The organism is Vasconcelosia minhoensis LEGE 07310, assembly GCF_015207255.1.
Lineage (GTDB): Bacteria > Cyanobacteriota > Cyanobacteriia > Phormidesmidales > Phormidesmidaceae > Vasconcelosia > Vasconcelosia minhoensis.
The window spans coordinates 57,170-114,682 of the sequence record NZ_JADEXG010000007.1 but is presented as its reverse complement, the minus strand read 5'-3'; the positions used below and the strand labels follow the sequence as shown (position 1 = coordinate 114,682).

Genomic DNA, 57,513 nt, shown 5'->3' with positions numbered 1-57,513 from the left:
CCCTTACTCCATCACCCCATCACCCCATCACCCCATCACTCCCCACTTACCCATCACTCTCTACCCTCCACCCCTCCAAATGGCCATCAAACCCTCCCAAATCCAAGCCATCCTAAATCACAAGCGGACCGACTTCGCCACATTCAATCAAGGCGCAGCAAGCAGCCTGCAAGCCTATCAGGCGGCCTGGGAAGGGCTGAGTCAAACCTCAGAGGCGGAGCTAGCCAGCTGGCTCAAGGACCAGTCGGGCGAAGTCGGCGCCCGACCGCTGGAAAGTTTTCGGGACACCCGGGACGGCATTATTCGCAGCGGACTGAGCTGGCCCAATCGGGAGCAGAGCCTGGCCTGGGTGAAAGCCCAGCTCGACCAGGTGACCACCTTTGCCGTCGATGGCTCGCAGATTTTCCCCAGTAAGGACCTCTCGATTCCCATCGCCCTGGTGCAAATTGGCTGGTTTGAGAATCCCCACGCCGCCCAGCGGGACTATGTCAAGGATATTTCCCTCGACGTGCTGACGCCCAAGGAGCTGAGCCAGACCAGTCAGCCCGCTGAACGCTGGGTAAATCTGCGCCGGTTTGAAATGGAAGTGCAGCGACTGGTGGACTATATGCAGCAGGTGACCGAGCCAGAGCGCTGTCTGGTTTTCTTTGACGGCTCGCTGGTGCTGTCCTTTGCCGATATGATGGAGGACGAAATCGGCCAGCCCTACGTGCAGTCGGTGACGCAGCTGCTGCAAGCCAGCGAACGCTATCGGGTGCCACTGGTCGGCTATGTCGATACGGCGGGCTCCCGCGACCTCGTAACGCTGCTCAAAACCTTTGCTGACCTGGAAGCCGCCGTCCCCATCCACGATGCCCAGCTGCTCAACCCGCTGATGACCTGGGGCGATCGCACCCCGCTCTGTCAGTGCGATCGCGGCGGCATCCTCAACCGCTATGGCAACCTGCGCGATCGCGTCACCTTCACCTACCTCAAGACCAACCAGAGCTATCCCGCCCGGATAGAGCTCCCCCGCTGGCTATGGGAAGAGGGAAGAGTAAAGACTGTGCTGGACTGGGTGCGAGCCGAGGTGATCGTCGGCGGCGGCTATCCCTACGCCATCGAGACTGCCGACCAGACCGCCGTTTTGCAAAGTCGCGATCGCCAGCTCTTCTACCGAATTCTCCAGGACTGGGCCGATGGCGAAGACCTGCCTCTGCGCCTATCGCGGAAAATGCTCAGCAAAGCCCAGCGCCGGTAGGGTTCAGGCTAGGGCCGGAGATATTCGCGACGGGAACCTTGATCCATCAAGGCTTTCCATTCCGACTGCCCCAGAATTTGGCAGCGGCGACCCAGGCCCAAGCTGAGGCCAGAAATCAGGACCAGGTGAGCGGCGATCGCCAGGAAAATTTCGCTCCCGTTAGCCATATCCAGCACGGCCTGGGGGAATGCCGTTGTCAGCCACAGATAGCCCATTGCCCCCCGATAGGGGTCAATTCCGGTCAGTGATAGCACCAAAGGCCAACCCACGATAATCGCTGCCACTGCCCCAGAGGCCAGCCAGCGCCAGTGGAGCAAATTCGCTAGAGCAATCCACTGCACCACTAGCGAACAAATCAAAAGCACGGCAGCGCAAAACCCCCAGGCCATGACAGCGTCCACTGGGTCTGTCACCGGGCTGATTAAAGCACTAAGCCCGATGCCCAGCAGAAAAACGCCTGCTATAATCCCCAGATTGATCGCCAACGCAAAAGCGGGCGGGCTGCCATCGTGGCACAGCAAATCTACAATGAGGCTCTGCTGGCGGCGGGAGGAGCTTTGAGCCTGCTTCCGAGACGGATTTCGAGATGTAGGCTGAGATGCCCTATGGGGCTGATGATGACGGTACCTGGCCCAGTCAAGCAAGAGCTGTTTAGAGGGCAGTAGCAAAAACATCAGCAGGACGGCCCAAATCACCATCGAGATGCGATAGCTAAAGACAGTATCTAGCGCAGATGGAAGGTTGAAGGGGTGCTGCGTCTCAAACCCCATGATGATGAGCGATAAACAAAGGGTCAGACCATAGCTCTGCTGCTTACCCAAAGCCGTGTTGGCAGGGGTCTGAAATTTCCGCTCAAGTGCCACCCAAAACCACAGCCCCAGCAATAGCGCATTGGCTAGCGCAAAGGCTAGCACCCAGCCGCGATGACTGCCCACCGGCATAAAGAACCAGCCCAGCTGACGAAATCCGTTTAAATCTGAGCCGATAAAGGGCCAGGCGCTTTGCTGGCCCCATCCTTTCACTTCCCAATCAGCCAAAATGTGCAGCGGGTTAAATAGGTAAAACCAGTCCCCAGAGAGGTTGAAATGCCAAAGTTGCCAACTCAGCAGCAGCAGGCCAGCGCTAAGGCCAGATATCAGCCAGGTTTGGAAGCCCTGTAGCCCCTCGGCAAGCAGCGCAAACCAGAGCGCAGCCGAGTAAAAGCAAAGGGCGATCGCGCCCAGCACCCCATAAAACGCCAGCACAATGCCCACCGGATAGCTGCCCATCAGGCCCGTGGCCAGGTGCAGCGGCAGCATAGCGGCAATGCCCAGATACAGCAATATTGGCACCCCCAGCAGCTTGCCTAGCAAAATGCGTCGTCCCCGCAGCGGGCTCATCCGCAAAAAGTTCAGCGTCCCGCGCCGGTTTTCCTTAGAGAGATCGGCTGCCAGTAAAAAAATGCCGCCGATAATCAGCACCCACACCAGCACAAAGCTCAGATCACGGAAAACATCTGCCCAAACCAGCGGCCAGTCAATCAGCGGCTGCTGGTCTGCACCTAGCTGACAGCCCTGGTGGGGATCGTACTGAAGACAGTATTGCGTGTTGATGAAGAGCCGACTGCTGGGCAGCTGGGCAAGCCGTTTCAGAAGCAATAGTCCTTGAATCCCAAAAGACAGGGAGAACGTTAGCAGCAGATTGCGCCAGCGCAGCCGCCCCTGCCATTCACGCAGGAGTTGAGGATTGTGGTGGCCCACTCGGTCAAAGGCCATTTCGGAGAGTTGAGGCAGCTTATAGGACATCACGACACCTGCTTATGGTCTAAGTGTTTGAGAAAAATCGTTTCGAGGTCTTCCCGGGTATGGTTAAACTGGCACAGAGGAATGCCAGCGGCGATGAGCGATCGCAATAATTCACCCGCCGCCGCCTCATCTCCGGCAAACTCCACACAAATCTCCCGATCCGACACCCGGGTTTGAGACACCACGCAGGCATGAGCATCGAGGGCCTGAGCCAGGGCAGGGCCCTCGCCCAGGGTGGCTATAAAAATTTGCCGACGGCTCAGCCGGTTATACAGCTCATTCAGGGGCGCGCTTTCCACCAGGTAGCCCAGCTCCATGATGCCGATGGTGCTGCAAAAATCTGCCAGGTCACTGAGCACATGGGACGAGATCAAAATCGTCATCCCGCTCTGCTGGAGCGCTTTGATAATGTCGCGAAATTCCATCCGGGCGACCGGGTCGAGGCCAGAGACGGGCTCATCTAACACCAGTACAGAAGGCTGATGAATAATGGCCCGGGCCAAACCCAGCCGCTGCTTCATGCCCCGTGATAGCTCAGTCGTGCGGCTGTGGTGCTTGCTACTGAGCTGCACCAGTTCGAGGATGTCATAAATCCGACGATGCCGCAGCCCTGGGCTAATGCCGTACAGCCGAGCAAAGTACTCCAAATATTGCCAGACGGTGAGGTCGTCATAAAGCGGATAGTCGTCAGGCAGAAAGCCGATACACCGCTGCAGCTGGGGCGAATTCTGATCTTGCCGAAAGAGTTGGCCCTCGATCCAAATTTCCCCCAGGGTGGGCATCTCTGCCCCCACCATCATGGACATCAGCGTGGTTTTACCGGCGCCATTGGGGCCGATGAGCCCATAGACTTCACCGGGAAACAGGTCGAGGTCAATATCGTTAACGACCGTTTTTCGCTGAAAGCGTTTGGTGATGTTGCGGACGGACAGGGCCGGATTGCCTACGCCAGGCAGGGCACTCGGCATCGCCGCAGGTTGCCAATCTTGTGAGGTCATGAATCCTGAAATCAGCGCTTCGGAACCATCCTCCATAATTTCAAAGCCTCTCTCGCCGATTTCGGACAAGCCGTAAGGTAGGTTCATGCTAATACAGGATCACAGGATGCTGACTCATAGACTGCTTTAGAGACATTTCCCCTATCGCTCTAGTTCCACAGCTTACCTGGCCTGATAAAGGGCATGGGGACTGCCGCCGTCGGTGGGATACTCAGCTAAGTTCAGCCGGTATTCGGTCTGAAATCGCTCTCCGCTGGGCGCAGTGAAAATTTGTTTGCGAATGGCGGCCAAAACGGGGGCGAGAAATTCGGGGGCTTCGGTCTTGGTGACCTGGGGAAGCGCGATCGCGAATTCGCCATTTTCCCAGTAGCCTGCCGCAGCGGTAAGCGGCTGAGCCCTGAGCAGCTCGCCCCAGCGGCGCAGCACCTGATGGCCGACGCTGTGACCATAGCGCTGATGAATCTGGGCGAGTTCGCTGAGTTGCAACAGAGCGAACGTAAAGGGCTGCCCCTGCTGAATCAGCGCTTCGATCGCTTGCTGAGACTGATGCTGATTGGCCAGACCCGTTTTGGCATCGCGTCGCGCCAGCGTTTGCAGCAGGCGGCTGCGGGCGAGGCGATTGTTAATTCGGGTGATCAGCTCGGGGGCCTGGGCGGGCTTGGTTACATAGTCGTCAGCCCCAGCGGCGAAGACCTGCTGCACGGTGGCGGCATCCTGCCGGGCGGTGAGGAAGAGAATCGGCAGACCCTGCCAGCGGCGATCGGCGCGAATCGCCTGACAGAGCTCGATGCCGTTAAAGTCAGGCATTTCAATATCCAGAATCAGCAGGTCGGGCCCGGTCTGGGTCAGCATTTCCCAGCAGCGGCTGGGGTCGGCCAGCGGCGTCACCTGCATGCCCCAAGGCGTCAGCAGGGTCTGGAGCGCCTGGAGCAAAATCGGATCGTCATCTACCGCCAGAATATGGATGGCCTCAGCCGCAGGACGCTCCAGCAAAGGCGCTGCCGCCTGCCAGATCTGGTCTGCCGTGGCCGGCTTAGCCAGCACCTGGGCTCCCACCGTTGCAATCTGTACCCGCTCTGCCAGCGTGTTATTAGCCGTGAGCACCAGGGTTGGCACTTGGGAAGTTGATAGACCAGTCAGCAGCGGCTGATCGTCTGGACTCAGCGGGACCGGGAGATCGATCACGGCCAGGTCGGGACTGTGGGTTTGCAGCCCGGCGATCGCGTCTGCTCCATTACTATGCCAACGCCAGCCCAGGCCGCCAGTCTGGGTCAGCCTCTGGAGGTCTTCGGCCAGAGCGGCATTGGGGCTGACTAACAGCAGCCGGGCGGCTAGCTCAGGCGGTAGGGAAGTCTGGGTCAGGTTTAAGGTCGCTTCAAGCTGCTGGACGAGGGCAGCGAAATGGGTCGCTTTAGGCATTTCACCGTCTATCAGCAACGTTTCCAGGTCGCGCGCCACCTGGGTGCCGTCGTCGCGGCCAAACATGCCGAGGACGCCCGCGAGCTTATGGGCGGCCTGGACGGCACTGGTTTGCAAGGTCGGGTCGAGCGAGTTTTGCTGAAGCGCGATCGCGGCTGACTGAATCACCGCTAGCCGCTCTGCGATCTCCCCCTGATGCGCTGTCCAAAGCGCCGCTAATCCCTGGCCAAACTGCTCCTCGACCGTCATCGTGGCAGACGTAGCGGGGACAGAAGACTCAGCGGGTACAGAAGACTCGCTCTGGGACGTAGTCTGAGAGGGAATTTGGGGCGTCAGCTTGTAGCCCAGACCGTAGACGTTTTCAATCCAGCCGTCAGCTCCGGCCTGTTTGAGCCGCCGCCGCAGCCCTTTGACATGGGCCTTCACGCTATCTTCCAAGGGCGGGTCGTCAAAGGTCCAGAGATGCTCGACGATCAGGCTGCGGCTGAAAACCCGATGGGGGTTACGCAGAAACAGTTCCAGCAGGCTGTACTCCTTGGGCGTGAGCTTTAGCGGCTTGTCGGCATAGGTAACGTCACAGCTCACGGGGTCGAGTCGGAGCGGCCCAATCGCCAAAATAGAGGTTGGCGCTACCTCTCCCCGCCGGAGCAGCGCCCGCAGCCGGGCCTGCAATTCCCCCAAGTCTAACGGCTTGGTGAGGTAGTCATCGGCCCCGGCGTCGAGGCCACGGATGCGCTCATCGGCGGCGTCTTTAGCCGTCATTAACAAAATCGGTGTCGCATGGCCCGCCGACCGCAGCCGCTGACAGAGGCTAATCCCATCCAGCCGCGGCAGCCCAACGTCGATTAGCAGCAGGTCGTAGGTGCCGCTGTCGGCATATTCCAAGCCAAAGATGCCATCCTCAGCGGTATCGACGGCATAGCGCTGCTGGGTCAATGCCGTGACCAGCAGATCGCTGAGGACGGTGTCATCTTCAATTAACAGAATTCGCATGGCCGATCTCCATAGATTCTCCACGGATAGCTGTACCGGATGCTTTGATGTCGGAGGCAATAGCCCTATGGTACTGCCGAATGCTTTCTGCAAAGCCCATTCTCAAGCTGTCTGAACCCATTTCTCAAAAGGCTTTGGATCGCTCCCGACTTCTTCTCGATCGGCCCCTATTCTCTTAAATACGAGCGCTGAAGAGAAGATTTTTGAGGTTGTTACCCCGCTCTCGATGCAGTCTCAAAACAACTAAACACCCATGACTCAAAGAGGACAAATTCACCATGAAACGCATTGCTATTTCTATCCTGTCTGTTTTGATTGCCACCGCCGCGATCGCGCCTGTGACCCGTGCTGCCGAGGAATCCTATAGTTTTCAACAGCGCCGCCTAGCGCTGCTCGACCAGCGCGGCACCAAAGCCGATGACAAGCTGTCTCTGCAAGAACAGCGCTTTCAGGTACTTGACCGAGGGAGTGCTAAAGCGGATGACAAGACTCTGCAAGCGCTGCGGTATGACGTACTCGACCGGGGGAGCGCCAAAGCGTTGGGCCAGTAAACCAGCGTAGCTAGCCTACGACAATATCTTTCGTTCCAACCATCCCTCCGCCAGGGACTGACAATGTCAGTCCCTTTTGTTTTTCAGATGACTTCCACCTCATCTTCTCGAACGTGGGCTTTAAAGGGGCGCTTAGCCCCCTCCACCTGAAATTCGACAACCACCGTATAGTTGGGGCTAATCGGACGGCCCTTCCAGTCGGTCAGGATATCGGCAACCACGCCTTCCATTCCCTGGGCATCGTAGGGCTCACTGCGATGGAGGGGGTGGTGATAGAAGGTGATGGGGCTAGTAATGCGGATGCGATCGCCAACGTTCATAGGAATCCGTGCAGACTTCAGACAGAGGAGGCTCCGTTTCCACAGAGCCCCCGCAAAAAATAATCGGGTTAAGATGAGACTCCTATTTTTGCATAGGATTGCCCCTTCCTAGCGGGCATTTCGGATGAGCGCTCGGGTTCGGGCGGCTCAGGCGGCGGTGCGGCAGGCCTGAGACTGAACCAGAGGAAAAGACCGGTAATGGCCAGAACGCTGATCGCAATCACGGTGAGCCTGCTCACCCCGATCGGGGGCCAGGCGCGTTCATCTGGTTCAGATGCGTCTGGGATCGCCGCCTCGGCTTCGCCGTAGAGCAGCGCTCGAGATGCGGCGGTAAAGTCGTCCAGGCTTTGGGGCTGGGGCATCATCAGGCTGATGGGCTCGGGTGGCATCTCCTCAGAGGCCACCTGGCAGCTCATCAGCACCACCGCGACGTTATCGTGACCGTTGCGCTGGTTGGCCAGCTCAATCCAAGAATCGACGGCGGCGCTCAGCGGCACAATCTTCTTCACGACCAGTCCGACATAGTTCGCCCAGGATTCCTCCACTCGTCGATTGTCACTGAGGCCGTCGGAGCAGAGCAGTAGGACCCCGTCTTCGTCCAAAATTAGCCGCTGAATGTGGGGTTTGAGAAAGCGATAATCGCGGGTGCCGACGGCCTGCGTCAGGGCTTCGGCGTTGGGCTGCTGCCGAGCCGTCGCATAAAAGCTGCGTCCCGCTGTCACTTCTCGCCCCGCAATATCGTCATCGACCGTGAGCTGCTGGCAATATTCCGGCGTAATCCAGTAGGCGCGGCTATCGCCGGCATGGACAATGTAGAGCTCGTTGACCTCTTCCCAACCTTGGGCAGTTTCGATCCGCTGGGGCAGCTGGAGCGCGAGGACCAGGGTGGTTCCCATGCGCTGGCGGTCGGTTCGACCCTGCTGGTCGTTCTGGGTGGCAATTAGGTTATTGGCAATGCGAATGGCCGCCTCGATCTGCCCGATGACTAGGTCTGGCGCCATCGGCCCGTTCTGCTCGGCCATTTCCGTCAGCAGGCTGCGAAACTGGAGCTGGAGCGATCGCACGGCCATCTGGCTGGCCACCTCTCCACCCTCATGGCCGCCGACCCCATCGCAGACAATTGCCAGGCGCGGTAGCAGTGGCAGATCTGCTGCGCTAGCCCGTCGAATTTCATCGCGGGATGGGTAGCAGGCATCTTCATTCCGCGGCTGTTGAGGACCGGCGCTAGTATTGCCCGCGACCTGGAGCTGCAATGTCAGCGGCGTCGCCTGGGTCAGCAGCAGCCGGTTGAGCCGCGCTTTGATCGGCTTGAGGTCAGGCGGGCCGGTCTGCATCGCGGTACAAATCGCCTCTAGCTCAATGGCGATCTCTGGGGCTGCGGTCGGTAGCCAGCTCAGCCAGACCTCAGCTAGGCGCGAGAGGGGCGGCTGATTGCCCTGACCGGTCAGGGCAATCAGCCGGATCCGCCAGCCCTCAATACGAATATTGTCGGGTTTGAGCAGGCTGGTCGCTACGCCTAGGGTCTGCAAGGGCTGCCACAGCGACAGGATTTGCCACAGCCAGTAAACCTGACGAAAGGGCGTCGTCGTTTCCCAGACCTGGGCAATGCCCGGCTGCAAATCGCCTAGCCGATCAATTGGGACGTTGTCTAGCAGCAGCACCGCCGCCCCCGACTCCTGGTGGCAGATGCCATACACCCGGGGCACGTGGAGCTGATAGGGATAGGCTTTGAGATAGGGCTGGACAAAGTTGGGAATGGCCTGGGGCAGCTTGGGCAGGCGTTCTGCCTGGGTATCTAGCCATACGGATGGGGCAACGACCCGATAGCGACCATCGACTAGGTGGCCAATGGGGACCTGGCGAGCGCCCTGACTGAGCGCCCAAACGTATTGCTTAAGAGGATATTTTGTTTCTGCCTCGCCCATAACCGTCACCCGCCCGCGGTGAGATTGGCCTGGCGTCAGGATTTGACCAGCTCCAGCCGTCGGGTCGCAAAAGATTTAGATTTATCGTAAGGGCAAAAGTCCAAAGCGGAAAGAAAAAGGGAATGGTCGCTCAAAAAAGTTCGGGCCTGGCTGATTGGCCCCCGCCTATTCATCAATCCGTTCGAGCTGCCATAGGATCTGGTTGCCTTCACGGCGAATGCGAGACACTGTCCAGTTTCGCCAGGCCCAATAGTCGCCCCGACTGGTGACGGCGCTAGCATTTACGTCCATCAGGTCAGCGAGTTCAGCAGAGGTGATCAGATAGCCCTGCTTGGCGAGTTCGTCGGTGACCTGGAGCGTTTCCAAGGTGTTTCTCAGCCGCTCCATCCGACTGATTTCCAGTGCCCCCCTGCCTAAATCGGTTGCAGCTGCCGTGCTTTCTGCCATGTCCCGCTCCTTGCTCAGTCCGTTATCGCCGCTATCATTGCCATTGTCGGATTCTACCCCTGGGTCTGGCGCTATTGTGGGAACTGTCTTCGCTTTGATGGCTGGAGCTGCGATCGCAGAATCTGGATGGTCTTCTGAATCGTCAACTATTCGGGTACTCAGCCGGATTGGCTGCCCCAGGGAAAAGGCTCGGGCGATCTGATCACAGCGCTCGTTGCCTGCATTTCCAGCGTGGCCGCGAACGTAGCGCCAGTCAATCTGAATCTGCTGATTCTTGGCAATCTGTTGACTAAGTTCATCTAGCTTCATCCAGAGGTCCTGGTTGAGGACGGGCTTGCCGGCTGAATTTTTCCAGCCTTTGCGCTTCCAGCCCGCTATCCACTGGGTAATTCCTTTTTTAAGATATTCGCTGTCGGTATAGAGCGGCACGGTCGAGGGGGCAGCGGCGTCGCGGATGAATTCCATGGCCGCGATCGCGGCCTGCATCTCCATCCGATTGTTCGTGGTCTTAGCCGCGCTGCCGCCTAGCTCATGCACTTCGCCATCGTCAAACTCAATCAGCGTCCCCCAGCCCCCCGGCCCTGGATTGCCTGAGCAGGCCCCATCGGTATAAATACTCTGAACGACTGACATCGGTCCCCTTTGATCTACGATAACGATAGCAGGCGGTTACCCGCCTAAATTTTAGATAATCGGCTGGCTCAAGCAGGCTAGCTCAAGACATCTATGAAAGAACTCATCCGCGGGCTGCGCAAGTTTCAAGATACCTATGTGCCTCAAAATAAGGCGCTGCTGGCAGAGTTGGTTCACGGTCAGCACCCTCGCGGCCTGTTCATTACCTGCTCTGACTCGCGGGTGCAGCCAGAGCTGATTACCCAGGCCGACCTGGGCGAACTGTTCGTTATCCGCAACGCGGGCAATATTGTACCGCCCTACGGAGCGACCCAGGGCGGGGAAGGGGCCACGATCGAATATGCGGTTAAAGCCCTCGATATTGAACATATTATCGTCTGCGGTCACTCCTTCTGCGGCGCGATGAAAGGGCTGCTACAGGTCGGCGAGCTAGAGGAAAAAATGCCGCTAGTCTACGGCTGGCTAAAGCATACCGAAGCTACCCGCCAGCTAGTCGAAGACAACTACGACCATCTCGAAAAAGCCGAAAAGCTGGACATGCTGGTGGCCGAAAACGTGCTCACCCAGCTAGAAAATCTGCGCACCTATCCCGCCGTTCACTCTCGCCTCTTCCGGGGAGACCTCACCTTACACGGCTGGGTCTACAATATTGAAACCGGCCAGGTGCTAGCCTACGACGACCGCCAGCACGCCTTCATTCCGCCCTTCAGTCCGATTGAGCCGCAGGCCAACGGCCAGTCTGGGTCATCTTCCCAAGGGTATCTGCCAGGGGGGAGCCGACTGTCTCGCGAGCAGGCCGAGCGCATCTACCGCGGCACCGCCCCCTCCTACGCCAGCTAGCATCTATCCCAGCGTGGTTTCGATCGGCGCGTTGATGACGCCTGAGCTGACGGTGCCGCGGGCGGTATCGAGGGTGATGATGGCCCCGTCGCGAATGATATCCGTTGCCTGCTCAACCCCAACAATCACCGGAATCCCCAGCCGCAGGCCCAGGATCGCGGCATGGCCCATGGGGCTGCCGTCTTCGGTCACAATGCCGCCCGCCCGTCGAATCGCATCAACGAAGTCCGCATTGGTGCGCGTCACCACTAGGATTTCGCCCGAGTGAAAATCACCCACCGACAGCACATCCTGTGCCACCCGCGCCCGCCCGCTGACCGAGCCTTCGCCTACGCCCTGGCCTTGACCCAGCACGGCAGTGACCACCTCGACCTTAATCAGGTCCGTTGACCCGGCTACCCCTTGCAAGGTGCCTGCGGTCATCACCACCAGATCGCCCTCATTCAGGAAATGCTTTTCCTGCGCGACGCTGAGCGCCGCTTGAAAGGTTTGTCCGGTAGAAGACAGATCGACGACCAGCAGCGGTTTAACGCCCCAGACTAGCTGCAGCTGTCGGGACACATCAACCTGAGGAGTGACGGCCAAAATAGGTGTCAGCGGCCTGAATTTGGACACGTTGCGGGCGGTTGAGCCGGTTTTCGTCATGGTCATAATTGCTGCCGCCTGAAGCTTTGCAGCAATATGACTGACCGCCTGACTGATTGCATTGGGGATGGTGCGACTGCTGTCGAGCACCTCGTTAGAGAGGTTTGAAATCGAAAGGTTTGACTGGTCCTGCTCAATTCGGATAGCAATGCGCGCCATTGTGGCCACCGCTTCGACCGGATAGTCTCCGACAGCGGTTTCGTTGGACAGCATCACTGCGTCGGTCCCGTCCAGAATGGCATTGGCGACATCCGATACTTCGGCCCGGGTGGGGCGGGGGTTGTTGACCATGCTATCGAGCATTTGAGTCGCGGTGATGACCGGAATGCCCAACCGATTGGCCGTCCTGATGAGCCGTTTTTGCAGCAGCGGCACCTCCTCGGCGGGCAGTTCCACGCCTAGGTCACCTCGGGCCACCATGGCCCCATCAGAGAGCGATAGGATCGCGTCCATCTGCTCAATCGCTTCATGCTTTTCAATCTTCACAATCACCGGCACATTGCGGCTACCGGCATTCTGGATCAGCTCTTTGATCTCCAAAACGTCCTGGGGATTGCGGACAAAGCTCAGAGCCACCCAGTCTACGCCCTGGTTCAGCCCAAACATCAGGTCTTCGCGGTCTTTGTCCGTCAGCGCTTTGATCGAGAGATAGACACCTGGGAAGTTGACGCCCTTGCTGTTGGAGAGCTTGCCCCCTACCACCACCTGACAGTGCAGGTCGCGCTGGTCAAAATCCTTGTCGATCACCTTCATTTCGACCCGGCCATCGTCGAGCAAGATAGTGGCCCCAACCGGCACCTCGTCTACCAGCGGGCCATAGGTCACAGAGCTCACCTGCTGGCTGCCGGGTAGCATCCGGCTGGTCAGAATAAAGCGATCGCCCCGGGCCAGGTAGACAGCTCCCTGTTCAAACTTGCCCAGCCGAATCTTGGGTCCCTGGAGGTCTTGTAAAATGCCCACGGGCTGATTGAGCTCAAACGACAGCTGGCGAATCAGCCGAATATTACGCTGATGGTCGGCATGGGTGCCGTGGGAGAAATTCAGTCGCAGCGTGGTTGCACCGGCCTCAATCAGCGCTCGCAGCGTTTCCGGTTCCTGCGTAGCCGGCCCAATCGTAGCGACAATTTTGGTTCGGCGGAGGGCACGACGCAGCTGCATAGGGTTCCCAAACTGAAATTGGTGTGACCAAAAACTGCAAGGATATTAGCATGTTCGGCAGATGGGGTGGGTAAGAATATTGGCTAGCAGCGGCGGTAAAACTTGGCGGTTTTGACGCTACCCTGTTATAGGAAATGAGATAATGATACAAATCTTCATTGGCCTCTGCAGGTAGCGTATACTACCGAGGAGAGCTTAGATGAATCTCTGAAAAGACCCGGTGTGAAGGAGCAAAGCGATGGTGTCGGTGGCAGTGGAGCCCCTGACGATTACAAAAAGAGTCCCGAAGCAGTTTCTCGACGCAGACGGTGGGCTGAGCCCTAATCTGCTCATGTTTTTCGGCGCTCTTTGCCTGATCGTAATATCGACGGTTGGCTATTTCAATTGGGACACGCCGAGCTGGTGCTGTTTCTTGCTGAATACGCTCGCGCTGCACTTAGTCGGAACCGTGATCCACGATGCTTCCCATAAGTCAGCCCATCGCAATCCGATTGTGAACGCGGCGCTAGGACATGGCAGTGCGCTAATGCTGGGGTTTACCTTTCCGGTCTTTACCCGGGTTCACCTACAGCACCATGCCCATGTCAACGATCCCAAGAACGATCCCGACCATTTCGTCTCGACCGGTGGGCCGCTCTGGCTGATTGCGGCACGGTTTTTTTATCACGAAATTTATTTTTTTCAGCGCCGCCTGTGGCGCAAGTATGAGCTGCTGGAGTGGCTGCTGAGCCGGCTGGCAGTCGCCGCGCTGGTCTACTGCGCCTGCCAGTTTGGCTTCTTAGACTATCTGTTTAACTACTGGTTTTCGCCTGCTCTAGTGGTGGGCTTGGCCCTGGGGCTTTTTTTTGACTATCTGCCCCATCGCCCATTTCAGGATCGCAACCGCTGGAAAAACGCTCGGGTTTACCCCAGCGCCGTGCTCAATCTGCTGATCATGGGTCAGAACTACCACCTGGTGCACCACCTCTGGCCGTCGATTCCCTGGTATAAATACAAACCGGCCTACGAAGTGATGCAGCCACTGCTCGATCAGAAGGGCTCGCCGCAGACGCTGGGGCTGCTGAAGACGCGGGATTTTATGAGTTTTCTGTACGATGTCTTTCTGGGCATTCGCTTTCATCCGAAGCCTGCGGCTACCGTTGAAAAGGCTGCTGAGAGCGAAGGATAGGGCTGGAGCTATTCGCGATCGCAGACCAGCGGCGGCGCTACGCACCAGTCGGGGCGTAGGTCGCGGGCGCCGCGCAGATAGGGGTGATAGACTTCGCCCTGGAGGGCAGGCAGATAGGCGTGGATTAAAAAGCGAATGCAGCGGGGCAGGCTGCCTGCGACATGCATTTGCTGGACGTCGAGCAGGGGCACATTCTCCCAGCGATCGCGCTGCCGGGCAATCGCGGCGGGGAAAATGGCGTCTAGGTCCCGGGTCACCGAAAAGGTGGCGCTAATAATATCCAGCGGGTCGAGCGGATTGCGCCGCTCTAGCTCGTCTAGCAGCTGATGGACCGCCTCTGTCATCGCTGCCGCCGAATTCTCAGAGACCGTCGTCGCTCCCCGAATCGCCCGTACTCGACCCACCGCCCCATTCCTCACTGATATCGTTCCGTTCGGCTTTTATCCTACCGCCTACCGGTCTAATAGAACCCGGGCTGGTATAGCCACAGCGGCAGCCCCTGGGTCGAGAGCTCAAACTCCAGCCGGCCCAACGTCGCCGAGAACGGTGCAGACGGCAGGGCCAGAGCACCGCCAGCCGATTCCAGATATAGTCGGCCGCCGGGGAGAAAACGCGCCCAGAAGGGCTTTCGCTCTTCCAGGGTATAGGTTTCTGTCTGGTCCGGGTCGAGGTCGGCGAGCTCTGCCGCCCAGCGCCGGGCATCTTCTTCGCTGCCCAAGCGGTCTACGATACCTAAGCTCAGTGCCTGCTCACCCGTAAAAATGCGGCCGTCGGCAAAGCTGCGCACGGCCGACTCAGTCAGGTGCCGGGCCTCTGCTACGGTGCGAACGAACTGGCCGTAGCTGACGTCGATGAGCTCTTGCAGGATGGTCTGCTCGGGCTGCGTCAGCTCCCGGTCAAAGGCCAGAATGTCCTTATAGGGACCGGACTTGATCACTTTAAATGAAACGCCGAGTCGCTCCAGCAGTCGTTCCAGGTTGTTGCCGCGGAGAATGACGCCAATCGAGCCGGTAATCGTACCCGGATTGGCTACAATATGCTGCGCTCCCATGCCGATATAGACGCCGCCCGAGGCCGAGATATTGCCAAAGCTGGCGACAATTTTCACCTGGTCTTGCAGCTGGCGCAGGGCACTATAGATCTCCTGGGAATCGCCCACCGTGCCGCCGGGGCTGTCAATTCGCAGCAGCAGCGCCGGAAATTTCTTCTCTTTGACTTCGTCGAGCGCTTCGAGGACGCGCTTACGGGTAGCGCCCGCGATCGCGCCCGTCACTTCAATGCGGGCAATCTGTTTGCGATATCGCGGCTTAAACGGCCAGATCATAGAGGGTACAGCGCTATCCTAATTAGACTAGTATACGCCTGCCGAGGCCGTCCTTTAAGCCCTCGTTGCCGCTCCAATCCCCTGATATTCCTGCACATATGCATTCTTCCGCTCGGTCAGCTCAGTCCTTTGCCGGTTCTCTTCTGCTGATTTCGCCCTTTTTTCTCTGGGGCACCGCCATGGTGGCGATGAAAGGCACCATCGACGATACGACGCCGTTTTTCCTGGCTGGGGTGCGGCTGCTGCCAGCGGGATTTCTCGTCCTGCTGGCGGCGGTCTATTTGGGGCGATCGCAGCCGCGCGGCTGGCGGGCCTGGAGCTGGATTTTGCTCTTTGCCCTGATTGACGGGACGATGTTTCAAGGCTTTTTAGCCGAGGGACTAACCCGCACCGGAGCCGGGCTGGGGTCGGTAATGATTGATTCGCAGCCCCTGGCCGTGGCGGTAATGGCGCGCTTTCTGTTTGAGGAAAGAGTAGGCCCCTTTGGCTGGCTAGGGCTGGGGATTGGGCTGCTGGGGATCAGCCTGTTGGGACTACCCGATCCCTGGATCTGGGGTTTGTTTAACGGTCAGAGCCCGCTGACTAATGGCACCCTGGGCCGCGAAGTCCTAACCGATCTGTTTCAGCAGGGCGAATGGCTGATGCTGATGGCGGCGCTGTCGATGGCGGTCGGTACGGTGCTGATTCGCTTTGTCAGCCGTCACGCCGACCCGATCGCGGCCACCGGCTGGCACATGGTGCTGGGCGGGCTGCCGCTGTTTGCCCTGTCGGCCTGGCAGGAAACCGCTCAGTGGCAAGGCGTCAGCATTTCTGGCTGGATGTCAATTGCCTATGCCACCATATTTGGCAGCGCGATCGCCTATGGCGTCTTCTTTTATTTAGCTGCCCAGGGAAATTTGACCAGCCTCAGCTCACTGACTTTTCTCACCCCTGTTTTTGCGCTGGTGTTTGGTATGCTGCTGCTGTCAGAAAGCCTGAGTTTGCTGCAGTGGATGGGCGTGGGCCTGACGCTGGTGAGTATTTATTTGATCAACCAAAGGGCTCAGCTAGAATCACTCATCACCCGTCCGTCGCCTGCCGTTCCAGCGCCGGAAGCTCAAGCGCCGCCAGTTTTGCCAGCTCGAACTAAGACAGCTCCCGACTGATTGCCCAGCGCTTAGGCGAGGGCAGAGCTGGATCAAGCCCCAAGTTTGCCCCCAAGTTTGAATAGTCGCTCGTATGCGGTTCTGCGCTTTTGCAGTAGGATAGCGGCAAAATAGAGCTGCTCAGATCTCTGCTGATCTGGTATGCCCGCTCTATTTACGTCGGCGGGCAGATAGCGTTAGGGTAGAGTGTAGGTATCCATATCGCTAACTCAGCATCGCTAACTCAGCTATGAGAGCTGCTGCGTAGGGTAAAGCGCTTTTTAGGCGTGGCGTTTTTGACTTCAGCTATACGATTTAGTTGAAGTGAGTAGGCGGGTATTCTGAGACCATGTAGAACAGCGGGTCCTTTCCAGCTTGGTTTCTCAGCTGATGATTCAATTTTTCTGAGCATAAGCTCAAGCATTGCATTGACTGTGCCCTGACCAGACATGACTAGGGCAGCAGCTATAGGGGGAGGGCAGAAGTTGGGATGTTAGGGGAGATTACAAGGTAAGACTAGCGATGATTTGGCGTTCTGCTCTATTGTTTTTCACAGGTTTAGCTGCTGTTGGTGGCCTAGCAGAGCGCGGCCGAGCAGCGACTGCTTTTGCCCAGACCCCGCCGCAGTTGCTCGCTCAGTCGGCCGCGGCGGCATCCTCCACCAGTCCGCCCGCCGACTCGACTGAAGGGGCTACAGCCCTGCTGAGCGTAGGCACCCGGGGTGAGGCGGTCGGAACGCTCCAGCAGCAGCTCCAGCAGCGGGGCTATTATGACGGCCCGGTAGACGGCCTGTATGGCGCGATTACGCAGCGGGCTGTAGAAACCTTTCAGCAAGATGCTGGGATTCCAGCGACGGGCAAGATTGACATTTCTACTTGGGAGCGGCTGCATAGGAGCGAGCGGCAGGCTGAGGCCGCCGCCGCGATCGCGACGGCGGCAGATACCCCACAGCTGGCTGAAACCAGTCTCAATGTCGAATTGGCCCAGTCTCCGGCTGAGCCCGAGGCGGCTCCTGAAGCGGCTCCTGAGGCTGCGCTAGAGGAGTTAGAACCTGAGCTTGCGGATACTGCCGAAGATGGCGCAGGTTCGTTCCTAGTTTTTGTCCTGGTTGGGGCAGCGCTGTTCTTACTGGGTTTAGGTTTTGCCCTGCTCAGTCGAGGTCGCTCAAAGGGCGAGGACGACGATTCCTGGGGCGAGATTCCTAAGTTTGATACACGCTTCGATCAGGAGCCTGGTCTGTCTCCATCGGTCGCGACCGCAGCCTTCCCTGCGGCTGCCCGCCCAGGGGACTATGCTGACGCTTCAGTCAGCGTTGCGGGGAATGGCGATCGTAGCAATATCGGCAATAGTGGCCATGTCGGGGCTTTGGGCGCCGGTTTGGAGGGCAGCACAGGAACCGATGCCGAGCCGGTATCGCAGATGGGCGAGACGACCCGCCTAGCCAAGGTCAATATTACCGCCGAGCTGATCCAAGAACTCCAAAGTCCAGACCCCAGCCAGCGCCGCAAGGCAATTTGGGAGCTAGGCCAGCGGGGTAACTCTACCGCGATTCAGCCGCTGGTCAATTCGATGATTGACGCAGACTCTAAAGAGAAAAGTCTAGCTCTGGCGGCCCTGTCTGAGATTGGCGTCCGCTCACTCCGGCCGATGAACCGAGCGCTGGCGATTGCCCTACAGGACGACAATCCTGAGGTTCGCAAAAATGCCATCCGTGACCTCACCCGAATCTACGACCTGGTCGTTCAGGTGAGCCAGATGCTGGGCCACGCCGTTGAAGACGAAGACCCCGAAGTCCGTAAAACCGCGACCTGGGCGCTGGAGCAGCTGAACCGGATTCGCCGACTGCCGAACGTAGACGCTTCTTTTCGGAGTTTGAGAGATTCTAGGCAGGACTTCCCAGCCGATGAGGCAGAGCCAGACGCCGGACAGGGCAGACGGGACTGAGAAACGGCGGCACGCAATCCGCGATCGCGAGTTCTTTGCCATTAAGAGCGGGTCGCCGTTTGCCTAACTTTTTGCTCGAGCTGCCAAAAGTCGCGGTTGACCTCGGCCCAGAGCGAACGATTGTGGGGATCGGAGCGCAGGGCCTTTTGCAGATAGACCCGCGCCTTAGCGTACTGCCGCTGTGAAATCAAATCGCGAGCCCAGCGTTGGTAGGTAATCGCCTGCCACTGTCGCACCTCTGGGTCCTGGGGTAGGCGCTGAGCAAGCCCTTCTACCAGGGCGATCGCGCGGGGAAACTTCTTCTCCCGCAGCAGCAGCTGCAGCTGGATGTAGGCCGTTTGCTTGATCTGCCGATCGAGATGAGACAGGTGAGAATCCAGATGGGTCTCGGCCCGCTGCGGTGGAGGAGATGTCTCAGTTTTGAAGACAGTCTTCACCGTTTCTACGGTCGCCCGCGCCGACCGATCCGGCCGGGGCAAGACGGGCCGTTTAGGCTGAAGCTTTTCGACCAGCGTATTATAGGCATGGGTAATTTGGATGAACCGGTCCTTGGCCTGCTGATCGGTGGGATTGACATCGGGATGATACTGCCGCGCTAACTGCCGATAGGATGACTTAATATCAGCAAACGATGCACCCGTTCGCAGCCCTAGAGTTCGGTAGTGGTCGGCAAGTGACATATCGCTGAAGGATCCGGATTGTTCAAAATTTCGCCATTCTAAAGTTTCAGTGCGAGTGATAGTCCGTTTGGCCGCCCTTCCAAGTTTTCAGGTAACGCCTCCGGGCAGGTTCTCCCACCTACAAATGAGTCTAGGCAAATGAGTCTAGGCAAATGAGTCTAGGCAAATGAGTCTAGGCAAATGAGTCTAGGCAAATGAGTCTAGGGAATATTTGCCTACCCCTATCCTAGCTAGGGTTCCCAATTTAGACCCAATTTGGACTGATTCTCCCCCACTCCATCACTCCCCCACTCCATCACTCCCCCACTCCCCGCACCCGCTCAATCGCATCTAAAACCTCAGGTGCACTGCCCAACAGCCGGGCTACAGATGCCGCTCCAGTCTGATTGAGATGGTTGGGATCGGCAAAATAGGTCTGCTGCTCGGGCCACTGCTGTAGCAAATCGATCACCGCCCAATCATCGGTCTGGCTTTGGTTTTGCAGAAATTGCTGAAACTGGCGTTCGTAGACCAGACGGGCTGAATCTAAATAGTCCTGGCTTAGGGGTAAATTGACAAATATCAGTTCGATACCACGTGCCTGAAGAAAGGCAACCAGATGTTCAAGGGTAATGGTCTGGACGCCCTGGATGGAGAAGGGCCGATAGTCGGTGTCATAAAAACCGCTGACGCGGGGAAATCGACGGTAGTAATCGGCCGGTTCAAACTGATTCGCGATCGGGAGAAAGCCCGCTGCCGTCAGGTCGCTGAGAATCAGGTTGGGGTCGAGCAGGCGATTGGGCTCGGCTAAAGCAGGCCTGACCCCAGCTGAAATTGCCCGATATCCAGGCGAATCCAATAAATTGGCAAAGGTCTGATCGAGCCGAGCGCTGTTGAACGAGCGCGCTCCCCCGCCCCAAATAATTAGCTTTGGCAGCTGCTCTGGCGTCAGCACCGCCTGCAATAGATAGTTGACAACCTGAACCGTAGCCCCGTTGATGCTCAAATTATAGACCTTTAGATCGGGGTATCCCTGCTCGGCTAATACCTGCTGTAGCACCGCTGGATCAATTCCCTGAAGCGATCGCGAGCTGCCCACAATTAAAATGTCGGGCGTCCCGACCACAGCCAGGTATGACAGATATCCAGAGAGCTGCTGGTCGATGATGACACTACCTAAAGTAGGTAGGGCAGCCCAGGTGCTTTGGCGGGCCGCCGCTTGCTGAGCCTCGGCCAGATTTTGAATCGCCGTTTGCAGCCGCCGCTGGGCATAGACTCGGGCCGGGCTTTCCGGCGGAATGGAATGCAGTTCTGCGATCGCGGCGGTCCACCGATCGACAACCCCGTCCCACTCGGTCGCCGTTGTCGCTACCGGGGCGAGCTCCGCCGCCTGCTCGCTCTGCGCGATCGCGGCCTGCACCGTCGCTGCCTCCTGCACCCGAACCGGCGCATCGGCCTGTACCGCAGCGGGCTCTTCTGCGGGCAGAGAGACCATCCTCAGTCGGCTGGAGCGTTTGAATATCAGAATAGCCAAACCCAGCACCAACAGCACCGAGCCCAATCCCACCAACCACCGAGCATTACGACCCATACCGCTTAAATACAGCTAACCTTACTTGATTGGAATCCCTAAAAGCGCCCCCATTATGCGATAGCGCGAAATATAGCGCAAATAGTTTCTCTAAATCTGCCAGTAGGCCGCTATGCTGCTAATTAAGCCAATGTTTGAATTGAGCATTTACGGTATAATTTTGCAGTACAAATATACTGGTTAAGCCATGGTTCAGTATACGCTTGCTCAAAACCCCGAGGTGCTCATTCCCGTCTCGGGTAAAGATTCCAGCAAAGCTCGCGAAAAGGCGATGGATAAGCTGATGGAGATGATGGATGACGGTAAACTAGCCACAGATCTGAGTGATGGCTTTAGTCCCAAGGAATTTATTGAAGTGAAGGAGCCCAAGACCGAACCCTCTGCTGCCGACGATCAGATCGTCGAGGCGGTGCAGGTGCTCAGCAACCTGGCCAATCTCAAAGTCAAGGTTCAGGGGTCCCGAGAAGAAGCAATCCAGGTTCGTAACCTAGTCGATCTGCTATTTACCGATGAGCCAATCAGCGAAGCCCAGATAGACGAGCTCAAAAGCGGATTTAAAACCCTGAAGACCTTTGCTCAGGCAAATCTGCGCTACCGCGATGCCAAGTCCGAAGCCGAAGTCGCCCGAGAAACACTAGATGCGGCGCTAAATTTGCCCAAGCAGTAGCGTCTGCTAGGATGACTTGACTGCGATCCCCTTGTAAAAATAGCCGACGACCTTCGGTAGCCCCCGGGCGTAAAACTGGTCAACCTCAAGCTGATCAAAAAACTGGCCGATTAGCTTAGCCATCGACCGATTCAGGTGACAGCCATCGGCAACCACTTTTTGGATCGGTGTTAGCCGGTGCTGCCAGGTCTGGATTTTGGCCTCATCACTTAGGCCGTGCTCGATAAAAAAAAATCGACCCCCGGGCTTCAGCACGCGATGAATTTCCGCCAGAGCCTGCTCGATGTCGGGAATGCTGCACAGCGTCCAGGTGCTCACGACGCTGTCGTAAACGCCATCGGGCATGGGCAGCGATTCGCCGCTAAGCAGCTGAAATTCGACTGGGATCGTCGAATCCTCAGTTCGCCTACGCGCGATTGGCTTCATACCCGGGTTGGGATCAACGACCGTCAAATGGCTGACGGTGTGAGGATAGTAGGGCATATTGAGGCCGGTGCCAAAGCCAATTTCTAGAACGTTTCCGGTTACGCCCGCGAGCAGCTCTTGGCGATAGACCTGCATAGACTCAGACGACATCGACCAGTCGAGCAGTCGTGGAAACACAATCTGGCTATAAAGCCTCATTGGCAATCCCTTTATTAACCCTTTGTAAAGATTGTGCCTCAAGCCCCCTGTTTTATAAAGGGTTGTCCTGTCCTGATGCAGGAACAGCTCAGCCAATGCTCATTCCACTACTCCCCGTGGCCTTCAGATCTGGTAGCGTTTTAACTTCAAAGCGTTAAGGACGTGGATCATGTCATTCCAAGGGCGAGACCTCCTCAGCTTGGCCGACCTCAGTCAGACTGAGCTAACCGATCTGATTGACCTATCCGCTCGGCTGAAGGCCGGCAAGCTGACTCCCCAATGCCCCAATCAGGTCCTGGGGCTGATCTTCAATAAAGCCTCAACTCGAACTCGGGTCAGCTTTTCGGTGGCTATGTATCAGCTCAGCGGTCAGGTGATCGACCTCAATGCCAACATGACCCAGATTGGGCGAGGCGAACCGACGGCAGATACGGCCCGGGTGCTCGACCGCTATGTGGACGTTCTTGCCATTCGGACCTACGCCCAGAGCGAAATTGAGGAGTTTGCCCAACATGCCGAAATTCCGGTCATCAATGCCCTGACTGACCTGGAGCATCCCTGCCAGATCCTCGCTGACCTGCTAACGGTGCAGGAAGCCTTTGGCACCTGCGCCGGACTAACCCTGACTTATCTGGGGGACGGCAACAATGTTGCCCATTCCCTGATGCTGGGCTGCGCCCTGATCGGGATAAATATCCGAGTGGCGACACCGGCGGGCTATGAGCCCAGCCCGGCAGTTGTTGAGCGGGCTAGAGAGCTGAGCCGCGATCGCAGCGAAGTCACGATTACTCGCGATCCCCAAGCCGCCGCTCAGGGGGCTCAGGCCCTCTACACCGACGTTTGGGCCAGTATGGGACAGGAGGACTCGGCTGAAAATCGGATCCCGATTTTTCAGCCCTTTCAAATCAATTCATCTATCCTGGGCCTAGCCGACCCTGAGGCAATCGTGCTGCACTGCCTGCCAGCCCATCGCGGCGAAGAGATTACCGAGGCGGTGATGGAAGGCCGCCAGTCCCGGATCTGGGACCAGGCAGAAAACCGGATGCATGCCCAGAAAGCTCTACTGGCCGCCGTTTTGGGAGCGGTTTAGCAATATCTCAACCTGATTTGGGATAGGCAACCCGGGCAAACCGCCAGGCAATCAGCCCCATCACCAGCAGCCCCAGCAGCCCAGCCAAGGGATTACCGTCGATGCCGGTGAGCCAGTCGGGTGCACGACCGGTTGATCGGCTAAGCTGGCCCACGCTGACGATGTAGTAGCCCCATACCAAACCCGCATGCAGGCCAATCGGATAGCCTAGCCCGGCCCTGGGCTGTGGGCCGCTGTGGGAAGGGGTACGTCTCGCCCAGACTAGCGCTAGCCCCAGCAGCGCCAGGCCCAAAAACTGCGGCAGCGTGGCCAGAATGTCGGACAGCGGCTTAATGAAGTGAGCGGTGGCAAATATAGCGCTGCTGACCAATAGTGCCATCGTCGGGCCATAGTCCGCCTCCAGCTCGGTCAGCAGCCAGCCGCGAAATAAAAGCTCTTCTGTCAGCCCAACGCCCAGCCCCACCAGCAGCCCTTCTAAGGCTATGGATGCGATCGCCACTGTCAGGCCAGGACTACTAGCCCAGCCCAGCAGCGCCTCCAGGCCAAACAGCCCGAAAACGCTGAAAAGGCCAATCACGAGCGCTTGCAGAAAGTCTAGACCCATTCCCCAGCACCAGCTCAGGCCGCAACGCCGAAGCGGGCGCCGCCAGCCATAGACCCGGTGCCCCCAAACCCTGAGCAGGGCCACAAACTCCAGATATAGCAGCCCGTAGACCGCGATTTCGGTCACTGCCTGAAGGCCTAGGGCTCGACCTAGCTGGGTCAGCAGCAGCGCTGCGGGTGCCCAAATGACGAGAAGCAGCAGGAGAAAGAAGAGAATTCGCAGCCCAGCGGTTTGGCGCGCGACCCAGCGGCAGGCTGGTTTCATCGCCTCAACCGTCGCTATTCGTCGGGCTCGATGGTGCTGGTGAGTCCCAGCGATCGCAGACTTTCGCAGTAAAACTCAGCATGCTCTAGCTCACAGATAATCACTAGCGCCACCCCTGCGTTGTGGGCCTGCATCATAATGTCAACGGCCTGGGGTGCAGTCAGGCCGGGTACGGTCTTGACGAGGCATTCAACCACATATTCCATGCTGTTAAATTCGTCATTGTGGAGTAGGACCCGATATCGCGGTGCTAGCTTACGAGTCGTTGAAACTGACGGTTTTTCAATGGTTTCGACAGACATACCCGTACTTTCCCTAAAGTTTATGGTCTAGGGTTATCTATAAAATTCGTCAAAGTCATGATCGGATGGCTGAGTCGCTGCTCTGCTTAGACCCGCTTATCCGCTCCCAAACATAATAGCCCGTTTCCTCAGCGCGCGCTGAGTCCACCTAGAACGCCTTTTTGGAAAACCAACTGAACCTGTAGGACCGAAAGTCAAGTTAAGGTTTTCATCAAAAATTAATAAACGAGCTGCCATCGGGGGCTCAATTCTACAAAAAACCTTAAATCGTGGCAAATCAGACATTTCTTCCCCTCATTTCACTAAATGAGTGATTTAATAAGATTTGTGTAGATACTGATTTAAATGTCTCATATTCTCCCGTCCCAGATTTTGTACTTAGAGCATGGCGATGCCCGGCTGTACGCTGAGGCGATTCAGGTCACTGAAGCGCGTCACCTCTGCTGGGCACGGCCAATGCTGCTGGTTAAAGGCCTCTCTGACGCCCCAGGGATGCGGCAGCAGGCGATTACAACGGCGGTTGTGTCCCTAGAGGGTTCACCGCTTGAGCTTTACGACCTCTGTGATGCTCCCGACCTAATCTGGCCTGCCGAACTGTTTCAAATTGCCATTGATGTCGATTGCTTTTCCCTGCTAGTCCATCTCAAGCTGCATCCGGCGTCAGAGCAGCGTCTGAATCTTCGCCCGTTCAATCTCTTTGTCAGCAGTTTCTGGCGTACCCACGCAGAGAGCTTTCAATCGATCTCAGCTGCGCCCAGCTCGAAGCTATGACCCCTTACTGCTGCCAGCGTTGAGCAAGGCTCGATGAATCGAGCTTAATTTGACCTCTAAACGATCCTGTGAGTTGACTTGATTGAGCCTGCTGATTGTGCCGCAAAGTACAAAATCCATTTCTATCTGTGGGAAGATTGCTGGTTTCTAAAAAGGTGCAATTGCTTGAGTTTGCAATGGTGTTCGTCCAATCGACACAGATATATCTATTGCATAAACAGAACTTATAATAGGATTTTGCTATCTTGATGATTCTTAGAAGTGACTGCGGTTTAGGGGTTTCAGCGCTTCAGATGGAGTTTTTAATGCTTGGGTTAAGTCTTAGCGTAGCGCCCTCATCCCTGACTCAGCTAGGCTTTCAGCCTTAAAGCTCGGGAATTGGGAATGAATTGGTAGTCTTGGCTACGCCTTAATTTAAATACTTACTGAAAACTTTAAACAAGCTACAATTCCAGTTAAGTTTCGACAAACAGACTGTTATCGCCTGTGCAACTCAAAGGCCAAAAGACTAACTTCAAGTTTACTGGAGAGCGCTTAGAAGTTTTCAATCTCGTTAAAGCTGATCAGGAGAAGTGAGGCTATGCAGATCCTAAATTCATCTATTACCGTTATTCGACCGGCTGGCGCACTGGATGCCAAAAGCGCATCTCAGTTTCAGCAGCAGCTCATTTCAGCTATCTCAGCCGAGCATGCGCTTGAACTCAGGGTTGACATGAGCCAGGTTGAGTCCCTCGACAATGCGGGTCTGGTGTGCCTGATGTCTGCTCTTAATACGGCGCAGATGCTGCGCAAGCGCCTGAGCATTTGTTCGGTTCCGCCCTCGATTCAGATTGTGTTTGAGCTGACTCAGCTCGACCGCATCTTTACCCTGTTGGAGAGCGCTGCTAGCCCACAGGTGGCTGCGGCCTAACAGCGGGTCTGCGGCTAGGCGACCAGGCTGACGCGACTGCTGATCTGCCTGGTCTCTAAGCACTGTTCCTCTGGACGCAATGTCCAGAGCTTATTTAATCGACCTGAGCCTTTTCGCAGAAGCGGCTCAGGTCGATTGAGTCTCTATGCCGACTCAATTCCAGGGCCACTAGACTCGCTGTAGTTGGGACTCGCTATAGTTGGAAGATATATTATCTATCGCGGTTCTAAAGTGGCTATTGCGGTTAACGACCTTCTGACGCCGGAGATCTCTCGTCCGGCCCGCTATCTGGGCAATGAGCTAGGGGCTGTTCACAAGCCCTGGTCAGCGGCCCAGATGCGCTGGGTGCTGACCTATCCCGAAATCTATGAAGTGGGTGCTTCCAACTTGGGGCACATCATTCTTTACAGCATTTTGAACGCCCAGCCGCGACAGCTCTGCGATCGCGCCTATCTGCCCGCCCCAGACTTGGCCCAGAAGCTGCGCCAGACCCAGACACCGCTGTTTGCGGTCGAATCGCGCCGTAGCCTAACTGAGTTCGATGTTCTGGGCTTTAGCCTAAGCTACGAGCTGGGTGCAACGAACATCTTAGAGATGCTCTCGCTGGCCGGAATTCCGCTCACCTGGCAGGACCGCGATGCCGCCGGGGCCTGGGATGTCAGTGACGGCAGCTGGCCCATTGTCTTTGCTGGCGGGCAGACCGCGACTTCCAACCCTGAGCCCTACGCCGACTTTTTTGACTTCATTGCCCTGGGCGATGGGGAAGAGCTGCTGCCTGAGATTGGCCTGGTGATGGAGGAAGGCAAGGCGGCGGGGCTGAGCCGCGAAGCGCTGCTACTCGATCTGGCCCAGGTCCCCGGCGTCTATGTGCCGCGGTTCTACGACCCGGCCCCGGACGGCTCGGTGCATCCCCATCGGCCTGACGTGCCGGCCCGCATCCTGCGGCGGGTGGCGCCACCGATGCCCGAATATTCGATCGGCCTGGTTCCCTATGTGGAAACCGTCCACGACCGGCTGACGGTAGAGATTCGGCGCGGCTGCACTCGGGGCTGTCGGTTTTGTCAGCCGGGGATGCTGACTCGACCCGCCCGCGACGTCGAACCGACCAAGGTGATTGATACCATCGAGCGGGGGATGCGGGCGACGGGCTATAGCGAGTTTTCGCTGCTGTCCCTGAGCTGCTCTGACTACCTGGCCCTGCCCGCCGTCGGGGTCGAGATCAAAAATCGGCTGCGGGACGAAAATATCAACCTGTCGCTGCCCAGCCAGCGGGTCGATCGGTTTGATGAAAATATTGCCCATATCGTCGGCGGCCTGCGTCAGACGGGGCTGACCTTTGCGCCGGAAGCCGGGACGCAGCGCCTGCGCGACATCATCAACAAAGGGCTGACCAATGAGGAGCTGCTGCGGGGCGTGAAGACCGCCTACGAGCAGGGCTGGGATCGGGTGAAGCTCTACTTTATGATCGGCCTGCCGGGCGAAACCGACGTCGATGTGGTCGGCATTGCGGAAACCGTGCGCTGGCTGCGGCGGGAGTGCAGCCTCAAGGGGCGGCGACCGCTGGGGTTCAATATCACCATTTCCAACTTTACCCCCAAGCCGCATACGCCCTTTCAGTGGCACCGTGTTTCGACGGCGGAGTTTGAGCGTAAGCAGGTATTGCTCAAGGCCGAATGTCGCCGCTTGCGCGGGGTCAAGGTCAACTTTACCGATGTCCGCATTTCGGCGATGGAGAATTTTGTCGGTCGGGGCGATCGCAGCTTATCGGCTGTAATTCGCCGGGCCTGGGAGCTGGGGGCGGGGATGGATGCCTGGTGGGAGAGCCTGGATCGGGCCTTTGCTGCTTGGACGGAAGCGATCGCGGCTGCCGGGCTGAGCTGGAAATATCACCAGGCGGACGCCCTCAGCCCAACGGACGAATCCGAGTCACTGACTCAGCCGCTGCCTTGGGATCACATCGATACGGGGATTGACCGACAGTGGCTGATCGACGACTGGCAGCGGGCACTGGCGGCGGCGACCGTTCCCGACTGCTCCTTTGAAGGCTGCTCCCACTGTGGCATCTGCGGCCCTGACTTTGGCCACAATGTCGTCGTACCGCCGCTGCCGATCCCGGCCTTTGTGGGCCACTTTCAGCCCGACCAGTCCCGGGTACAGCGGCTGCGGCTGCGATTGGGCAAGCTGGGGGAGATGGCGCTGCTGGGCCACCTGGACCTAGTGCGGCTGCTGGACCGGGCGGTGCGGCGGGCGGCGCTGCCCATTGCCTTTACCGGCGGCTACCATCCGGGGCCGCGGATTTCCCCAGCCAATGCGCTGATGCTGGGGGCGACGAGTACGGGGGAGCTGATTGATTTTGAGCTGACGGACGCGATCGCGCCTAGCGAATTCCAATCCCGGCTCCAGGCTCAGCTACCGGATGAAATCCCGCTCTACCAGACTGACGAAATTCCGCTCGGTACCCCGTCAGCGACCAAGGCTCTCGCTCAGGCAGCCTATCTGATTGCGGTTGAGGCCGAAGACTCAGCTGACTGGCAGCGCTGGGTGCAGGCGGTACTCGCCGTCGATGAGATTGTCCAGATCCAGACGACGAAGTCTGGTAAGTCGCGGCGGGTTGATCTGCGATCGCGGCTGTTTGAGCTAGCGGTGGCCGACCTGACGACAGCGGATTGGGAGCTGCCCGCATCATTACGAGAACGGCTGCTGAACTCGGGAACCGTCCTGCACTACGTCGGCAGCTGCCGTAATGACGGCAATCTGCTGCGTCCCGAACATGTCCTGACGATGCTGGAGCAGGTTTCACAGCAGTCCTTGAGACTGGGCCACATTCATCGCCTACGGCTGATGATCAAAGCATAAACGCCCTCCAGACTTAGCAGTATGAAGCAGGACAATCCGATATCTAAACTTTTCCGCCAGTCGTGGCAGCTTGCTGTCGCTATCCTAGCGCTCGCGGCGGGCTTTCCCCTGGCGACCAATGCCACAGGGCTGGCCGCTAGTCCCTCGGCTGAGGCCACTCCTCGCCAAACCCTGAGCCAGCTGCGATCGCAGCTGCTAAATGTCTCTCGCCTGCCGCTAGACCGCACCCTGCCCGAGGCCGAACTCGGTGAAACCATTGTCACCGAAGCTACGCTATCGCCGATTCACCCGACGACGCCGAGTCTGTGGTGGGTGCGGGATCAGGTCGGGATGATCTGGGGCAGCGATCGCCTGGTCGAAAACTGGATTGCCTATGCCGAAAAGGACACAGATTTGCCTGCCTACGTCGATGTGATCGTCAACCGGCAGATCTGGGACCTGCTGAACTACCTGGAACGCTACGCCTTTATCAACCAGTTTGGCACCACGGCCAAGTCCTATGGCTATAGCCTACGGGTGTTCAGCAATGAGCAGCTGTCGGGGGCTTACGTTTGCGATTTCAGCGGCGTACAGGTAGGTCAGGATGAGGACGCGATCGCGGATCTTCGTCTGGCTGCGCCCTGCTCGGTCTCGCTCAACTACTTTGGCCGGGGCGGCATCCGAGGCGATAGCCCAGAGCCCTAGCCAGAAGTCCAAGTCCTGAAATCATGCCTGGCGAGTCTGCTGCCAGAGCTGCCAGTAGGCGGCTTGGGCGGCGGCGGGCAGTGGCTGAATTAGCTCGCTCCGCTGGGCAATGTCAGGATTGAGCAGCATTGGCTGATTGACTAATAAATCAGGCAGTAGTGGGGGAACGTCCGCATCAGCCGCTTCGACAAAGACGGGTGAAATGCCGTGGCTGGATAGGGACAGCTGAGTCGCAACCGGGCGCTGCCAGCAGAATTCAATCCAGTCTCGGCTGAGCTTCTCGGCCTCGGTGTCGGCCTGCTGCTTGGGCTGCACCCAGATATCCGCCGCCAAAAGGGTCCCTTCGGGCGGGATCAAGGCCCTGATGCTGGGGTAGCGAGCGGTGGCTGCCAGGATATCGCCAGACCAGCCGACTGCTAGCCAGATGTCGTCATTGAGCAACGCCTTTAGATAAGTCTGCGAATCATAGACTTTGACCTGTCGGTGCAGCGCTTTGAACTGCTCCCTAACTTCGGGTCGCGCCAGGGAGTCGCTGTCGTTGATCGAATGTCCCAGAATAGTTTGGGCCAGGCCGATTGCTACCCGAGGATGATCGGGTAGGGCAATGCGTCGGCTCAGTTCCGGCAGCCAGAGATCAGACCAGTGCATCGGCTGCCAGTTTGGCGCCAGAAAGGGTCCCGGACGATAGGCAATGGCCAGACTCTGAATGCGGTAGGGCGCACCCCAGATAGCGCCTGTCTCAGCTAAAAGGCCTTGAGAATTGCGTTTTACCAGCTGCTGCCAGCGTGGCGGCAAGCGCTGCCAGGAGGTAGAGTCGGCGAGGGCCAGCGGCTGAATCAAAGCCTGCTCAATCGCCGACTGTAGCCAATAGTCGCCCAAAGTAACCAGGGCCGCGGGGGTTGGGATGCCTGCTGCCTGCCGCCAGGGCAGCAGACGCTGCCAGGGTGAGGTTTGGGGTTGGGGCGGCTGCTGCCAATTCTGAAGTTGCTCAAACAGGTCCAGAATTTGGGGCTCGCTGCTAAACGCCAGCTGAGATTCTCGATGCGCTTGGCTAAATTTGCGCAGGACCTGGTCCGGTACCGAACCGGCTAAGATTTTTGTCCGCCAGTCAGCACCCGTCCTAGGACGACAGGCGGATAGGAATGAGCCAGCCGCCGCGCTAGCTGCTCCTAAAAGGAGCGTACGTCGTTTCATGTGGGTTTCAGCGGGTGCGATCGCGGTTCCCATAGAAAACAGGGGACTGTACTCAATCCCCTGCTGATGAATCTAAGTAGGCAGGACGAGCCAATGGCCCATCTCCTGACCCAGCTTACAAAGTTTGGGTCTTGCCCGCGCCCCACATATCTCCTATCACCTTGGGCATGAGCAGAATATGGCCTGCGATCGCCTCGATGTCGTCTTCTGTCAGGCTTCGCATCTTGGGATAGAGGTCGGTGCTCTTCATACTAGGATGCACCTCAGAAATTTCCTGAAGCCCGTCGTAGGTCGTGGGGTTGTACAAATAATCGACCAGCGCGGTCAGATTGTCGCGCTCAGGGTAAGCCCCGGCTAGGGCCTCTGGCTCCAGCCCCACGTTGGGATTAGTCTTTGTGATGCCACCGACGTGGCAGGTGCCGCAGGCATAGTTGAATAGCCTCCGACCGCGAGCAACTTGTTCTAGGGATAGGACAACGGTGTCGCCCTGTTCGTTTAGCTTTACTGTCCGAGTGGCCTCATCTAGCTCAGCCGCGATCGCGTTACCTACAAACAAGTTGCTGATAAAAAATACAGTGGCTATCACCAGCCAGATGTATCTCTTAAACATGGTTCTCCTTTTTATTAAATGCTCGTCAATCACAACACAGCCTGACTCAGATAACCGTAGAACCCAACAGCAACGCCAGTAGCTTCTATCAATTGAGTCATCTTATTCCTTCCATCATGCCATTGAATGGCCATCCCATGGGAGCGATTCTCAGCTCATTCGCCCAAAGTTCGCCCAAAGGCCTTTCGAATATCCCGTATTCGAAAGGCTACCTAGGGCCGCTGCGCGCACAGCTGCACCAATAGACTTAGGCTGATGACGAATCCTGTGGAACGAACAGCGACGGCCGCAGCGCCTGTCGGGCGCGCAGCGGCTCAACCGCATCGTCAGCTGCCGACTGGACTGGCTTGAGCGAAGTTACCGGCCGATGTAGCCGGATCAGCTGAGCCAGGATTGACTTGAGCTGAGTGCGCGGCACAATCTGATCGACAAAGCCGTGGTGGAGTAAAAATTCAGCGGTTTGGAAATCTTCTGGCAGCTTTTCGCGCAGCGTCTGCTCGACCACTCGACGACCGGCAAAGCCAATCGTGGCCGAGGGCTCAGCCAGGATAATATCGCCCAGCATGGCAAAGCTTGCCGTCACGCCACCGGTGGTGGGATGGGAAAGTACCGGCACATAGAGCAGGCGCGCTGCCCGATGCCGTTCTAGCGCAGCCGAGATTTTTGCCATCTGCATCAGGCTGAGCATGCCCTCCTGCATGCGGGCTCCGCCGGAGGCGCAGACAATCACGACTGGCAGGCGGTCTGCTGTGCCCCGTTCAATCAGGCGGGTGAGCTTTTCTCCGACTACCGAGCCCATGCTGCCGCCCATAAAGCGAAAGTCCATCACCCCCAGCGCCACCGGCTCGCCGCTGAGCTGGCCGAGCCCCGTTTGGACGGCATCGCTGAGGTGAGTCTTGGTCTGGGTATCGCGAAGGCGGTCGTGGTAAGTCTTTCGATCTCGAAAGCGGAGCGGATCCTGGGGCATAATTTGCCGGTCTAGCGGCTGCCAGGAATCGGCATCGATCAGCTGATAAATTCGTTCTTCGCTGAAAATGCGATGGTGATGACCACACTCTGGACAAACCTGCTGATTTGCCCGCAGATCTCTGGTGTAGGCCAGGACCCCACATTGTTCACACTTCGTCCAGAGCCCATCGGCAATATCGCGCTCTTGGCGTTCTTGGCTGATCGGACTCGCCTTTCTCCGATTTGCAAACCAGTCAAATAGGGACATACCTGGTTTTGTCTACCCCACTACTCAACCTGCCAGCCAGCTTTCTCTTAAGGCTCTAACGTCGGCAATCTGGATTGCTGGTGACAGCTACCCCCCTATCCTACTGGCTCAGCTGTCCTAACTCACTTTAAATCTGAGCGATAAATCATAGATGATTGAGACTGCGGCAACGCCTATTTCTGCTACCAGTATCAGGACACCGGCGGCAGAAATAGACCCAAGTAGGCTTGAATCAGCAAATTCCCATAGAACAGCGTAATTAAAGCACCCAGTACCAGCATCGGGCCGAAGGGGATACGCCGCTGTCGGTCGAGCTGTCCTAGCGCGATCGCGCCCACCCCGCCAAACGCGCCAATCGCCGCTGCTAGAAAGGTACTCAGCAGCAGCCCTTGCCAGCCTAGCCAGGCGCCGAGCATCGCCGCCAGCTTGGCGTCTCCGCCTCCCATGGCGGTCTTACCGAGCAGAATAGAACCTAAAACCGAGATACTATCAAACAGCCAGAGCCCGATGATGCTGGCAACGACTGCCGTCATCAGCCCGGCCAGCCCGCCGCTCAACGTCTGCGTTTGGGTGTAGGCTAGGGCAGCATGAAATCCCCAGCCCAGGCAGAGTCCCGATATCGTCAGGGGGTCAGGCAGCGTCAGCGTATCCAGGTCGATCAGGGCTAAAACGAGCAGCCAGCTTACGAGCAGCCAGTAGCCTAGCATTTCTATCCCGCCGCCAAACTGCCCCAGCACCGATACAAACAAAAGGCCTGTAATGAATTCAATCAGCGGATAGCGGCCGGCAATGGGAGCTCGGCAGTAGCGGCAGCGACCGCGTAGCCACAGCCAGCCTAGCACCGGGACATTATCGTAGGGCTTCAGCCGAGTGTGGCAGCGAGGACAGCGGGAGGGCGGGTAGATCAGCGATAGCCCCGCCGGCAGCCGATAGATCACGACGTTGAGGAAGCTGCCCACGGCAGCACCCAGGATAAAAACCAATATGACAGGCAGTAAAATGTCCAATCGACCTAGCCCTGTTTGCGCCGGGCCTTGTTTGCGCCGGGTTTCGTTCGCTGCGGTCGGTACCCTAGGCGGCGGCTAATGGAGCCCGGGCTCGATCTGACTGAGTGGAATAAAGCACTCGTGGGGCAGCAGCACCGGCTTGTCGCCGAAGATTAGCTTACCCCGATGGGTCGACCGACCAATCGCTACCCCAATCGGTCGCCGCACGACCTCCGGGTGGACCTCGTAAAAGGTGCGATAGATATGTCGGGCAGCCTTGAGCAAGGTTGGGTCGAGCAGAGACGGCGTCTCTGGAAAGCCTCCCTGCGGACTGCCTAGCGGACTGCTCGGGATGGTATTGGGAACCCTAGAGGCTCCTGGTATTCCGGGCTCAGGCTGCGGTAACGGTTGCACGGTTGCAAATACCCCATTCATTAGCTTGACTGTAACTGATTTACGAACAACTAACACCTTCTTGGGCACCTTTTCGGGGCCGTTGGCCCACCGCAGCGCCCCGGCGTCCCGCCATCAGCCCCGCCATCAGCTTTGTGGCAGTGCTGTCGCTAGCTGCTGCTGAAGTGCTTCACCCATTGCCCGGCAGCCTAGGGCAGTTTGACCAGCAGCGGCGATGTCAGCCGTCCGATAGCCCTGCTCCAGCAGGCTCGAAACCGCCCGCTCAATCCGGTCGGCAGCAGCGGATTGCTGGAGTCCATAGCGCAGCAGCAGAGCTGCACTTAGCACCTGGGCCAGCGGATTGGCCCGGTCTTGTCCTGCAATGTCGGGGGCAGAGCCGTGGACGGGTTCAAACAGTCCCGGTCCCGATGCGCCTACGCTGGCCGACGGCAGCATCCCAATGCTACCCGTCAGCATGGCCGCGGCATCCGATAGGATGTCGCCAAATAGATTGCCAGTGACGATCGTATCGAACTGCTTAGGCCAGCGCAGCAGCTGCATAGCGGCGTTGTCTACGTAGAGGTGAGAGAGCTCGACGTCGGGGTAATCAGATGCTAAAGCGGTAATGCGATCGCGCCAGAGCTGTGAGACTTCCAGCACATTCGCCTTATCTACGGAGCAGAGTCGCCCCTGCCGTTGGCGGGCGGTTTCAAAGGCAACCCGGCCAATCCGGTCGATTTCGTCAGCACTGTAGGCCATGGTGTTGACGCCCCGCTGCTGGCCCGTCTCGGTGGTAAAAATTCCCTTGGGCTGGCCGAAATAGATGCCGCCTGTCAGCTCTCGTACCACCATGATATCGACACCCTCAACCACCTCCCGCTTCAGTGAGGAGGCGTCTACCAGCTGAGGTAAAATTCGGGCCGGTCGCAGGTTGGCAAACAGCTCCAGCCCAGCCCTCAGCCCCAGCAGACCGGTTTCGGGCCGCTGCTGGCGCGGTAGCGCATCCCACTGGTAGCCACCAATTGCCGCTAGCAGGACGGCGTCGCTCTGGCGACAGGTCTCTAGGGTCTCGGGCGGCAGCGGCTGGCCGGTCTGATCGATGGCCGCGCCACCGATCAGGGCTGCTCGAAACTCGAATTTGAGGTCGCACAGCTGCCCGACCTGCTCCAGCACGGCTACCGCTACGGCCATGATTTCCGGACCGATGCCGTCACCCGGCAGCAGGGCGATACGAAATTGCTCTGTCATAGCCCTTTGAGGATCACCTAGGGGAATGTTGGAAGATCAATGGTTGACTATCATACCCCAGGAATTGGCCTGCACAGACGATGGGTTGCCGGACCGGGCTGTCCTAACGGCACGGCTTTTAGCAATAATAAATAGATGACTCTCTGATTTGCGTTTGCACCTATGGCTTTCCTTCGTCCCGATCTGGCTGAGCTCGGTGCCTATGTGCAGCCGGCCCACGCGCTCCCCCAGATCGACCCGCTAGACACCAATGAGAATCCGCTGGATCTGCCAGACGACTTGAAGGTGGCGCTAAGCCAGCGCTATCGCCATGAAATCTCGGCTAATCGCTATCCGGACGGCAGTCACCAGGCCCTCAAAACAGCTGTCTTGTCCTATGTCGCCGAGTCAGCAGGACTCAGTCCTGCCGACCTCAATGCAGACCATATCTCCCTCGGCAGCGGCTCGGACGAGCTGATCCGGTCGCTGCTAATCGCCACCTGCCTGGGCCGTCGCGGAGCTATTCTGGTGGCAGTGCCGACCTTCTCAATGTATGCCGTCCTGGCCCAGACGCTGGATATTCCAGTGGTGAGCGTTGGCCGTTCTGAACAGCGCTTTGAGATCGATCTGGCGGCGGCAGAGCGGGCGATCGCGACTCAGTCGGAACCGCCGATTCGGGTCGTATTTGCGGTTCACCCCAACTCGCCTACTGGCAATGCCCTCACTGCGGCAGAACGGGCCTGGCTGGAGCAGCTTCCCTCAGACATACTGGTCGTAGTCGATGAGGCCTATTTCGAGTTTAGCCAGCAGACGACGGTCGCAGCAGCGCTGGCCCGGCCGAACTGGGTGGTACTGCGGACATTTTCCAAGGCGTTTCGGTTGGCGGCCCATCGGCTCGGCTACGCGATTGCCCAGCCGCCGCTGATTGCCGCCCTGGAAAAAATTCGGCTGCCCTATAACCTGCCTAGCTTTTCTCAGGCGGCGGGCCTGGCTGCCCTGGCTGAGCGCAATCGCCTGCTGGCTCAGATCCCGTCCCTGCTAGATTCGCGCGAACGCCTGTTTACCGCGCTGGCTCAACAGCCCGAACTGCGCCTTTGGCCCAGCCAGAGCAATTTTATCTACCTGCGACCCAGCGATCGCGGCCTGCGATCGCTGGGCACAGATAGTTCTGCTGTTGGCCAACAGCGCCTGTTTGAACAGCTGCTTGACCGGGGAACCCTAGTGCGCCATACCGGTGGCGGTTTGCGGGTCAGCATTGGGACGGAGCTCGAAAACCAGCGGACGATGCGTCACTTTCAGGAACTGCTGACCGACCCGACCGCTCATCGCCCTGCTGCTAGCGGCGCCAGCCAGACTTAGCCCGGACTCTTAGGATGGTCTGCGGTGTCACCCCAACCAGCAGGGCAAAGGCTTCATTCGGCACCTGGTCAACCGTCTGCTGGTCAAAGTAGGTTTTGAACTGCTCTAAAATCATCTGAGCTCGGTCAGCGGGCCGCGGCTGGTCGGTAAAATTCTGGGTTAGCCGGATCCACTGTAGGCGAATCTTCAAAGCATTTTGATAAGCCTCATGGGACTCGGGCTTGACTAGCGATAAATTGCCAATCGGGATAATTGCCCGGCAGCCATCATCGAGGGTGCTGCCGACAGCGGCGCCTGGCCCAGCAAACTCAGCATGGAATTCACGCAGAATAATAATGCCATTGCGGCGGCGGCTGTTCACCATCCACAGGTCGCCATCCTGGATCTTTTGCCAAATTTCTGCCGACTGCGGCTCTCCAGAGAAGGTAGGGGCCGACCCAGCCGCAGTAGAAAGCGGCGCAGCCGCATCGACCGGGTCACGAGCACTATTGCTGGCATCGTTGCTGGCAGCGGCTTCCTGGGTAATCGCGTGTGAGCTTGGCAAAGTGAATCGAGCGAACTTGAGGGTGGGCTGGGCGGTTCGAGAACGGCTGATTACCCGATCGACGGAGGAACACAGAGAAGGAAGAGCATCCATGATCTTAGAGCACATTCTAGAGCGTCTAACGGCTACGCCTACAGATTGCAGGTTTATTACTCCCCAATTTGCTATGGTTTCGCGAGCAATGTTAGAAAAGTTCTTGTTTTTTATCTATTCTTTAAAGACAGCGCTACGGACTTATCGGGAGTACACACAATCTCAATGTGACCAGAGCGGCCATCTAAGCAGCTTTAAATCATCGGTATTCACAGGCATGGGGTCTAAATTTTAGCTCAAAATTTGCTTAGACAGTAGCAGCTGCTTAGGCCGTAATCCCAGCGCTGCCAGCACCGGATTGCCGACTTCACAACGCTGATATCCGTTCTTTCGATAGAGGCTTTGAGCTGCTTCGTTGTTTTCCATCACATGTAGATAGAGCTCGTAGCAGCCCCATTCAGTCGCAATCTGCTCGCAGGTCGCGAGCAGCTGCTGCGCCACGCCTGTGCGCCGGCAGTCAGGGCGCACGGCTAAGTTTGAAAGGTATAGCCGATGCGGTGGGAAGAGCCGCCATGCCTGGCAGGGCCGGAAAGAAATTTCAACCGTCCCAGCTACTTGCCGATCGGTTTGACCGGTTTGACCGGTCAAACCGATGCTAGGAGTGTCTCGGTCAGCGGTTACCCCCCCGGAGCGAACCGCCACTAGGCAGCGGTAGCGAGGGTTGGAAGACTGGAGGCGCCGCTTCAAATCTTCATGCAGTCCAAGTTTCATTACCCAATAAAACCAGTGATTCAATAGCGAAGCTGGGTAAAAGCTAGTGCTCAGGACTTCGACTAGCTGTGGCAAATCGGCTACGTTCGCCAACCGCGTCTGATAGATCCCTTCCGGCTGCGAAGCAGCGGGGATATTTTGATTGACCGCAGACATGGTAGAGAACTGAGGGAGGGAGGGCATCCTGAATGAGTGCTAGACCGTGTGTATGCTGATTGATAGCTGCTGTTAATGTTGACGTTCCCGGCCGGAGTAAGAGTTTGTGCATGGTAGTTCAGGAGCGCCATCAGCGGAGAACCGCGGCCAAACCCAAAATTTTAGTGGTCGATGACGAACCCGATAATTTGGATTTGCTCTATCGTACCTTTTATCGAGATTTCAAGGTGCTGCGGGCCGAGAGCGGGCAGGCCGCCCTCGCTGCTCTAGAGGAGCAACCCGATATTGCAGTGATTATTTCCGACCAGCGGATGCCCGGGATGAGCGGCACAGAGCTGCTGCGGCTGACGGCGGACCGGTACCCCAGTCTGATTCGGATCATGCTGACCGGCTATACCGACGTCGAAGACCTGGTAGACGCCATTAACCAGGGCAAGGTGTTCAAATATGTCACCAAGCCTTGGGAAGAGGTCGAGCTCAAGGCCGTAGTGCAGCAGGCCGTTGACACCCACAACGTACTGCAGGCGCGAACCCAGGAGCTGAATCGGGTACTGCGGCAGGAAACGTTGCTGAATGCGGTAACCCAGACAATTCGCAGTGCCCAAACCTCCCAGCAGATGCTGCAAACCATCGCTGAAACGCTGGGATCTGCCTTTGAAGTGGATTACTGCGTGATCAAGCCGTTCTATGCGGTCGATCTAAAGCAGTCCTCATTTGCCTACAGCGCTGACTCGGCTGAATCAGAGCCTCAACTGCTCGACCAGCTGGCCCAAACCGTCTGGGAAACCCAGCAGATTGAGATTCTAGACCCCGATGAAAGTCTGGCTAACGATCCCAGACTGGCGGTCTATCAGGCCCTGGGTATTCGCTCTAGCATCGTCGTGCCGCTGCTCTGCAAGCAGGAGCTAATGGCGGTGTTAGCGCTGCATCAAGCGCGTCAGGAACGGCCCTGGGATGAGAGTCAGATCCGGCTGCTGACAACCCTAGCCGGGCAGGCGGCCCTGGCCCTGTCGCAGACCTGGACCTATGAACGGGTGCAGTCTCTGGCTCAGCGAGAGGTGCTGATTAATACGATTACCCAAGCCATTCACGTCAGCCTCGACCCGAAAGAGATTTTTGCTGCGATTACCCAGCAGCTGGGGCAGGCACTCCAGGTCGATAGCTGCGCTCTGTCGCTCTGGACCGAGCAGGATCAGTTCGTTCAGTGCGTGGGCCTTTACGATGCCTTGGACCCAGATGCGATCGCGCCCGCTCCGGCCGACCCGCTGCCCAACTCCCATACGACCATCGCCCACAACCCCGTGCTTCAGAAGCTGCTGGAGGTTCGAGAGCCCGTCGTGATTGACAACACCTGTGAGCAGCCAGAAGTGATTAACGATACGCTATCGCTGCACTCGACCGCCTGGGCATTGCTGATTGTGCCGCTGCTGATCGAGGGCAAAATTATCGGCAGTATTACCTTAAGGCAGGTGACGCAGCCCCGGCACTGGCAGACCGATGAGGTCAACTTTGTGCGGGCGGTGGCGCATCAGGCCGCGATCGCGGTGCAGCAGGGCCATCTCTACCAGACCACACGACAGCAGGCCGAGCAGCTGCTGGAGCTAGATGAGCAGAAAACCGCTTTCTTCCAGAATATCTCCCACGAGTTTCGCACCCCGCTCACCCTGACCATCGGGCCGCTGGAGTCTGCGGTGGAACGCCAGGAGGGGTTGAACTACGAGCAGTCGGTCATTGCCCTGCGTAACTCGCGGCGGCTGCTGCGCCTGGTCAACCAGCTGCTCGACCTGCAGCGGCTAGATGCCGGTCGGATGCAGTCCACCTTCCGGCCCTGCAACCTGGCTCGCTTTGCCGAAGAGGTCGTGGAGTCCTTCCAGACCTACTGCGAGCGCAAGGAAATTACCCTGCTGACGGAAATTCAGCCCGATGTTCAGGTCTATCTCGATTTGGAAAAGTTCGACAAGGTGCTCTATAACCTGCTGTCTAACGCGATGAAGTTTACGCCGGCTGGCCAGTCGATTACGGTCAGGCTAACGCTCTATGGCGAGCGCTGTCGGCTCCAGGTGCAGGATACCGGCATCGGGATTCGGGAGGACCAGATTCCCCACCTGTTTGAGCGGTTCCGCCAGGCCGACGGATCGGCCAACCGGCGCTACGAGGGCACCGGCCTAGGGCTTTCCCTGGTGAAAGAGCTGTCAGAGCTACACGGCGGTCAGGTCACCGTGGACTCGATCTACGGTGAAGGCACGACCTTTACGATCGAGCTGCCCCTGGGCGCGGGCCATCTGCCGCCAGAGCAGGTGGTGGAGCAGGTCGCGGGGCTGGACCAGGGCCGCGCCGCCGTAGAGCTGGCCGATATCGAAACGGAATCGGCCTGTGACCAGGCGCCGGCAGAGCTGCCGCCGCTGGCGGAGAGTACCCCAGCCACCTTTGTCGGTGCGCAGCTGCTGGTCGTCGATGACAATCCCGATCTGCGCACCTATGTCTCCAGCGTGCTGCAGCGCCAGGGCTATCTAGTGCGCACGGCTAATCAGGGGTCAGCGGGGCTAGAGCTGGCCGAGTCGTATCAGCCCGATCTGATCATTACCGACCTGATGATGCCGGGAGTCTCTGGCCTGGAGCTGATTCAGCGAATTCGCCGCAATCCCGACTTGCAGGGAACGCCGATCATTCTGCTCACGGCCAAAGTCGATAGCGAAACCCGCTTGGAAGGGGTCGAGCAGGGGGCCGATGCCTATCTCTCAAAGCCGTTCAACGACCGTGAGCTGCTGGCCGAGGTGCGCAACCTGCTGGCACTAAAGGCGAATGAGCGACGGGTAGCCGAACTCAACCGCTACCTCACCGAGTCGGTCTTGCAGCGGTTTCTCCCCCCGGCCCTGGTCAAAAAGGCGGGCAAGGGCGACCTGATGCTCGACCTGCGGCCAGAGCCCAGGCTGGTGACTATTTTGTTCAGCGACATCGTGGGCTTTACCCAGCTCTCGAATACGCTGCGATCTCGCCGAGTGGCCGAACTCCTGAATGAATACTTAGAAGCCATGACCCGGGCTATTTTCAACAATGGCGGTACGGTGGATAAGTTCATGGGCGATGCGGTGGTGGCGATGTTTGGCGCGCCAGAGGACCTCAGCCCGAACGAGCAGGTCAGACGCGCGATCGCGGCGGCTCGGCAGATGTATACCGAACTAGAAGGGCTGAATGCCCGCTGGGCTGAGCAGGAGATTGGCCCGGTCCAGTTCCGCTGCGGCATCCACCAGGGGACGGCGGTAGTCGGTATGTTTGGCAGCTCAGAGCGGGCCGACTACACCGCGATTGGCCCTACCGTCAACATTGCCGCCCGCATTCAGGAAGCCGCTGACGCCGAAAGCATTCTGGTTTCGGCGGCGGTGGCCGACTACCTAGACGAGGCTGAAATTGCCAAGCACAGCCCGCTGAAGCTGAAGGGCATCGATGAAACCGTGCTGACCTTCAGCGTTGATATCAAGGTGGACTGACGGGTGGACTAGCACCGCGATCGCGGTTTCATCCAGCTGAGCCCGCCATTGGCGGAACGGTCAGTCCCTGGAGCGGCTGAGCCATTTCCTCTGAAAGTAGACCTTTGCTCTGAACCAGAACGCCAAAGTTCCCCAACCCCATGGGATTCATCAGCTGGTGCAGGGCGCCTCGACGGCGCAGGAGCTGCTGCATGGCCGGGGAGTCGGCTACGGTGGCTTGAGACAGCCCAGCTATCCGGTCGCCCAGCCCCAAAGCCATCAGAAACAGGCCCTGCTGAGTAAACCCAATTGTTTTTAGACCTGCTGCTTTGCCGGCCTGCTCCAGGGTCGTGAAATCGACATGGGCCGTAATATCCTGCTCGCCGACGGCGCTGAAGGGATCGTCGTGATGGCGGTGGCGTGAGTAGCATTGGAGCGTGCCCTGGTTACGGGCCGGGCTGTAGTAGCGGTGGGCCGGATAGCCGTAGTCGATCGTCAGCAGGTAGCCGTGTCGGAGTCGAGCAGCGATCGCGCTGAGCCAGTCCAACGCGGCCAGGTTGACCTCGGTGCGATATCCGTCCGGGTAGCCCTGGGTGAAATCGATGCCCAGCCGTTCGAAATAGGCTTTAAGCGGCTGACTAGCAGGCTGGAGCACTGGCTTGAAGGGCGTTGCGCCGTCGGTAGCCACGTAAACTTCCCACAGCTGACCCGCGTGCAGCTCAACCCAGTGCACCGGAAAGGCGTCTACCAGCTCGTTGGAAAAGGCACAGCCGGTGATTGAATCGGCAGATAGCTGGGTTAGTTCGCACCAGCTCAGCTTTCCCTGCTCTGCCCAGGGCCGTAGCCGCTGCTGCTGTGCCGCCCGCAGCGCTGCCGACTTTTCGACCACGATATATTGCAGGGCTGCAAAGCAGGCTGGATGCTGGCGCTGGAGATAGGCAAAGACATCCGCTGCGACCAGACCCTGACCAGCTCCCATTTCGACCAGCGTAAACGGCTGCGGCTGGCCCAGGATTTGCCACATTTGAGCGAACTGTTCAGCCAGCAGCTCGCCAAAGTCATGACCCATATGCGGCGAGGTGATGAAGTCGCCCTGGGGCCCGATAACGGCGTCGCGAGTGGAGTAGTAGCCCTGCTGCGGGTGGTAGAGGGCTAGCGCCATGAAGTCGGCGAAGGAAATCTGCTGCTGGGGCGACTGCTGAATGCGCTGAACGAGGGTTTGGGTGAGGGTGTCAGCGGTCATGCGTAGCTGGGATGAAAGGATTCAAAACGGCGAAAGGGCATAGAAATCTATGCCCTTTCTTTCAGTCAAACGGTGATAGACGATTCAGCTTTCAAGCTGACCGACTAGGCATCGTCGAGGGCAGTAATGCCCGGTAGCTCCTTACCTTCCAGCAGCTCTAGGCTAGCGCCGCCGCCGGTGGAGATATGGCTCATCTTGCTGGCGACGCCGACCTTTTCGACTGCTGCCACCGAGTCGCCGCCGCCGATAATGGTGATGCAGCCGCTGTCGGTTAGGTCGGCCAGGGTATGCGCGATCGCTTCTGTTCCCTTAGCGAACTGGTCAAACTCAAATACCCCCATGGGTCCATTCCAGATTGCACTCTTGCAGGACTTCAGCGCCGATTGAAAGACCTGGATCGAATCCGGCCCAATGTCGAGGCCCATCCAGCCGTCGGGAATGTTTTCAACGCTGACGGTCTGGGCCTGGGCATCGGCAGCAAAGCTGTCCGCAACGACAACGTCGGTCGGCAGCAGCAGGTCAACTCCTTGCTCCTTGGCCTTAGCTTCCAGGGCTTTGGCCAGCTCTAGCTTGTCTGCTTCCACTAGCGAATCGCCGACGCTGAGGCCGCGAGCCTTGTAAAAGGTAAAGATCATACCGCCGCCGATCAGCAGCTTATCGACCTTCTCAATCAGCGTCTCAATCACGCCAATTTTAGAGGATACCTTCGACCCGCCAATAATTGCGGCCAGGGGACGCTGGGGATTTTCGACGGCATTTTGCAGATATTTCAGCTCTTTGCCGATCAGAAAACCACCGACCGCCGGGCTGAGGTACTGGGTGACGCCAGCTGTCGAAGCGTGGGCGCGGTGGGCGGTGCCGAAGGCATCGTTGACGTAGAGGTCGGCGACTGAGGCCAGCTGCTTAGCAAATTCCGGATCGTTACTGGTTTCGCCTTCGTAAAAACGTACGTTTTCCAGCAGTGCCACCTGACCGTTTTGCAGCTCGCTGAGCTTTGCCGCGACGTCATCCCCAACGCAGTCGTCGCACTTGACGACGGTCTGGCCCAGCAGCTCTGACAGGCGCTCGGCCACCGGCGTCAGCCGCATGCCCTCAACCACTTTTCCCTTGGGTCGGCCAAAGTGGCTACAGAGAATGACTTTGGCGCCTTTCTCGGTCAGGTCCTGAATCGTTGGCAGCGCCGCTCGAATGCGGGTGTCGTCAGTAATTTTGCCCTGGTCGTCAATCGGCACGTTGAAATCAGCCCTAACTAAGACCCGCTTACCCGAAACATCAGATGCCGATAGGTCTGCCAGCGTTTTTTTGGCCACGGAAATAACCCTCCCAATGAAAATTTTTTTTAAGTATGTCCGCCCCGTCCCTAAGTCGGATAAAGCTTGTCTATCCTAGATCTCAGAGCATTCAAAGCGTTCACTCAGTGAGTTGGGTGTCGCTCCGGCGTCCCCAGTATCTTACCGAAGTCTGCGGTCCCTCCGCGATAAGCCCTATGTATAAAACGGTATTATTTCCGCTTGAGGCTGGCCCAGAGGCCAAGCAGGTCGCTGGCACTGCGCTCGAGCTGGCCCAGCTGTGCAATAGCCGCCTGGTACTGCTCTCTGTTGTGGAAGTGGATTCAGAAACTGACCCCGACGCCACGGCGGCGGCTCTGGCCCAGGCAACGGCTGCTGCCGCTCAGCTGCTAGAGCAGGCTAAAACCCTCTTCGAGCAGCAGGGGATTGAGTCGCAGACGATTGAGCGGCAGGGAAATCCAGCCTTCGTGATCTGCGATGTGGCAGACGAAGTTGCAGCGGATTTGATCATCATGGGCTGTCGCGGCATTGGCCTCACCGAAGGGGGCCATCTAGAGAGCGTCAGCAGCCGCGTGATCAATCTATCGCCCTGCCCGGTGTTAATCGTTCCCTAGAACCGCGCCGTCGGTTCATCCCTTTGGCCATTCTCCGCTGCCCTTTGCCTCTGCTAGGCTAAAGCGATGGCTTCCCCGTCTATTCAGTGGTATCCCGGACATATTGCCAAGGCAGAACGGGCCCTGGTCGAGCAGCTCAAGCGCGTCGATGTTGTGCTGGAGGTGCGGGATGCTCGGATTCCGCTATCGACTGAGCATCCTCAGGTTAGCCGCTGGATTGGCGAACGGCAGCGGTTGCTAATTTTAAATCGGGTTGATATGGTGCCGGACCCCGCGCGGCAGCGCTGGCAAAGCTGGTTTGTTGCCCAAGGCGAAACCCCCTACTGGGCGAATGCAAAACAGGGGAAAGGAATCGCCGCGATCGCGCAGGCCGCTCAGCAGGCGGGCAGCGCCATGAACCAGCGTCGCCGCGATCGCGGCATGCGGCCCCGTCCCGTTCGGGCCGTCGTGATCGGCTTTCCCAACGTGGGCAAATCGGCGCTGATTAACCGACTGCTGAACCGCAAGGTCGTCGAGAGTGCGCGCCGGGCCGGGGTCACCCGTCAGCTCCGCTGGGTGAGAATCTCTGACCAGCTAGAGCTGCTCGATGCCCCGGGCGTCATCCCTGCTCATCTGACCGACCAGGAGGCCGCTCTGAAGCTGGCTATCTGCGACGACATTGGCGAAGCAGCCTACGATACGCAGCGGGTTGCAGCCGCCTTTGTAGACCTGCTGAAGCAGCTCGACGCGGCGGAATCTGGGCAGCCCCGCCTGCAGGCGCTGCAAAAGCGCTTTGGCCTTGACCCGGCGGACTACAGCGGTGAAACCTATCTTGTTTTGCTGGCTGAGACGCAGGTTCAGGGTGACGTCGAACGAGCGGCAAGGCAGCTGCTGACGGATTTTCGCAGAGGTAGCCTGGGGGAAATGAGCCTAGAGCAAATTCCAGACTGAAGCCAGACCACAATCCAGATTGAACCGACAGGCTGGCGGGAATACTTGAAAACAGTAATATTCAGCTTAGACAACCTGAGCAAAGCCCAAATAAAAGCCCGTTTTTCCCCGATAGCTCAATGCCAACCCGCTTAGAGAAGGCCATTTTTACCACCCACCCACCCACCTATTCACTGCTCAACCGACTGCGCGATCGCAGCCGTCGCCTTTACGAGTCGGCAGCTGACAAACACCAGCGCGAGCGTAAAACGGCAGAGTATCTGCTGCTATCGCTGACTAACTGCGGCAGAACCTGGCTGCGGGTGATGCTGGGTCGAGCCATGCAGCTCGCCTACGGGATTGAATCGGTCAACCTGCATGACCTGTTCGCGTTTTCTGAGCGGAATCCCAATCTGCCCTCAATCAAGCCCATGCATGAAAAGTACGGGCAGTTTGGCAATACCTATCAGCAGCATAAGGTTATCTTACTGGTGCGCGATCCGCGAGATGCGCTCGTTTCCCGATACTACCAGCATCAAAAAATACTGCCGCCGGACCTCAATCAGTACGTCTTAGCTGGCGAAGACCTATCCGCTTACATTCAGTTTTATAACGACTGGCAGAATTATCAGGATACGACTCAGGCGTTCCTTTGTGTCCGCTATGAGGATCTTAAGCGGGACACCCTTGAAGAACTTAGCCGAGTCGTTGATTTCCTCGAACTTGCCATTCCGCCCGCAATCTTAGCGGAAGCAATTGACTTTGCTGCGTTCAATAATATGAAGAAGCTAGAGGCCGAAGGCAGCCCTGACGTTAGAGCGGGCGTGCTGCAAGGACACCGCAGTCCGGCTCAGCGCAAGGTGCGCAAAGGCAAGGTCGGCGGCTACCGCGAGGACCTATCAGCTGAAGCGATCGATTTTCTCGATCGGACCATTAGCCGGGAGCTCAATCCGATTTATGGCTATAGCCACTGACAATTCGTCATCGGGAAATTACAGAGAGTTTACAGGGCATGTTAGTTAATAGCCTAGTAAAACTCGCTATTCAGCCGTGCCGATGAAACTTTAGCAAAGTCGCAGCTGGGCTTCATTCGATATTCAAAGCCTAGGCTAATATCGAATGGATTTCGATTTTCTCTAGCTATACGGCAGCCATCTCCGTTTTGTATTGTCTCCTTAACGCTGATTTGTGTCACATCTCCACTCCCTAAAACCCATCTATGTCTGACAGTAGCGCCCAGCCAACGACACGTCTGGGCAAAGTATCCATCATTGCCAGCGATTTATCGAGCAGCGGTGCAGGTCGATGGAAAGGCGCCGTCAGACCATTTTTACTGGCTGCTGCGCTCAAGCAGCTAGGATATACAGTTGAAATTTTGGGCTTTATAGATGACCCCAGCAAAGCCAACTTTGCTACTGATATGACCGTTAAGGCCCTAGCCGGAGGCACCTATCCTCGCTTTTTTCGATCGGCGCAGCAGCTGATGACTCAGCTAGATGGCAATATAATCTATGCTTACAAGCTTAAGCCCAGCAGCTTTGGGGTGGCCCTACTCAATCGCTGGTGGACTCAGCGTCCCATTCCCATTATCCTTGACATTGACGATTGGGAACTTAGCTGGCATGGAGGCGACCAGGGTTCTTATCCCGAGTCATGGCGGCAGGTTGTACGAGATGTCATCAAACCCGACGGAGCACTACGTCAGCCTGACCATCCCCTCTACCTGCGCTGGATTGAACACTGGGTAGACAAGGCTGATGCCATCACGCTACATACAAAATTTTTGCAGAAGCGCTTCGGAGGTCACTACATTCCCAACGGGAAGGATACCGACCTGTTTGACCCAGACCGATACGATCCTGAAGCCAGTCGGGCTAAGTATGGCCTAGCTGGTTACAAGGTACTTATGTTTCCTGGTGCACCCCGACCTCACAAGGGGATAGAAGACATTCTGACAGCGTTGGACCAGCTTAATCAGCCCGACTACCGGGTCGTAATTGTCGGGGGCAGTCCTTACGACAATTACGACCAGGCGCTTATGCAACGGTGGGGGCGATGGATTATCCAGCTGCCTAAATACAGCTACGACCAGATGCCAGAAGTCGTTTCAGCTGCCCATGCTGTAGTCGTACCCCAGCGCAATAGCCCCATCGCCCAAGCTCAATTCCCCCTTAAACTGACAGATGGCATGGCTCTGGCCAAGCCTGTTCTAGCAACTCGAGTTGGGGACATCCCTGATATTCTGGCAGATACCGGCTATCTGGTTGAGCCTGATAGCCCCCATCAGCTCGCAGAGGCTCTGAAATCTATGTTCAGCTCGTTTTCAGCGGCCGAGGCAAAAGGCAAACGGGCGCGAGAGCGATGCATCAGGCACTATAGCATTACTGCAATGGCGACCGAGCTGAAGCCGATTCTAGAGCGCCTGACTCAGTCTGACGCCGTGAGTAATGCTATGTCTTTCGAGTAAGTAATGGTTCAATCGTCGACCAATTCCTCAGGCTGCTATGTACTCTAGAAAACTCCTCCTTAAGTCAACTTTCAAATATCCCCTACTATTATTTCTTTCAATTATTTTGGGATTTGCCAGTGCTTTGTTCAACGGCGTTGGCACCGTTCTGATCATTCCAATTTTGCTGGAGCTGCTGGGTCAGGCCACCGAAATCAAACGGGAACTACCCGCGCTTTTGAAGCACTTCCTAGGCCTTTTTGACAGCGTTCCAGATCAGTACCGCTTGCCCGTCATGGCAATGGCAATCGTCCTGATGATTGTGCTGAAAAATGCTTCGACCTACGCTAGCGCTTTGGCCTCGGGAAAACTTAATCGACAGCTGGCCGCAGGCTTACGCCGAGACGGCCTGCGCATTCTGTTGGACGTTGACTTAGATTACTTTTCCAGAACGAAAGCTGGCGATTTAATCAACCACTTGAATGCGGAAGTTAGCCGTACGACCGTAGCGATTCGAACCCTGACTCGCTTGGCAACGATCGTCATTACGATCTCAGTCTTTCTCGTTTTACTCATCTTAGCGTCATGGCAGTTAACGCTGATCTCAACCCTGGCTTTGGGACTAGTCGCGCTAGCCAACCAGACTGCCGTCCGGCGTTCGAAGCAATTTGGAGAACGCCTATCAAAGCTATCCCGCGATTATTCATCTCGGATTGTTGAAGTCCTGTCAGGTATCCGCTTAGTTAAAGCAACGGCCAATGAGGATTTTGAGTATGGCGTCATCGACCAGCTGATTCTGGATCGGGAAATTGCAGAATATGAATCGCAGCTGCTCTTTGCTGGCATCGGGCCAATCAATGAAGTGCTCAGCATCCTGGCGCTGATTGCGGTCGCTACCATCGGCAGGCTGCTATTCAAAAGTCAGCTCGCCGCTTTTTCGACCGTTTTGCTGACTTACCTGTTTTTGCTATTTCGGATGCTGCCCTATATTGGCCAGCTCAATGCGGCTCGAAGTCAGTTTGCCAACTCTGCGCCCAGCGTTGCCATTATCAGTGACTTCCTCCGACGCGATGACAAGCCCTTTATGCCCCAGGGGCACCGGCAGTATACCGACCTGATTGAGGGGATTCGCTTTAGCCATCTCTATTTCAAATATCCTGAACACGATGAATATGTCCTGCGCGATATTGATTTATATTTGCCAAAGGGGACGACGCTGGCTTTAGTAGGCTCATCGGGGGCAGGTAAATCTACGATGGCAGACCTGCTACCCCGTTTCTATGACCCCGCCGAGGGCAGCATCCAGATCGATGGAATTGACCTTAGAGAGTTTAATATTAAGAGCTTTCGGAAGCGGCTGGGAATCGTTAGCCAGGACACGTTCTTATTCAATGCAACCGTCCATGAGAACCTGCTCTATGGTCGGCCAACCGCCACTGAAGCAGAAGTCATTGACGCAGCGAAGCGAGCAAATGCCTACGAATTTATTACCCGTCTGCCCAAAGGGATGAATACGATGATTGGCGATCGCGGCGTACTGCTGTCGGGTGGCCAGCGGCAGCGATTGGCCATTGCTAGAGCCCTGCTACAGGACCCGGATATCCTCATCCTGGACGAGGCGACCAGTGCCCTGGATACGATTTCGGAACGGCTGGTGCAGAAGGCCATTGATCAGCTGAGTCGCGATCGCACCACGCTAGTCATCGCCCACCGGCTTTCGACGATTCAGAATGCCGACCGGATCGTCGTACTGGAGCAGGGGCGGGTTGTTGAGATGGGCAGCCACGCCGAGCTGCTTCAGAAGGGCGAGTATTACGCCCAGCTCTGCGCGATTCAGTTTTCAGAGCAGATTAAGGGCGAGCCGGTTGAGGAAACGTCGTCCCTGGAGCAGGCCGTGACGCAAACCTCTTATGAAATGCGCTCAAACCTAAATAACATCATCGGGGCGCTGGGCCTCTTGGCCGATGAGTCCTTGCCGAATGCGCGGGAACGCGATGAAATGACTTCAACGGCCTACGAAAACGCCGTTAACCTGCTGAAGTCTATCGAGCATTTTGAAAAGGCAAATAAGGACCTGCTCAAGGGCTAAATTGGGACTAGATTGGGGCCAAATGGGGTTTGCCTCGGGGCCGACCAGCCGGAGCGAGAGGCTGACGATCACCAGATAGGAACTATCATGCAGCGTGGAATTTACATCGTAGCGAACGACCGGGTTGCCGATAACGCGATCGCGCTGCTCAGCAGCTTGCGCCGGCATGACCCGAATGTTCCGATTGTCCTAATCCCCTTTGACCAGCGCTATCAGGGCGTGGCCGAGCGGCTCCAGCGATATCAGGTCAGCCTATTTCCCGACCTAGCATTTTTAGAGGCCTTTACCCAGAAGATTGGCGAGATTTTCCCCAAAGACTTTCTGGCCTTGCCGAACAAAATGCGAAAGCTAGCAGGCTGGTTTGGGCCACTAGATGATTTTCTCTACATTGACACCGACATCCTCTTCTTTGGTCCCGTGACGGAGACGCTAGCCTATCTCGAACAGGCTGATTTTATCTGCTGCGACTACCACTTCAAGGGCCGTGGCATTCAGGATATTTTTTCCCAGCGGGTCATCGACGACGGCATTTTTACGCCAGAAGCGCTGCAGGATGTGTTCAACAGCGGTCTGTGGGGCTCCAAAAAGGGGGCAATTTCGCTGGAGCAGATGTATGACCTCCTGCAAGACTGTGCCCAGCACCGCGAGTATTTTGACTTCTCGAGCGGCACGACCGACCAGCCGATCATCAACTATCTCGTGCTCAAAGCCATTCCTCGCCGGTTAAATATCGCCAAAGCCAACCCTAGCGAACCCGGCAGCTGGGGCGGCTCGCCCCATTTTGAACAGCGCGATCGCAGGCTTTACGACGGCGATCGCCCGCTGCGCTACCTGCACTGGGCCGGCACGCCGATGCGCCCCGGGGGTCCTTACCGTACGCTTTGGGAGTACTATCGCTATCTCGACGATCCCGATGCCAGATCAGTTGAGACCCCACCGATCCGGAAATCCTGGCGGCAACGGCTGAGCGCTATGCTGCGAAAAGCGAGATGAGTTCCCTGATCCTAGCCAGCCAGGGCTAGGCGGTGGGGATACTGGTGCAGCAGGGTGAGAAAATAATCAAAATCGAAGCTGCGGGGATCAATCCGCGTTCCCGAGCGATCGACCTGGCGATGGGTCGTAATCCGCCGGTCAGGAACGGTTGAGCGCGCCAGCAGCCAGGCCAGCGACCGATACTGAGCCTCGGTATAGCCGCTGTGGGTCTGGCCATTGCCGCGTCCATCGGTTGGCGTTTCCAAAGACACGTGGTAGGCAAAATTATTGACCGAACCTGGCAAGGCCGGATTGGTCACGACGGCTTCGGCACCGCTGGGGCCGTTGAAAACGGAGCTGCCCGCGCCAAACGCCCGCAGCTCTGGCGGGACGATATAGATGACGGTGCCCTCCCGGTCAATCAGCGTGTGATAGCTGATCTGGTCTTCGTCGCGAACGTGGGGCGTTTGGAAGAGGTTAATCGCGCTGAGCGCTGAGCCCACCGTTTCATGGAGGACCACAATCAGCTGATGGTTAGCGGGCTGCCCGTAGGCATCGGCGCGATAGCGCTCTCCATAGTTAGACGGGTCGGCTAGATAGATCGTTTCGATGGGCTGATAGCTAGGGGGCTGGGCACTGGGTGCAGCCTGGGCTACTGAGTCTACCGGCTGCTGGTCTGACAAATGCCGGTCGGCAAACCGATAGACAAAATCCGTCGAGCCGGTTGGCGCTGCGCCCTGACCGGGCCTAAAAGCTGGCCTAGATGGGATCAGCGCGGTCTGCGAGCGGTCTACGCTGGGCAAAGCGGTCTGCGCTGGAAGGGAGCTGACCGCTGCCCTGAGCGGCTCTAGTTCAGACTGAGTTGCCCCAATGGTGATAATGGTCAGCGCGGCCAGGCAGAAGACCACGCTACTAATTAGCCATGTCAACCCAGTTCGTTTCATCCAGCTACCCGGGTAGAGTACAGAATTGAATCTCCCCTATTTTGTACAGCATTGCCGAGAAAAAGGGGGGCGCTGTCACGCTAGGGGCGATCGCGCCGCGCTGAGTCCTATGCTCGGCTGCGCTGACGCTGCAGCGCCCGGCGATAGTAGCGGCGATAGAGAATTTCTAAATGCCCGCTGTGGGCCTGGATGGCGGCCCGCTGACGGCGATAGAGCCCTAGGAATAGATTGGCAAACAGCAGCGTCACAATTGCCACGATCAGCCCAGCCGCCGTCGATACGAGCGCTTCGCCGATGCCCGAGGTCACGCCTACCGCCTCTTCTCCAGCGACCTCGCCGAGGCGCAGGGATGAAAACGAGCCGATCAGTCCTAGAATCGTCCCGAGTAATCCCAGCAGCGGCGCCACTCCAATAATCGACTCAAAAATGGTGTTAAATCGCTTCAGCAGCGGCAGCTCGGATTGGGCTGCGCTTTCCAGCGCCAGCCTGAACTCCTCGGGGGTTGACTGTTCTAACGTTAGGCCAGCTAAAAAAATTCGTGCCAGCGGCAGCTGCCGGTACTGCTGGAGCAGCTCGACCGCAGCCCGCGGCTTTTGGGCATAGAGTTCTAAAGCTTGTCCAATCAGCCGCTCCTGATGCTGATAGATCTTCAGCCAGAATAGCAGCCGCTCGAAGATCAGCGTCGTCGCCAGTAGGGAAAAGGCCAGCAGTGGCCACATCACCACGCCGCCAAGGGAAAACAGTTTGGTTAGACCCATGGCTCACCGAGGTACACATCGTCGCGACGACAGCCGTAGTTGCGGTCATCGTCAAGGGGCAATATAGCGGTTTTTGCCCCCAATTCCTCACCCCGCGATCGCGGGCCTAACGCCCCCTCGGAAAATGCTCGATTTCGGCATAACCATTAAACAGCAGTCGATTGCCCTGCACCTCTAGCTGATTGACGCGCAGCAGTACACCGTCCAGGTCAAAGCGCTCCAGGTCAACCATCTGATTTAACACGGTGACAAACCCCGGAAGCAATGCTTCAGACAGCGATCGTAGGTCTTCGGGAATATCGTCGGCTTCAAATTGGGGATCGGCAAAAATTACCCGCCGCCGTCGCTCTACGCTCAGCCGGGCCGACAGGCTGATAGGCACGTTGTCGCGGTTGGGCAGATCGGTCTTGGCATGAATTTTGACCCGCTGCTCCGGCCGTAGCCCAACATGGACATCTCGAAAGGTGAGGGGCTCACCCCCCGACAGATCGGTCAGCTGCTCAAGGTCTACGTTCTCCAAGCGCTGACGCACTAGGTCGGCTTCAAACGCCCGATTGATCGCCGCTTCTGTCAACTTGACCATGGCGACCGCATGGGTGGCCTGCTTGAGGCGCAGCTTACCCGACAGCACGCCTCCCATCCCCATGTCAAGGGATACGGCATCCGTCTCAAATTCCATTTCCTCCGCTTCAAAAGCGCGGCGAATCACTAGCCCCTCTCCCCGCATCTGAAAGCTATCGACAACACCCTGAAGCAGCTTGCTAGAAGGAGAGCAGCGAATCGTCACCTCAACCGACTGACTTTTGGTAAATAACCTCTGAATCGCCTGGCGAGCTACAGAGTTGAGCATCTGCTCGCCAAAATCGGCTGAGGTCGATTGGGATCCCATCAGGCCGCCTAACATGCTGATCGTTACCCTCGGTTAAAGATTATTTCTACTTGTAACAAACTGTGAAGCAAACCGCCACAGTCGCCGAACTGAGCTTTCAACCCCTCAACCCTGCGCTAAGCGCGATCGCGGTTTGTTAAATTAGTTAACATTCTTAGCCTACAGCGCCTGAGCAAAAATGGGCTAAGCCTTTTGTGATTGCTTTTTTACGGGTTTGTGATTAGAAAAACCTATAATTTCTCGGCAATCACATCGCTGATCTGAATCGCTGATGAGTTCTGATTTTCGCAGAATTATAGTAAGCCAACTAATTGGAGTGATTAGTTTTGACAATCTGTACGGGTTTCCATCGAAACTCGATTGGGCTTGAAATCTCGTATCCGACTTCCGGATTGTCAGATAATCTTTAGAAAAGGAAAAGATAATAGGAATAAACGCCTAGTGAAGAGATAGAATAGCTTGTTAATGCAGGTTGATGTGTCCAAGTTGATTTGTCGGTTCCTGGCTAATCTCTGGTCAGCCTTAGCCTAGGACTGCCTGGATAGGCGATTTTGATGGTTTAGTCTGACAGTCCAGTCGCACAGTTCCAACCGCACAGTTCCAACCGCACAGTCGGATGGAGCCCTAACAGATCCCTCTGCATGACGTGCTCTGAGGCGACCTACCCAGCGAGGATTTCCTTTATTAAAAAAATAGACTTTACACAAGCTACCTCTCGAACCATAGGCAACAGCCGAAAGGCAGATTAAAAGCTCAACCATCTTCTTATAAAAATTATGGTGAATCACCCTCAAATTCTTGGACATGACTCTGTTTTTACCCCAGAGCAGGTGCTCGAAAACCGTGGTCGAGTGGCCATCTTTATCGATGGCTCCAACCTCTTTTACGCTGCTTTACAGCTCGGTATCGAAATTGACTATACCAAACTACTTTGCCGTCTAACTGCGGGCTCTCGACTGTTTCGAGCCTTCTTTTACACCGGTGTAGATCAGACCAATGAAAAGCAGCAGGGATTTTTACTCTGGATGCGGCGAAATGGCTACCGGGTAATTGCTAAAGACCTGATTCAGCTGCCGGATGGCTCTAAGAAAGCCAACCTTGACGTTGAGATTGCAGTCGATATGATGGCGCTGACGGGCTGCTACGATACGGCGGTGCTGGTCAGCGGCGACGGCGATTTGGCCTATGCCGTAGATGCGGCTAGCTATCGCGGCGTTCGGATCGAAGTCGTCAGCCTGCGCTCAATGACGAGTGACAGCCTGATTAACGTCTCCGACCGATATATCGATCTAGACGGCGTCAAAAATGACATTAAGAAGCTGCCCCGCCACGGCGCTCAGAACGGCTATTCATACCGTCCGCTTTCCGGTCTAGCGGTGATGGATGAGGCAGAAATCCAGCCGTAGCTTTGTTGCCAAGATTCAGATCCGGTCAGCTATTTGAGGCAACTTGAGCCGATTGCTGGGTAGCTAGGGCTATAGAATTAGCTACATTAGGAAAGCACATTCTCAAATAGCATCCGGGGCAGGCCGCAGCAGACTATGACAAAGTGGTATCGGTGGACTGCGATTGTCGCTGTGGCTGTTGTTGCCGCTGGAGTTGGCTTTCAAATCTTTCAGCGATCCCAGCCTGGGCCTGAGATTGAGTCTGCTGATTCGGCTGCAGAGGTCGAAACGGGTTTAACGCTGACCGATGTCACCTTGGAGCAGCCGGACGAAAACGGCGACTTGCTTTGGCGGGTTAAAGCCCAGTCAGTGACCTACAGCATAGACAAGCAGCTGGCCCAGCTCAATGCTCCCGAAGGCGAATTCTTCCAGAACGGCGAGGTGATCTATCGGGTCAAAGCCGACAGGGGAGAAGTGGAGCAAAACGGTGAAACCTTATTTCTGGAAGGAAATATCGTTGCCAACGGGGTTAAAAATCAGCTTACGCTGCGGGGCAACGAGCTAGAGTGGCGGCCCAAAGAAGATCTGCTGCTAGTCCGCGATCGCATTAGCGGCAGTCACCCTCAGCTTAATGCCAGCGCCAATGAGGCCCGAGTCTATAATCAGGACAGTCGGGTTGAGCTAGAGGGCGGCGTTACGGCAAAGACCAAAGCCGCTCCCTGGGTCGAATTCAAAGCCGAAGCGATGATCTGGTACATCGACGAGCAGCGGATTGAGACCGATCAGCCGCTGCAGGCTGAGCAGTTTCAGAGTCAGGAGTTTCGCACCGTGACCGAGCGGGTGGCGGGAAAATCGGGCATTGTCCGACTGGATGAAAAAACGGTCAAGCTGGCTGAAGCGGTCCAGATCGATCTGCCCCAGCGGCCGCTGCAGGTGAACACCGATAGCGCTTTGTGGAATCTCGATCAGGGCAGCGTTATTCTCGATCAGCCGGTGCAGCTTCAACAGGCGCAGGTGACTGTCACCGCCGACGCTGCCAGGATGGATCTGAATCAGCAGACGGTCTATCTCACCCGAAACGTCCGTGCTAACCGCCAAAATGGCTCCCTGCTCACCGCCGACCGGCTCAGCTGGCAGTTTGAAAGCCAGCAGGTTGAGGCAGAGGGCAATGTCCGCTTCCGCCAGCGCGACCCCCTGGTGGACGTTTCTGGGCCTCGGGCCGTCGGTAACCTGGCCCAGGATACGGTTACCGTCAGCGGCGGCGTGGTCACTGAGTTTGTGCCTGAAAACCTACCCGTTCCGTAAATTGGAACATTACAGCATATCCTGGTTGCGCCTGGGATCACCCAGTTGGTAATCTCCCTGGCCGATTTGGATAGTCGTTTTGAGGCCGGGCGGCACTGCCTCGGCCCGGCCCCAGCGCTGTTCTAGCGCCGCTAGCAGGCGGTCTTGTCGAGTCCGCAGTTCCTCCAGACCAGAGCCGTAGTTGATCAGCGCAAACCAAACAATGCCTTTTTGCTCTGTGGGGAATGCGCCAGCCAGGGCGCTCACCGAGGCAAGGCTGCCAGTTTTCAGGGCAGCGTGGGGCGGTAGTTTGCGGGCGTCAAGGGTGCCCCCATCCGCTCCGGCGATGGGGAACAGATCGGCTATGGTCAAATCTTGGGGCTGCAGCTCGGCCTGGATTGCTTGAAGCATAGCGACCACGGCCCGAGCTGAGATCTGGTTCTGTTCGCCCAGCCCAGAGCCATTAATCAGCTCGATTTCATCGGCTGACACGCGGGCCAGCGCTTCGGCTGTTTGGATAACGGCGCTCGGTCCACCCAAGCTATCCGCGATTAGCTCGGCCATGGCATTGTTGCTATAGATATTCATTGCTTTGAGAAGCGCAGCTAGCGGCAGTGAACGATGCCGTACCAGCCAGCCAGAGACCTGATTGAGCCGTTCTGGGTTAGCGACTTGGACCTGACCTTCGATTTGAACCTGGGGTTGGGCCGTCGTGGGGGGCATAGTTTGATACTGCTGCCAGACTTCACTTGACCAAAGGCGAGTATCCATTGCCTGCTGTAACAGCTGCCCGGCGGTCAACGTGTCCGTTTGAAAATTCATCGTAAAGCTGCCGACAATCACCAGGTCGCCGGTCACCCGCCGCACGCCAAGCCGCTGTAGCGCATTCCCTAGCGCGATCGCTTCTTCCCAAACAAACAGCGGGTCGGCGTTGCCCTGAATGATCAAATCGCCCTGTATCATACCATCAGCCAGCTGGCCCCGCCAGCCCACCAGGGTCTCGAAGGAATGCTCAGGCCCCCAGGTCGAGAGCGCCGCCAGCGTAGTTGCAATTTTCGTCAGGGAAGCCGCTGGGAAGCGCTGATCGCCCTGGGATTGCGCCATTGGTGTGTGGCCGGTAGCCAGCCACACGCCCTGGGCCTCGCGGCTAAAACCTGCCGCGCTCAGCCCCTCGAGGTATTCATTGACAATCGCTTCAGC

50 protein-coding genes (1 of these 50 running past the window's edge) are annotated in these 57,513 nt (G+C 57.3%); 22 read left to right on the top strand and 28 right to left on the bottom strand.

Features of this window, described 5'->3' with window-relative positions; genetic code table 11:
* On the top strand, positions 1-1,240 hold a 1,240-nt coding region (locus IQ241_RS04915; protein WP_322743578.1), incomplete at its 5' end, for a DNA double-strand break repair nuclease NurA.
* An 8-nt stretch (positions 1,241-1,248) separates the two neighbouring features.
* Here IQ241_RS04915 and IQ241_RS04910 read toward each other — a convergent pair.
* The 3 genes from IQ241_RS04910 to IQ241_RS04900 form a co-directional block, all read right to left on the bottom strand.
* Positions 1,249-3,024 carry an ABC transporter permease gene (locus IQ241_RS04910; protein WP_193905301.1) on the bottom strand — a complete coding sequence of 592 codons (1,776 nt, stop codon included), beginning with the start codon at positions 3,022-3,024 and terminating at the stop codon, positions 1,249-1,251.
* Entirely contained in the window at positions 3,024-4,022 is a 999-nt protein-coding gene (locus IQ241_RS04905; protein WP_193905307.1) for an ABC transporter ATP-binding protein, read from the bottom strand. Before IQ241_RS04905 ends, IQ241_RS04910 begins: the two co-directional genes overlap by 1 nt.
* A gap of 162 nt (positions 4,023-4,184) precedes the next feature.
* Positions 4,185-6,434 carry a response regulator gene (locus IQ241_RS04900; protein ID WP_193905300.1) on the bottom strand — a complete coding sequence of 750 codons (2,250 nt, stop codon included), beginning with the start codon at positions 6,432-6,434 and terminating at the stop codon, positions 4,185-4,187.
* A 278-nt stretch (positions 6,435-6,712) separates the two neighbouring features.
* Between IQ241_RS04900 and IQ241_RS04895 the strand changes: the two genes are divergently transcribed.
* Positions 6,713-6,985, top strand: a complete 273-nt coding sequence (locus tag IQ241_RS04895; protein WP_193905299.1) for a hypothetical protein — start codon at positions 6,713-6,715, stop codon at positions 6,983-6,985.
* 83 nt (positions 6,986-7,068) lie between these two features.
* Here IQ241_RS04895 and IQ241_RS04890 read toward each other — a convergent pair whose 3' ends face one another.
* The 3 genes from IQ241_RS04890 to rnhA form a co-directional block, all read right to left on the bottom strand.
* A complete protein-coding gene (locus IQ241_RS04890) occupies positions 7,069-7,305 on the bottom strand; it encodes a ferredoxin-thioredoxin reductase variable chain (RefSeq protein ID WP_193905298.1) in 237 nt (78 codons plus the stop codon).
* Between the two features lie 68 nt (positions 7,306-7,373).
* Entirely contained in the window at positions 7,374-9,230 is a 1,857-nt protein-coding gene (locus IQ241_RS04885; RefSeq protein WP_193905297.1) for a protein phosphatase 2C domain-containing protein, read from the bottom strand.
* A gap of 165 nt (positions 9,231-9,395) precedes the next feature.
* On the bottom strand, positions 9,396-10,310 hold the full coding sequence (rnhA, locus tag IQ241_RS04880; RefSeq protein ID WP_193905296.1) for a ribonuclease HI: 915 nt from the start codon (positions 10,308-10,310) through the stop codon (positions 9,396-9,398).
* Positions 10,311-10,403: 93 nt separating this feature from the next.
* On the opposite strand from rnhA, the gene IQ241_RS04875 reads away from it, so the two are divergent.
* Positions 10,404-11,150: a carbonic anhydrase gene (locus tag IQ241_RS04875; protein WP_193905295.1), complete on the top strand. Its 747-nt coding sequence runs from the start codon at positions 10,404-10,406 to the stop codon at positions 11,148-11,150.
* 3 nt (positions 11,151-11,153) lie between these two features.
* Here IQ241_RS04875 and pyk read toward each other — a convergent pair whose 3' ends face one another.
* A complete protein-coding gene (pyk, locus tag IQ241_RS04870; protein ID WP_193905294.1) occupies positions 11,154-12,953 on the bottom strand; it encodes a pyruvate kinase in 1,800 nt (599 codons plus the stop codon).
* A 238-nt stretch (positions 12,954-13,191) separates the two neighbouring features.
* Here pyk and crtR point away from each other — a divergent pair, with 238 nt between their 5' ends.
* On the top strand, positions 13,192-14,121 hold the full coding sequence (crtR, locus tag IQ241_RS04865; RefSeq protein ID WP_193905293.1) for a beta-carotene hydroxylase: 930 nt from the start codon (positions 13,192-13,194) through the stop codon (positions 14,119-14,121).
* Positions 14,122-14,129: 8 nt separating this feature from the next.
* On the opposite strand, the gene aroH is transcribed toward crtR, so the two are convergent.
* Together aroH and sppA are read right to left on the bottom strand one after the other, a co-directional pair.
* On the bottom strand, positions 14,130-14,525 hold the full coding sequence (aroH, locus tag IQ241_RS04860) for a chorismate mutase (protein WP_193905292.1): 396 nt from the start codon (positions 14,523-14,525) through the stop codon (positions 14,130-14,132).
* A gap of 56 nt (positions 14,526-14,581) precedes the next feature.
* Positions 14,582-15,445, bottom strand: a complete 864-nt coding sequence (gene sppA / locus IQ241_RS04855) for a signal peptide peptidase SppA (RefSeq protein WP_193905291.1) — start codon at positions 15,443-15,445, stop codon at positions 14,582-14,584.
* Between the two features lie 98 nt (positions 15,446-15,543).
* Here sppA and IQ241_RS04850 point away from each other — a divergent pair, with 98 nt between their 5' ends.
* Positions 15,544-16,590: a DMT family transporter gene (locus tag IQ241_RS04850; RefSeq protein WP_193905290.1), complete on the top strand. Its 1,047-nt coding sequence runs from the start codon at positions 15,544-15,546 to the stop codon at positions 16,588-16,590.
* Positions 16,591-17,091: 501 nt separating this feature from the next.
* Entirely contained in the window at positions 17,092-18,513 is a 1,422-nt protein-coding gene (locus tag IQ241_RS04845) for a peptidoglycan-binding protein (RefSeq protein WP_193905289.1), read from the top strand.
* A gap of 41 nt (positions 18,514-18,554) precedes the next feature.
* On the opposite strand, the gene IQ241_RS04840 is transcribed toward IQ241_RS04845, so the two are convergent.
* Both IQ241_RS04840 and IQ241_RS04835 read right to left on the bottom strand, forming a co-directional pair.
* Positions 18,555-19,193, bottom strand: coding sequence for a J domain-containing protein (locus IQ241_RS04840; protein WP_193905288.1), 639 nt, complete (start codon positions 19,191-19,193; stop codon positions 18,555-18,557).
* A 295-nt stretch (positions 19,194-19,488) separates the two neighbouring features.
* The gene (locus IQ241_RS04835; RefSeq protein WP_193905287.1) at positions 19,489-20,763 is read right to left on the bottom strand and encodes a hypothetical protein; all 1,275 of its coding nucleotides are present in this window, start codon (positions 20,761-20,763) and stop codon (positions 19,489-19,491) included.
* A 187-nt stretch (positions 20,764-20,950) separates the two neighbouring features.
* Here IQ241_RS04835 and IQ241_RS04830 point away from each other — a divergent pair, with 187 nt between their 5' ends.
* Positions 20,951-21,430: a hypothetical protein gene (locus IQ241_RS04830; protein WP_193905286.1), complete on the top strand. Its 480-nt coding sequence runs from the start codon at positions 20,951-20,953 to the stop codon at positions 21,428-21,430.
* A gap of 6 nt (positions 21,431-21,436) precedes the next feature.
* On the opposite strand, the gene IQ241_RS04825 is transcribed toward IQ241_RS04830, so the two are convergent.
* Positions 21,437-22,054, bottom strand: a complete 618-nt coding sequence (locus IQ241_RS04825; protein WP_193905285.1) for a class I SAM-dependent methyltransferase — start codon at positions 22,052-22,054, stop codon at positions 21,437-21,439.
* Positions 22,055-22,223: 169 nt separating this feature from the next.
* Between IQ241_RS04825 and argF the strand changes: the two genes are divergently transcribed.
* Positions 22,224-23,144: an ornithine carbamoyltransferase gene (gene argF, locus IQ241_RS04820; protein ID WP_228021387.1), complete on the top strand. Its 921-nt coding sequence runs from the start codon at positions 22,224-22,226 to the stop codon at positions 23,142-23,144.
* A gap of 7 nt (positions 23,145-23,151) precedes the next feature.
* Here the strand turns inward: argF and IQ241_RS04815 are convergent, their stop codons facing one another.
* Both IQ241_RS04815 and clpS read right to left on the bottom strand, forming a co-directional pair.
* Positions 23,152-24,012 (bottom strand): CPBP family intramembrane glutamic endopeptidase, encoded by an 861-nt coding sequence (locus IQ241_RS04815; RefSeq protein ID WP_193905284.1) that lies wholly within the window; start codon positions 24,010-24,012, stop codon positions 23,152-23,154.
* 14 nt (positions 24,013-24,026) lie between these two features.
* Positions 24,027-24,314 carry an ATP-dependent Clp protease adapter ClpS gene (gene clpS / locus IQ241_RS04810; protein ID WP_193905283.1) on the bottom strand — a complete coding sequence of 96 codons (288 nt, stop codon included), beginning with the start codon at positions 24,312-24,314 and terminating at the stop codon, positions 24,027-24,029.
* Positions 24,315-24,659: 345 nt separating this feature from the next.
* Here clpS and IQ241_RS04805 point away from each other — a divergent pair, with 345 nt between their 5' ends.
* The 4 genes from IQ241_RS04805 (at position 24,660) to IQ241_RS04790 (ending at position 29,535) form a co-directional block, all read left to right on the top strand.
* Positions 24,660-25,085 (top strand): hypothetical protein, encoded by a 426-nt coding sequence (locus tag IQ241_RS04805; protein WP_193905282.1) that lies wholly within the window; start codon positions 24,660-24,662, stop codon positions 25,083-25,085.
* Positions 25,086-25,665: 580 nt separating this feature from the next.
* Positions 25,666-25,995 carry an STAS domain-containing protein gene (locus IQ241_RS04800; protein ID WP_193905281.1) on the top strand — a complete coding sequence of 110 codons (330 nt, stop codon included), beginning with the start codon at positions 25,666-25,668 and terminating at the stop codon, positions 25,993-25,995.
* A gap of 231 nt (positions 25,996-26,226) precedes the next feature.
* On the top strand, positions 26,227-28,851 hold the full coding sequence (locus IQ241_RS04795; protein WP_193905280.1) for a TIGR03960 family B12-binding radical SAM protein: 2,625 nt from the start codon (positions 26,227-26,229) through the stop codon (positions 28,849-28,851).
* A 21-nt stretch (positions 28,852-28,872) separates the two neighbouring features.
* Positions 28,873-29,535 (top strand): hypothetical protein, encoded by a 663-nt coding sequence (locus IQ241_RS04790; RefSeq protein WP_193905279.1) that lies wholly within the window; start codon positions 28,873-28,875, stop codon positions 29,533-29,535.
* A 21-nt stretch (positions 29,536-29,556) separates the two neighbouring features.
* On the opposite strand, the gene IQ241_RS04785 is transcribed toward IQ241_RS04790, so the two are convergent.
* The 6 genes from IQ241_RS04785 to leuB form a co-directional block, all read right to left on the bottom strand.
* Positions 29,557-30,762, bottom strand: coding sequence for an extracellular solute-binding protein (locus IQ241_RS04785; RefSeq protein WP_193905278.1), 1,206 nt, complete (start codon positions 30,760-30,762; stop codon positions 29,557-29,559).
* An 82-nt stretch (positions 30,763-30,844) separates the two neighbouring features.
* Entirely contained in the window at positions 30,845-31,339 is a 495-nt protein-coding gene (gene psbV, locus IQ241_RS04780) for a photosystem II cytochrome c-550 (protein ID WP_193905277.1), read from the bottom strand.
* Between the two features lie 247 nt (positions 31,340-31,586).
* A complete protein-coding gene (gene accD, locus IQ241_RS04775; RefSeq protein WP_193905276.1) occupies positions 31,587-32,555 on the bottom strand; it encodes an acetyl-CoA carboxylase, carboxyltransferase subunit beta in 969 nt (322 codons plus the stop codon).
* A gap of 191 nt (positions 32,556-32,746) precedes the next feature.
* Entirely contained in the window at positions 32,747-33,538 is a 792-nt protein-coding gene (locus IQ241_RS04770) for a prepilin peptidase (RefSeq protein ID WP_228021386.1), read from the bottom strand.
* Positions 33,539-33,637: 99 nt separating this feature from the next.
* Positions 33,638-33,895 carry a hypothetical protein gene (locus IQ241_RS04765; protein ID WP_193905305.1) on the bottom strand — a complete coding sequence of 86 codons (258 nt, stop codon included), beginning with the start codon at positions 33,893-33,895 and terminating at the stop codon, positions 33,638-33,640.
* Positions 33,896-34,081: 186 nt separating this feature from the next.
* Positions 34,082-35,182 carry a 3-isopropylmalate dehydrogenase gene (gene leuB / locus IQ241_RS04760; protein WP_193905274.1) on the bottom strand — a complete coding sequence of 367 codons (1,101 nt, stop codon included), beginning with the start codon at positions 35,180-35,182 and terminating at the stop codon, positions 34,082-34,084.
* A 162-nt stretch (positions 35,183-35,344) separates the two neighbouring features.
* On the opposite strand from leuB, the gene IQ241_RS04755 reads away from it, so the two are divergent.
* Positions 35,345-36,520 (top strand): histidinol-phosphate transaminase, encoded by a 1,176-nt coding sequence (locus IQ241_RS04755; RefSeq protein ID WP_193905273.1) that lies wholly within the window; start codon positions 35,345-35,347, stop codon positions 36,518-36,520.
* Here the strand turns inward: IQ241_RS04755 and IQ241_RS25405 are convergent.
* Both IQ241_RS25405 and IQ241_RS04745 read right to left on the bottom strand, forming a co-directional pair.
* Positions 36,498-37,157, bottom strand: coding sequence for a hypothetical protein (locus IQ241_RS25405; RefSeq protein WP_228021384.1), 660 nt, complete (start codon positions 37,155-37,157; stop codon positions 36,498-36,500). The two genes, IQ241_RS04755 and IQ241_RS25405, sit on opposite strands and share 23 nt — an antisense overlap.
* Before the next feature lie 231 nt (positions 37,158-37,388).
* The gene (locus tag IQ241_RS04745; RefSeq protein ID WP_228021383.1) at positions 37,389-38,051 is read right to left on the bottom strand and encodes a GNAT family N-acetyltransferase; all 663 of its coding nucleotides are present in this window, start codon (positions 38,049-38,051) and stop codon (positions 37,389-37,391) included.
* An 83-nt stretch (positions 38,052-38,134) separates the two neighbouring features.
* On the opposite strand from IQ241_RS04745, the gene IQ241_RS04740 reads away from it, so the two are divergent.
* Complete coding sequence (locus tag IQ241_RS04740; RefSeq protein WP_193905271.1) at positions 38,135-41,512, top strand: response regulator; 3,378 nt, start codon at positions 38,135-38,137, stop codon at positions 41,510-41,512.
* Between the two features lie 28 nt (positions 41,513-41,540).
* Here the strand turns inward: IQ241_RS04740 and IQ241_RS04735 are convergent, their stop codons facing one another.
* Together IQ241_RS04735 and IQ241_RS04730 are read right to left on the bottom strand one after the other, a co-directional pair.
* The gene (locus IQ241_RS04735) at positions 41,541-42,734 is read right to left on the bottom strand and encodes a class I SAM-dependent methyltransferase (protein WP_193905270.1); all 1,194 of its coding nucleotides are present in this window, start codon (positions 42,732-42,734) and stop codon (positions 41,541-41,543) included.
* Between the two features lie 104 nt (positions 42,735-42,838).
* Positions 42,839-44,044 (bottom strand): phosphoglycerate kinase, encoded by a 1,206-nt coding sequence (locus IQ241_RS04730; RefSeq protein WP_193905269.1) that lies wholly within the window; start codon positions 44,042-44,044, stop codon positions 42,839-42,841.
* A 176-nt stretch (positions 44,045-44,220) separates the two neighbouring features.
* Between IQ241_RS04730 and IQ241_RS04725 the strand changes: the two genes are divergently transcribed.
* The 6 genes from IQ241_RS04725 to IQ241_RS04700 all read left to right on the top strand — a co-directional run bounded on the left by IQ241_RS04725 (position 44,221) and on the right by IQ241_RS04700 (position 51,074).
* Entirely contained in the window at positions 44,221-44,637 is a 417-nt protein-coding gene (locus tag IQ241_RS04725) for a universal stress protein (protein ID WP_193905268.1), read from the top strand.
* Between the two features lie 66 nt (positions 44,638-44,703).
* Complete coding sequence (gene ylqF / locus IQ241_RS04720) at positions 44,704-45,567, top strand: ribosome biogenesis GTPase YlqF (RefSeq protein WP_193905267.1); 864 nt, start codon at positions 44,704-44,706, stop codon at positions 45,565-45,567.
* Positions 45,568-45,686: 119 nt separating this feature from the next.
* The gene (locus tag IQ241_RS04715) at positions 45,687-46,520 is read left to right on the top strand and encodes a sulfotransferase domain-containing protein (RefSeq protein ID WP_193905266.1); all 834 of its coding nucleotides are present in this window, start codon (positions 45,687-45,689) and stop codon (positions 46,518-46,520) included.
* Positions 46,521-46,765: 245 nt separating this feature from the next.
* Complete coding sequence (locus tag IQ241_RS04710; protein ID WP_193905265.1) at positions 46,766-48,013, top strand: glycosyltransferase family 4 protein; 1,248 nt, start codon at positions 46,766-46,768, stop codon at positions 48,011-48,013.
* A 106-nt stretch (positions 48,014-48,119) separates the two neighbouring features.
* A complete protein-coding gene (locus tag IQ241_RS04705; RefSeq protein WP_228021382.1) occupies positions 48,120-50,081 on the top strand; it encodes an ABC transporter ATP-binding protein in 1,962 nt (653 codons plus the stop codon).
* A gap of 87 nt (positions 50,082-50,168) precedes the next feature.
* Entirely contained in the window at positions 50,169-51,074 is a 906-nt protein-coding gene (locus tag IQ241_RS04700) for an Npun_R2821/Npun_R2822 family protein (protein WP_193905263.1), read from the top strand.
* 11 nt (positions 51,075-51,085) lie between these two features.
* On the opposite strand, the gene IQ241_RS04695 is transcribed toward IQ241_RS04700, so the two are convergent.
* From IQ241_RS04695 to IQ241_RS04685, 3 genes are all read right to left on the bottom strand, one after another.
* Positions 51,086-51,997 (bottom strand): peptidoglycan recognition protein family protein, encoded by a 912-nt coding sequence (locus tag IQ241_RS04695; RefSeq protein ID WP_193905262.1) that lies wholly within the window; start codon positions 51,995-51,997, stop codon positions 51,086-51,088.
* A gap of 107 nt (positions 51,998-52,104) precedes the next feature.
* Positions 52,105-52,755 (bottom strand): MotA/TolQ/ExbB proton channel family protein, encoded by a 651-nt coding sequence (locus IQ241_RS04690; protein WP_193905261.1) that lies wholly within the window; start codon positions 52,753-52,755, stop codon positions 52,105-52,107.
* A gap of 106 nt (positions 52,756-52,861) precedes the next feature.
* Positions 52,862-53,644 (bottom strand): LmeA family phospholipid-binding protein, encoded by a 783-nt coding sequence (locus IQ241_RS04685; protein ID WP_228021381.1) that lies wholly within the window; start codon positions 53,642-53,644, stop codon positions 52,862-52,864.
* Between the two features lie 776 nt (positions 53,645-54,420).
* On the opposite strand from IQ241_RS04685, the gene IQ241_RS04680 reads away from it, so the two are divergent.
* Together IQ241_RS04680 and lptC are read left to right on the top strand one after the other, a co-directional pair.
* Positions 54,421-55,050 carry a LabA-like NYN domain-containing protein gene (locus IQ241_RS04680; RefSeq protein WP_193905259.1) on the top strand — a complete coding sequence of 210 codons (630 nt, stop codon included), beginning with the start codon at positions 54,421-54,423 and terminating at the stop codon, positions 55,048-55,050.
* Between the two features lie 135 nt (positions 55,051-55,185).
* Positions 55,186-56,334 carry an LPS export ABC transporter periplasmic protein LptC gene (gene lptC / locus IQ241_RS04675; protein ID WP_193905258.1) on the top strand — a complete coding sequence of 383 codons (1,149 nt, stop codon included), beginning with the start codon at positions 55,186-55,188 and terminating at the stop codon, positions 56,332-56,334.
* Between the two features lie 9 nt (positions 56,335-56,343).
* Here the strand turns inward: lptC and IQ241_RS04670 are convergent, their stop codons facing one another.
* Positions 56,344-57,513: the 3' portion of a D-alanyl-D-alanine carboxypeptidase gene (locus IQ241_RS04670; RefSeq protein ID WP_228021380.1), read on the bottom strand. It continues 153 nt past the right edge of the window; 1,170 of the gene's 1,323 nt are visible here — the last part of the coding sequence; its start codon lies beyond the right edge, outside the window; the stop codon is at positions 56,344-56,346.

Bases quoted from the DNA above. Each gene is read 5' to 3' on its own strand.
- IQ241_RS04715 (WP_193905266.1), top strand. From the start codon at position 45,687: ATGCCAACCCGCTTAGAGAAGGCCATTTTTACCACCCACCCACCCACC.
- IQ241_RS04840 (WP_193905288.1), bottom strand. From the start codon at position 19,193: ATGTCACTTGCCGACCACTACCGAACTCTAGGGCTGCGAACGGGTGCA.
- IQ241_RS25405 (WP_228021384.1), bottom strand. From the start codon at position 37,157: ATGGATGCTCTTCCTTCTCTGTGTTCCTCCGTCGATCGGGTAATCAGC.
- clpS (WP_193905283.1), bottom strand. From the start codon at position 24,314: ATGTCTGTCGAAACCATTGAAAAACCGTCAGTTTCAACGACTCGTAAG.
- IQ241_RS04745 (WP_228021383.1), bottom strand. From the start codon at position 38,051: ATGCCCTCCCTCCCTCAGTTCTCTACCATGTCTGCGGTCAATCAAAAT.
- IQ241_RS04685 (WP_228021381.1), bottom strand. From the start codon at position 53,644: ATGGGATCCCAATCGACCTCAGCCGATTTTGGCGAGCAGATGCTCAAC.
- IQ241_RS04800 (WP_193905281.1), top strand. From the start codon at position 25,666: ATGCAGATCCTAAATTCATCTATTACCGTTATTCGACCGGCTGGCGCA.
- IQ241_RS04805 (WP_193905282.1), top strand. From the start codon at position 24,660: ATGTCTCATATTCTCCCGTCCCAGATTTTGTACTTAGAGCATGGCGAT.
- accD (WP_193905276.1), bottom strand. From the start codon at position 32,555: ATGTCCCTATTTGACTGGTTTGCAAATCGGAGAAAGGCGAGTCCGATC.
- IQ241_RS04890 (WP_193905298.1), bottom strand. From the start codon at position 7,305: ATGAACGTTGGCGATCGCATCCGCATTACTAGCCCCATCACCTTCTAT.
- IQ241_RS04875 (WP_193905295.1), top strand. From the start codon at position 10,404: ATGAAAGAACTCATCCGCGGGCTGCGCAAGTTTCAAGATACCTATGTG.
- IQ241_RS04895 (WP_193905299.1), top strand. From the start codon at position 6,713: ATGAAACGCATTGCTATTTCTATCCTGTCTGTTTTGATTGCCACCGCC.
- IQ241_RS04690 (WP_193905261.1), bottom strand. From the start codon at position 52,755: ATGGGTCTAACCAAACTGTTTTCCCTTGGCGGCGTGGTGATGTGGCCA.
- IQ241_RS04885 (WP_193905297.1), bottom strand. From the start codon at position 9,230: ATGGGCGAGGCAGAAACAAAATATCCTCTTAAGCAATACGTTTGGGCG.
- IQ241_RS04845 (WP_193905289.1), top strand. From the start codon at position 17,092: ATGATTTGGCGTTCTGCTCTATTGTTTTTCACAGGTTTAGCTGCTGTT.
- IQ241_RS04790 (WP_193905279.1), top strand. From the start codon at position 28,873: ATGAAGCAGGACAATCCGATATCTAAACTTTTCCGCCAGTCGTGGCAG.
- psbV (WP_193905277.1), bottom strand. From the start codon at position 31,339: ATGTTTAAGAGATACATCTGGCTGGTGATAGCCACTGTATTTTTTATC.
- lptC (WP_193905258.1), top strand. From the start codon at position 55,186: ATGACAAAGTGGTATCGGTGGACTGCGATTGTCGCTGTGGCTGTTGTT.
- IQ241_RS04700 (WP_193905263.1), top strand. From the start codon at position 50,169: ATGCAGCGTGGAATTTACATCGTAGCGAACGACCGGGTTGCCGATAAC.
- IQ241_RS04825 (WP_193905285.1), bottom strand. From the start codon at position 22,054: ATGAGGCTTTATAGCCAGATTGTGTTTCCACGACTGCTCGACTGGTCG.
- IQ241_RS04785 (WP_193905278.1), bottom strand. From the start codon at position 30,762: ATGGGAACCGCGATCGCACCCGCTGAAACCCACATGAAACGACGTACG.
- rnhA (WP_193905296.1), bottom strand. From the start codon at position 10,310: ATGTCAGTCGTTCAGAGTATTTATACCGATGGGGCCTGCTCAGGCAAT.
- IQ241_RS04815 (WP_193905284.1), bottom strand. From the start codon at position 24,012: ATGAAACCAGCCTGCCGCTGGGTCGCGCGCCAAACCGCTGGGCTGCGA.
- ylqF (WP_193905267.1), top strand. From the start codon at position 44,704: ATGGCTTCCCCGTCTATTCAGTGGTATCCCGGACATATTGCCAAGGCA.
- IQ241_RS04905 (WP_193905307.1), bottom strand. From the start codon at position 4,022: ATGACCTCACAAGATTGGCAACCTGCGGCGATGCCGAGTGCCCTGCCT.
- IQ241_RS04710 (WP_193905265.1), top strand. From the start codon at position 46,766: ATGTCTGACAGTAGCGCCCAGCCAACGACACGTCTGGGCAAAGTATCC.
- IQ241_RS04830 (WP_193905286.1), top strand. From the start codon at position 20,951: ATGGTTCAGTATACGCTTGCTCAAAACCCCGAGGTGCTCATTCCCGTC.
- sppA (WP_193905291.1), bottom strand. From the start codon at position 15,445: ATGATCTGGCCGTTTAAGCCGCGATATCGCAAACAGATTGCCCGCATT.
- IQ241_RS04755 (WP_193905273.1), top strand. From the start codon at position 35,345: ATGGCTTTCCTTCGTCCCGATCTGGCTGAGCTCGGTGCCTATGTGCAG.
- crtR (WP_193905293.1), top strand. From the start codon at position 13,192: ATGGTGTCGGTGGCAGTGGAGCCCCTGACGATTACAAAAAGAGTCCCG.
- IQ241_RS04835 (WP_193905287.1), bottom strand. From the start codon at position 20,763: ATGGGTCGTAATGCTCGGTGGTTGGTGGGATTGGGCTCGGTGCTGTTG.
- IQ241_RS04900 (WP_193905300.1), bottom strand. From the start codon at position 6,434: ATGCGAATTCTGTTAATTGAAGATGACACCGTCCTCAGCGATCTGCTG.
- IQ241_RS04725 (WP_193905268.1), top strand. From the start codon at position 44,221: ATGTATAAAACGGTATTATTTCCGCTTGAGGCTGGCCCAGAGGCCAAG.
- IQ241_RS04740 (WP_193905271.1), top strand. From the start codon at position 38,135: ATGGTAGTTCAGGAGCGCCATCAGCGGAGAACCGCGGCCAAACCCAAA.
- leuB (WP_193905274.1), bottom strand. From the start codon at position 35,182: ATGACAGAGCAATTTCGTATCGCCCTGCTGCCGGGTGACGGCATCGGT.
- IQ241_RS04910 (WP_193905301.1), bottom strand. From the start codon at position 3,024: ATGTCCTATAAGCTGCCTCAACTCTCCGAAATGGCCTTTGACCGAGTG.
- pyk (WP_193905294.1), bottom strand. From the start codon at position 12,953: ATGCAGCTGCGTCGTGCCCTCCGCCGAACCAAAATTGTCGCTACGATT.
- IQ241_RS04850 (WP_193905290.1), top strand. From the start codon at position 15,544: ATGCATTCTTCCGCTCGGTCAGCTCAGTCCTTTGCCGGTTCTCTTCTG.
- IQ241_RS04695 (WP_193905262.1), bottom strand. From the start codon at position 51,997: ATGAAACGAACTGGGTTGACATGGCTAATTAGTAGCGTGGTCTTCTGC.
- argF (WP_228021387.1), top strand. From the start codon at position 22,224: ATGTCATTCCAAGGGCGAGACCTCCTCAGCTTGGCCGACCTCAGTCAG.
- IQ241_RS04680 (WP_193905259.1), top strand. From the start codon at position 54,421: ATGGTGAATCACCCTCAAATTCTTGGACATGACTCTGTTTTTACCCCA.
- IQ241_RS04735 (WP_193905270.1), bottom strand. From the start codon at position 42,734: ATGACCGCTGACACCCTCACCCAAACCCTCGTTCAGCGCATTCAGCAG.